This is a genomic window from Paracoccus sp. PAR01 (genome assembly GCF_014851995.1).
Lineage (GTDB): Bacteria > Pseudomonadota > Alphaproteobacteria > Rhodobacterales > Rhodobacteraceae > Paracoccus > Paracoccus litorisediminis.
The window spans coordinates 1-57671 of the sequence record NZ_JACVAW010000021.1 but is presented as its reverse complement, the minus strand read 5'-3'; the positions used below and the strand labels follow the sequence as shown (position 1 = coordinate 57671).

48 protein-coding genes and 1 pseudogene (1 of these 49 running past the window's edge) are annotated in these 57671 nt (G+C 64.7%); 28 read left to right on the top strand and 21 right to left on the bottom strand.

Going from position 1 to position 57671, the window contains the following annotated elements:
- The 11 genes from IB235_RS20990 to iolB form a co-directional block, all read left to right on the top strand.
- Positions 1-650 carry the 3' portion of a sugar ABC transporter substrate-binding protein gene (locus tag IB235_RS20990; protein WP_192338386.1) on the top strand. The gene continues 295 nt to the left of window position 1, outside the view, so the window shows 650 of its 945 coding nt (coding positions 296-945); its start codon lies off the left edge, out of view; the stop codon is at positions 648-650.
- 54 nt (positions 651-704) lie between these two features.
- Complete coding sequence (locus IB235_RS20985; RefSeq protein ID WP_192338385.1) at positions 705-2243, top strand: sugar ABC transporter ATP-binding protein; 1539 nt, start codon at positions 705-707, stop codon at positions 2241-2243.
- A gap of 15 nt (positions 2244-2258) precedes the next feature.
- A complete protein-coding gene (locus tag IB235_RS20980; RefSeq protein ID WP_192338384.1) occupies positions 2259-3278 on the top strand; it encodes an ABC transporter permease in 1020 nt (339 codons plus the stop codon).
- Between the two features lie 106 nt (positions 3279-3384).
- Positions 3385-4284 carry a sugar phosphate isomerase/epimerase family protein gene (locus IB235_RS20975; protein ID WP_192338383.1) on the top strand — a complete coding sequence of 300 codons (900 nt, stop codon included), beginning with the start codon at positions 3385-3387 and terminating at the stop codon, positions 4282-4284.
- Between the two features lie 10 nt (positions 4285-4294).
- The gene (locus IB235_RS20970) at positions 4295-5305 is read left to right on the top strand and encodes a Gfo/Idh/MocA family protein (RefSeq protein WP_192338382.1); all 1011 of its coding nucleotides are present in this window, start codon (positions 4295-4297) and stop codon (positions 5303-5305) included.
- A gap of 21 nt (positions 5306-5326) precedes the next feature.
- Positions 5327-6112, top strand: coding sequence for a TIM barrel protein (locus IB235_RS20965; protein WP_225612513.1), 786 nt, complete (start codon positions 5327-5329; stop codon positions 6110-6112).
- A gap of 8 nt (positions 6113-6120) precedes the next feature.
- On the top strand, positions 6121-7221 hold the full coding sequence (locus tag IB235_RS20960) for a Gfo/Idh/MocA family protein (protein WP_225612512.1): 1101 nt from the start codon (positions 6121-6123) through the stop codon (positions 7219-7221).
- 8 nt (positions 7222-7229) lie between these two features.
- A complete protein-coding gene (gene iolC / locus IB235_RS20955) occupies positions 7230-9152 on the top strand; it encodes a 5-dehydro-2-deoxygluconokinase (protein ID WP_192338379.1) in 1923 nt (640 codons plus the stop codon).
- A gap of 97 nt (positions 9153-9249) precedes the next feature.
- Positions 9250-11079: a 3D-(3,5/4)-trihydroxycyclohexane-1,2-dione acylhydrolase (decyclizing) gene (gene iolD, locus IB235_RS20950; RefSeq protein ID WP_192338378.1), complete on the top strand. Its 1830-nt coding sequence runs from the start codon at positions 9250-9252 to the stop codon at positions 11077-11079.
- A gap of 12 nt (positions 11080-11091) precedes the next feature.
- A complete protein-coding gene (gene iolE, locus IB235_RS20945) occupies positions 11092-12003 on the top strand; it encodes a myo-inosose-2 dehydratase (RefSeq protein ID WP_192338377.1) in 912 nt (303 codons plus the stop codon).
- Between the two features lie 77 nt (positions 12004-12080).
- Entirely contained in the window at positions 12081-12884 is an 804-nt protein-coding gene (gene iolB, locus IB235_RS20940) for a 5-deoxy-glucuronate isomerase (protein ID WP_192338376.1), read from the top strand.
- Here the strand turns inward: iolB and IB235_RS20935 are convergent.
- The 8 genes from IB235_RS20935 to IB235_RS20900 all read right to left on the bottom strand — a co-directional run bounded on the left by IB235_RS20935 (position 12881) and on the right by IB235_RS20900 (position 23470).
- The gene (locus tag IB235_RS20935) at positions 12881-13771 is read right to left on the bottom strand and encodes a DmsC/YnfH family molybdoenzyme membrane anchor subunit (protein WP_192338375.1); all 891 of its coding nucleotides are present in this window, start codon (positions 13769-13771) and stop codon (positions 12881-12883) included. The two genes, iolB and IB235_RS20935, sit on opposite strands and share 4 nt — an antisense overlap.
- A complete protein-coding gene (locus IB235_RS20930) occupies positions 13771-14508 on the bottom strand; it encodes a 4Fe-4S dicluster domain-containing protein (protein WP_192338395.1) in 738 nt (245 codons plus the stop codon). Before IB235_RS20930 ends, IB235_RS20935 begins: the two co-directional genes overlap by 1 nt.
- Positions 14505-17294, bottom strand: coding sequence for a molybdopterin oxidoreductase family protein (locus tag IB235_RS20925; protein ID WP_192338374.1), 2790 nt, complete (start codon positions 17292-17294; stop codon positions 14505-14507). The genes IB235_RS20930 and IB235_RS20925 overlap by 4 nt, the downstream gene beginning before the upstream one ends.
- An 87-nt stretch (positions 17295-17381) precedes the next feature.
- Entirely contained in the window at positions 17382-18902 is a 1521-nt protein-coding gene (locus tag IB235_RS20920; protein WP_192338373.1) for a tripartite tricarboxylate transporter permease, read from the bottom strand.
- Positions 18903-18916: 14 nt separating this feature from the next.
- Positions 18917-19498, bottom strand: coding sequence for a tripartite tricarboxylate transporter TctB family protein (locus tag IB235_RS20915; protein WP_192338372.1), 582 nt, complete (start codon positions 19496-19498; stop codon positions 18917-18919).
- Between the two features lie 10 nt (positions 19499-19508).
- Positions 19509-20465 (bottom strand): tripartite tricarboxylate transporter substrate binding protein, encoded by a 957-nt coding sequence (locus IB235_RS20910; RefSeq protein ID WP_192338371.1) that lies wholly within the window; start codon positions 20463-20465, stop codon positions 19509-19511.
- 72 nt (positions 20466-20537) lie between these two features.
- Positions 20538-22064, bottom strand: a complete 1527-nt coding sequence (locus IB235_RS20905; RefSeq protein ID WP_192338370.1) for an AMP-binding protein — start codon at positions 22062-22064, stop codon at positions 20538-20540.
- Entirely contained in the window at positions 22061-23470 is a 1410-nt protein-coding gene (locus IB235_RS20900; RefSeq protein WP_192338369.1) for an aldehyde dehydrogenase family protein, read from the bottom strand. The genes IB235_RS20905 and IB235_RS20900 overlap by 4 nt, the downstream gene beginning before the upstream one ends.
- A 153-nt stretch (positions 23471-23623) precedes the next feature.
- On the opposite strand from IB235_RS20900, the gene IB235_RS20895 reads away from it, so the two are divergent.
- The 8 genes from IB235_RS20895 to IB235_RS20860 all read left to right on the top strand — a co-directional run bounded on the left by IB235_RS20895 (position 23624) and on the right by IB235_RS20860 (position 32661).
- Positions 23624-24649 carry a LacI family DNA-binding transcriptional regulator gene (locus IB235_RS20895; RefSeq protein ID WP_192338368.1) on the top strand — a complete coding sequence of 342 codons (1026 nt, stop codon included), beginning with the start codon at positions 23624-23626 and terminating at the stop codon, positions 24647-24649.
- Between the two features lie 138 nt (positions 24650-24787).
- The gene (locus tag IB235_RS20890; RefSeq protein WP_192338367.1) at positions 24788-25927 is read left to right on the top strand and encodes a hypothetical protein; all 1140 of its coding nucleotides are present in this window, start codon (positions 24788-24790) and stop codon (positions 25925-25927) included.
- Positions 25924-27273: a sigma 54-interacting transcriptional regulator gene (locus IB235_RS20885; RefSeq protein ID WP_192338366.1), complete on the top strand. Its 1350-nt coding sequence runs from the start codon at positions 25924-25926 to the stop codon at positions 27271-27273. The genes IB235_RS20890 and IB235_RS20885 overlap by 4 nt, the downstream gene beginning before the upstream one ends.
- Positions 27274-27277: 4 nt before the next feature.
- On the top strand, positions 27278-28336 hold the full coding sequence (locus tag IB235_RS20880; RefSeq protein ID WP_225612511.1) for a PotD/PotF family extracellular solute-binding protein: 1059 nt from the start codon (positions 27278-27280) through the stop codon (positions 28334-28336).
- A 74-nt stretch (positions 28337-28410) separates the two neighbouring features.
- Positions 28411-29490, top strand: coding sequence for an ABC transporter ATP-binding protein (locus IB235_RS20875; protein ID WP_192338365.1), 1080 nt, complete (start codon positions 28411-28413; stop codon positions 29488-29490).
- Complete coding sequence (locus IB235_RS20870; protein ID WP_192338364.1) at positions 29487-30353, top strand: ABC transporter permease; 867 nt, start codon at positions 29487-29489, stop codon at positions 30351-30353. The genes IB235_RS20875 and IB235_RS20870 overlap by 4 nt, the downstream gene beginning before the upstream one ends.
- A gap of 10 nt (positions 30354-30363) precedes the next feature.
- Positions 30364-31149: an ABC transporter permease gene (locus IB235_RS20865; protein ID WP_192338363.1), complete on the top strand. Its 786-nt coding sequence runs from the start codon at positions 30364-30366 to the stop codon at positions 31147-31149.
- Positions 31150-31161: 12 nt separating this feature from the next.
- Complete coding sequence (locus IB235_RS20860; RefSeq protein WP_192338362.1) at positions 31162-32661, top strand: aldehyde dehydrogenase; 1500 nt, start codon at positions 31162-31164, stop codon at positions 32659-32661.
- Between the two features lie 40 nt (positions 32662-32701).
- On the opposite strand, the gene ahpF is transcribed toward IB235_RS20860, so the two are convergent.
- Together ahpF and ahpC are read right to left on the bottom strand one after the other, a co-directional pair.
- A complete protein-coding gene (ahpF, locus tag IB235_RS20855) occupies positions 32702-34264 on the bottom strand; it encodes an alkyl hydroperoxide reductase subunit F (protein ID WP_192338361.1) in 1563 nt (520 codons plus the stop codon).
- 54 nt (positions 34265-34318) lie between these two features.
- Positions 34319-34882 carry an alkyl hydroperoxide reductase subunit C gene (gene ahpC / locus IB235_RS20850; RefSeq protein ID WP_155041868.1) on the bottom strand — a complete coding sequence of 188 codons (564 nt, stop codon included), beginning with the start codon at positions 34880-34882 and terminating at the stop codon, positions 34319-34321.
- A 472-nt stretch (positions 34883-35354) separates the two neighbouring features.
- Here ahpC and IB235_RS20845 point away from each other — a divergent pair, with 472 nt between their 5' ends.
- Positions 35355-36983, top strand: a complete 1629-nt coding sequence (locus tag IB235_RS20845; RefSeq protein WP_225612510.1) for an AMP-binding protein — start codon at positions 35355-35357, stop codon at positions 36981-36983.
- Positions 36984-37074: 91 nt separating this feature from the next.
- Here IB235_RS20845 and IB235_RS20840 read toward each other — a convergent pair whose 3' ends face one another.
- Entirely contained in the window at positions 37075-38133 is a 1059-nt protein-coding gene (locus tag IB235_RS20840) for an AraC family transcriptional regulator (protein WP_192338359.1), read from the bottom strand.
- 485 nt (positions 38134-38618) lie between these two features.
- On the opposite strand from IB235_RS20840, the gene IB235_RS20835 reads away from it, so the two are divergent.
- The gene (locus IB235_RS20835; protein WP_192338358.1) at positions 38619-39713 is read left to right on the top strand and encodes an OmpP1/FadL family transporter; all 1095 of its coding nucleotides are present in this window, start codon (positions 38619-38621) and stop codon (positions 39711-39713) included.
- Positions 39714-39752: 39 nt separating this feature from the next.
- Here IB235_RS20835 and IB235_RS20830 read toward each other — a convergent pair whose 3' ends face one another.
- Positions 39753-40640 (bottom strand): LysR family transcriptional regulator, encoded by an 888-nt coding sequence (locus tag IB235_RS20830; RefSeq protein ID WP_192338357.1) that lies wholly within the window; start codon positions 40638-40640, stop codon positions 39753-39755.
- Positions 40641-40731: 91 nt separating this feature from the next.
- On the opposite strand from IB235_RS20830, the gene IB235_RS20825 reads away from it, so the two are divergent.
- The gene (locus tag IB235_RS20825; RefSeq protein ID WP_192338356.1) at positions 40732-41340 is read left to right on the top strand and encodes an NAD(P)H-dependent oxidoreductase; all 609 of its coding nucleotides are present in this window, start codon (positions 40732-40734) and stop codon (positions 41338-41340) included.
- Positions 41341-41404: 64 nt separating this feature from the next.
- Here the strand turns inward: IB235_RS20825 and IB235_RS20820 are convergent, their stop codons facing one another.
- Genes IB235_RS20820 through IB235_RS20795 form a run of 6 tightly spaced genes read right to left on the bottom strand, consistent with a single transcriptional unit; the run spans position 41405 to position 47943 of the window.
- Positions 41405-42427 (bottom strand): substrate-binding domain-containing protein, encoded by a 1023-nt coding sequence (locus IB235_RS20820; RefSeq protein WP_192338355.1) that lies wholly within the window; start codon positions 42425-42427, stop codon positions 41405-41407.
- Complete coding sequence (locus IB235_RS20815; RefSeq protein ID WP_192338354.1) at positions 42424-43059, bottom strand: dual specificity protein phosphatase; 636 nt, start codon at positions 43057-43059, stop codon at positions 42424-42426. Before IB235_RS20815 ends, IB235_RS20820 begins: the two co-directional genes overlap by 4 nt.
- A complete protein-coding gene (locus IB235_RS20810; protein ID WP_192338353.1) occupies positions 43049-43897 on the bottom strand; it encodes an inositol monophosphatase in 849 nt (282 codons plus the stop codon). Before IB235_RS20810 ends, IB235_RS20815 begins: the two co-directional genes overlap by 11 nt.
- Positions 43898-43912: 15 nt before the next feature.
- A complete protein-coding gene (locus tag IB235_RS20805) occupies positions 43913-45010 on the bottom strand; it encodes an ABC transporter substrate-binding protein (protein WP_192338352.1) in 1098 nt (365 codons plus the stop codon).
- Between the two features lie 12 nt (positions 45011-45022).
- The gene (locus IB235_RS20800; RefSeq protein WP_192338351.1) at positions 45023-46153 is read right to left on the bottom strand and encodes an ABC transporter ATP-binding protein; all 1131 of its coding nucleotides are present in this window, start codon (positions 46151-46153) and stop codon (positions 45023-45025) included.
- A 2-nt stretch (positions 46154-46155) separates the two neighbouring features.
- A complete protein-coding gene (locus tag IB235_RS20795) occupies positions 46156-47943 on the bottom strand; it encodes an iron ABC transporter permease (protein ID WP_225612509.1) in 1788 nt (595 codons plus the stop codon).
- Positions 47944-48139: 196 nt separating this feature from the next.
- Between IB235_RS20795 and IB235_RS25305 the strand changes: the two are divergent.
- Positions 48140-49075 (top strand): annotated as a pseudogene (locus IB235_RS25305) (IS110 family transposase); the annotation flags it as partial.
- 751 nt (positions 49076-49826) lie between these two features.
- Here the strand turns inward: IB235_RS25305 and IB235_RS20785 are convergent.
- Positions 49827-50936, bottom strand: a complete 1110-nt coding sequence (locus tag IB235_RS20785; RefSeq protein ID WP_192338348.1) for a ParB N-terminal domain-containing protein — start codon at positions 50934-50936, stop codon at positions 49827-49829.
- Positions 50929-52338, bottom strand: coding sequence for an AAA family ATPase (locus IB235_RS20780; RefSeq protein WP_155041882.1), 1410 nt, complete (start codon positions 52336-52338; stop codon positions 50929-50931). The genes IB235_RS20785 and IB235_RS20780 overlap by 8 nt, the downstream gene beginning before the upstream one ends.
- 520 nt (positions 52339-52858) lie before the next feature.
- Between IB235_RS20780 and IB235_RS20775 the strand changes: the two genes are divergently transcribed.
- The 5 genes from IB235_RS20775 (at position 52859) to queF (ending at position 56425) form a co-directional block, all read left to right on the top strand.
- Positions 52859-54049, top strand: coding sequence for a replication initiation protein (locus IB235_RS20775; protein WP_192338347.1), 1191 nt, complete (start codon positions 52859-52861; stop codon positions 54047-54049).
- Between the two features lie 144 nt (positions 54050-54193).
- The gene (gene queC / locus IB235_RS20770; RefSeq protein ID WP_192338346.1) at positions 54194-54895 is read left to right on the top strand and encodes a 7-cyano-7-deazaguanine synthase QueC; all 702 of its coding nucleotides are present in this window, start codon (positions 54194-54196) and stop codon (positions 54893-54895) included.
- Positions 54895-55248 (top strand): 6-carboxytetrahydropterin synthase QueD, encoded by a 354-nt coding sequence (gene queD, locus IB235_RS20765; protein ID WP_155041885.1) that lies wholly within the window; start codon positions 54895-54897, stop codon positions 55246-55248. Before queC ends, queD begins: the two co-directional genes overlap by 1 nt.
- Positions 55245-55949 (top strand): 7-carboxy-7-deazaguanine synthase QueE, encoded by a 705-nt coding sequence (queE, locus tag IB235_RS20760; RefSeq protein ID WP_192338345.1) that lies wholly within the window; start codon positions 55245-55247, stop codon positions 55947-55949. The genes queD and queE overlap by 4 nt, the downstream gene beginning before the upstream one ends.
- An 11-nt stretch (positions 55950-55960) precedes the next feature.
- Positions 55961-56425 carry a preQ(1) synthase gene (gene queF / locus IB235_RS20755; RefSeq protein ID WP_192338344.1) on the top strand — a complete coding sequence of 155 codons (465 nt, stop codon included), beginning with the start codon at positions 55961-55963 and terminating at the stop codon, positions 56423-56425.
- 1135 nt (positions 56426-57560) lie between these two features.
- On the opposite strand, the gene IB235_RS20750 is transcribed toward queF, so the two are convergent.
- The coding region (locus tag IB235_RS20750) for a transposase domain-containing protein (protein WP_192336841.1) at positions 57561-57671 on the bottom strand (111 nt) is incomplete at its 5' end.

Genomic DNA, 57671 nt, shown 5'->3' with positions numbered 1-57671 from the left:
CGGCGGCGGCGGGCATCCCGCTGGTCTATGTCAACCGTCAGCCGGTGAACCTGGACGCCCTGCCCGAGAAGCAGGCCTTCGTCGCCTCGGACGAACGCGAATCCGGTACGCTGGAAACGCAGGAAGTCTGCCGCCTGCTGAAGGAAGCCGGCAAGACCGAGGCCAAGATCGTCGTCCTGATGGGCGAATTGTCGAACCAGGCCGCCCGTCAGCGCACGCAGGACATCAAGGACGTCATCGCGACGCCCGATTGCAGCTTCATGACCATCGTCGAGGAGCAAACCGCGAACTGGTCGCGCACCCAAGGCGCCGACCTGATGACCAACTGGATTACCGCGGGCCTCGAATTCGACGCGGTGGTGTCCAACAACGACGAAATGGCGATCGGGGCGATTCAGGCGCTGAAAGGCTCGGGGCGCGACATGAAGGACGTGATCGTGGCCGGGGTCGATGCGACGCAGGACGCGCTGGCGGCCATGGCGGCGGGCGATCTGGACGTGACCGTGTTCCAGAACGCCGCCGGTCAGGGTCAGGGCGCGGTCGACGCGGCGCTGAAGCTCGCCAAGGGCGAGGCCATCGAGAAAAGCAACTTCGTGCCCTTCGAACTGGTCACGCCTGCGAACCTCGCCTCGTACCAGCAAAAGAACTGACATGCAGGGCGGCAGGGGGCACGCCCCCTGCCCCAGCGAACAGGAGAATGCAGGATGATCAGTGCGACAACCCGGCGCGCCATCGACCGCGTGAAGCAGAACATCGCCGAGGACGGCGTGCTGTCGATCCGCGGCATCCGCAAGGAATTTCCCGGCGTGGTGGCGCTGGATGATGTGCAGCTGAAGATCCGCCCCGGCAGCGTTCATGCCCTGATGGGCGAGAATGGCGCAGGCAAGTCCACGCTGATGAAGATCATCGCGGGCATCTACCAGCCCGATGCCGGAGAAATTCTTCTGCGCGGCCAGCCGGTGACGCTGAAATCGCCGCTGGATGCGCTGGAGCAGGGCATCTCGATGATCCATCAGGAACTGCTGCTGATGAATCCGATGACGGTCGCCGAAAACATCTGGATCCGGCGCGAGCCGAAGACCCGCTTTGGCCTGATCGACCATGCCCGGATGGCGGCGATGACGCAGGAGTTGTTCGACCGGCTGAACATCCGGCTGAACCCCTTGGCGCAGGTCGCCGACCTGACCGTCGCGCAAAAGCAGATGGTCGAGATCGCCAAGGCGGTCAGCCACAATTCCGACGTGCTGATCATGGATGAGCCAACCAGCGCCATCACCGAATCCGAAGTGGCGCATCTGTTCGCGATCATCCGCGACCTGCGCGAACAGGGCGTCGGCATCGTCTATATCACCCACAAGATGAGCGAGCTTTTCGAGATCGCGGATGAATTCACCGTTTTCCGCGATGGGAAATATGTCGGCACGCATAATGCCAGCGATGTGACCCGCGACGACATCATCCGCATGATGGTCGGACGCGAGATCACCGACATGTTCCCGAAAGTGGACTGCCCCATCGGTGATGTCGTGCTTGAGGTCAGGAACCTGACCCTGCCCGGCGTCTTCGACGATATCAGCTTTCAATTGCGCAAGGGCGAGATCCTTGGGCTGGCCGGGCTGGTCGGCTCGAAACGCTCAAACGTGGCCGAGGCGATCTTTGGCGTGCATCCCGCCGCCTCGGGCGAAATTCTGATCGACGGCAAGGCGGTCCAGATCAGCAGTCCCAAGGCCGCCATGGAACATGGCCTTGCCTTCCTGACCGAGGATCGCAAGGAAACCGGCTGCTTTCTGGTTCTCAACTGTCTGGAAAACATCCAGTCGGCCCTGATCACCCGCGACCATGTCAAGGCGGGCTTTATCGACCAGAAAACGGTGACGAAGCTGGCCGAGGACATGGCAGCCAAGCTGCGGGTCAAGACGCCGAACCTGAACGAGACGGTCGAGAACCTGTCCGGGGGCAACCAACAGAAACTGCTGATCGCGCGCTGGCTGCTGACCCGGCCGCGCATCCTGATCCTAGACGAGCCGACGCGCGGCATCGATGTCGGCGCGAAATCCGAAATCCACCGCCTGATCACGCAGCTTGCCGGACAGGGCGTCGCCGTCCTGATGATCTCGTCCGAACTGCCCGAGGTTCTGGGCATGTCCGACCGGATCATGGTCATGCACGAAGGCCATGTCTCGGGCTTCCTTGATCGCGCCGAGGCGGATCAGGTCCGGGTCATGGAACTGGCTGCCAGGTAAATAGGGGGGAACCCGATGAATACCCAAACCATCCCTGCCAATGCGAGCGCCGCGGGCCAAAGACGCCTGCCAGCCGAGGTCAACATCCTGATGGTCCTTGTGGGCATCGCGCTGGTCTTCGAAATCCTTGGCTGGATCTTTCAGGGGCAGAGTTTCCTGTTCTCATTGAACCGGCTCAAGATCATGATCCTGCAGGTCTCGGTCATCGGCATCATCGCCGTGGGGGTGACGCAGGTCATCATCTCGGGCGGGATCGACCTGTCATCGGGGTCCGTCGTGGGCGCGGTGGCGATGGTCGCGATGTCGGTGGCGCAGGTCTCCAGCTATGCCCGCGCCGTCTATCCGGCGCTGACCGACCTGCCGATGATCGTGCCGCTGCTGGTCGGGCTGTCCTTTGGCGCGCTGGTCGGCTTCATCAATGGCTGGCTGATCGCCTATACCAAGATCCCGCCCTTCATCGCCACATTGGGCACGATGGTCACCGTCCGCGGCTTTGCCAAGTGGTACACCAAGGGCCAGCCGGTCAGCTTCCCGACCGACGGTTTCGCGGCGCTTGGCAAGGGCATGATGCCGGTGGCGATCTTCATCCTGGTCGCCCTCGTGTTCCATATCGCGATGAAATACACCCGCTACGGCAAGTTCACCTATGCCATCGGCGCGAATGCTCAGGCAGCCCGCGTGTCCGGCATCAATGTCGAACAGCACCTGGTCAAGGTCTATGTCATCGCCGCGATGCTGGCGGCCTTGGCCGGGATGGTGGTGGCAGCGCGCGGTCAGACCGCGCAGGCCGGGATGGGCTTGGCCTATGAGCTTGACGCCATCGCCATGGCCGTGATCGGCGGCGTGTCGCTGAATGGCGGGCGCGGCTCGGTCCTTGGGACGGCGATCGGGATGATCATCTTTGGTGTCATCATCTCGGGTTTCACCTTCCTGCGGCTGGACGCCTATTACCAGGAAATGATCAAGGGCGTGATCATCGTCGCCGCCGTGGTCGCCGATGTCCACCGCCAGCGCAAGCGCCGCAAGACCAGCTGACCCAGACCTTCCCTAGCCTTCGTCGTTCCTCCCCCTGCGGGCGGGGTGCTCCTCCCTGCCGAAAGCTGACCCCGCCCGCTTTTTTCTTTCTCTGAAAGGCCCCCTCATGCGCATCGCGATTGACCCTTTCATGCATCGCCATCTGCCGCTGGAGCAGATCCCGGCCAAGGTCCGCGAGTTGGGCTATGACTGGATCGAGCTTTCCCCGCGCGGCGATTTCCTTGAATGGTTCAAGGCCCCCCGTGTCTTTCCCGACCGCATCAAGTCTTTGAAAAAGGCGCTGAAGGACGAGGGCGTCGGCATTGCCAGCCTGCTTCCGATGTATCGCTGGGCCAGCAACGATGAGGTCGAGCGTCAAGCGGCGGTGAAGCACTGGAAACGCGCCATCGAAATCGCCGTCGAACTGGGCGTCGACACCATGAACAGCGAATTTGGCCGCGGCCCGCATCCCGACAAGGGCAGCTGCTACTGCTGCCACACCGGCAGCATGATCGAGGCCTGCGAGGATGCCTGGTGGCGCAGCATGGAGGAGCTGGTCCCGATCCTTGAGCGCGAGGGGATCAACCTGCATGTCGAGCCGCACCCCGAGGATTGGTGCGAGACCCTGCAACCCGCCCTCGACATCATCCGCACCGTGAACAGCCCGCGGGTGAAGTTCCTCTATTGCGCGCCCCATACCTTCTATTTCGGCGACGACACACGCGCCATGCTGCGCGAGGCGGCCGATGTTCTGGCGCATGTCCATGTTGGAGACACCTTCAACCACAAGGCCAGTTCGGGCCTGCGCTACATCCTGAACCCGCCCGGCACGCAGGCCCGCGTTCACCAGCATCTGAATATCGGTCAGGGCGAAGTGCCTTGGGACGATTTCTTCGGGACGCTGGCCGAGATCGGCTTTGACGGGATCATGACCGCCTGCGTCTTCGCCTGGGAAGACAAGGCAGACCAGTCCGGCCGCTTCATGCGGGCCGAAATGCAAAAATACATCGATCAATATTGGAAATGAGGCCCAGAACATGACTGTCAGAATTGGTGTCATCGGCACCGGAGCCATCGGCCGCGATCACGCCCGCCGCATCCAGCATGTCCTGTCAGGCGGCACGATCGTCGCGCTCAGCGACGTGAACCGCGCCTCGGCCGAGGCGGTCCGCGCCGACATCGCCCCCGACGCCACCGTCTACGCCACCGGGCAAGAGTTGATCGCCGCCGCCGATGTCGATGCCGTTCTGGTGACAAGCTGGGGCGCCACGCATGAGGAATACGTGCTGGCCGCCATCGCCGCCGGCAAGCCATGCTTCTGCGAAAAGCCGCTCGCGACCACGGCAGATGGTGCGCGCCGCATCGTTGATGCCGAGGTGGCACATGGCAAACGTCTGGTGCAGGTCGGCTTCATGCGTCGCTATGACGAAGGCTATGTCGCGCTGAAAAAGGTCGTGGATACACGCATCGGCGCGCCGATCATGGTCCATGCCGCGCACAGGAACCCGACCGTGCCGGAAGCCTATGTCACCCCCATGGCCATCCATGACACCCTGATCCACGAAATCGACGTGTTCCGCTGGCTGCTGGATGACGACTATGTCTCGGCCCGCGTGACCTTCCCGCGTTCCTGCGCGCGGACCCATGCCAAACTGCGCGATCCGCAGATCGTGACCCTGACCACCGCCAAGGGCACGGTCATCAACACCGAGGTCTTCGTGAACTGCCATTACGGCTATGACATCCAATGCGAGGTCGTGGGCGAGGACGGGATCGCGAAACTGCCCGAGCCGGTCTCGATCCGCATGCGGTTGGATGCGAAACTGCAAAACGACATTCTGACCGACTGGAAGGATCGTTTTGTGGCCTCTTACGATGTCGAGCTGCAGGATTTCCTGAAGGCGGCAGCCCAAGGCACGGCCAGCGGTCCGACCTCATGGGATGGCTACATGGCCGCCGTCACCTCGGATGCCTGCGTCGCGGCGCAAGAGGTCGAGGGGCAATCCGTGCCGATCACCCTGCCCACCCGTCCCGCCCTTTACGCCTGAGGTCAGCTTATGCGTTTCGCCATGAACCATATCGCCGCGCCGAAACTTTCCCTTGAGGAATTCTTCGCCATGGCGCGCGCGCTCGGCGCGACCGAGGTCGAGATCCGCAACGACCTGCCCGATGTGGTCGGCACGCGAAGCCCTGCCGAGGTCAAGGCGGCGGCGGATGCGGTCGGGGTCACGATCATCTCGATCAACGCGCTTTATCCGTTCAACCTGTGGTCGGGCGACCTGCCCGACCGGGCCTTGGCCATGGCCGATTACGCCGCCGCCTGCGGGGCCAAGGCGCTGGTCATGTGCCCGCTGAATGACGGCCGCAAGGTTCCTCATTCGCAGGTGGTCGCGGCGCTGGATGCATTGAAACCCATCCTGAAATCGCGCGGGCTGACCGGGCTGGTCGAGCCGCTGGGCTTTCCGATCAGCTCGCTTCGGACCAAGGCCGAGGCCATCGCCGCGATCACGGAAACCGGCGATGACGGCACCTTCCGGCTGGTCCATGACACCTTCCACCACCACCTTGCCGGGGAAACCCAGTTCTATCCGCGCCGGACCGGCCTTGTGCATATCTCGGGCGTGACCGATCCGACGGTTTCGGTGGCCGAGATGCTGGACCCGCATCGCGTGCTGGTCGACGGCTCCGACCGACTGGAGAATATCGCACAGATCCGCGCGCTTCTGGCGGGCGGCTATGAAGGGCCGTTCAGCTTCGAGCCCTTCGCGCCAGCGGTGCATGACCTGCCCGACCCGCAGGCGGCCTTGGCCGAAAGCATGGCGGGCATCCGCGCCCATCTGGAGCAGCCCGCATGAGCCGCGTGATGCCACAGAAATCCCTTGGCGTCGCGCTGATCGGCACCGGCTTCATGGGCAAATGCCACGCCATGGCATGGCGCACGGTCGCCGCCACCTTCGGCGGCGCGCATCACCGGCTGGAGGTGCTGTGCGACATGCCCGAGGACCGCGCCCGCGCCTATGCCGCACAATTCGGCTTTGCCCGTGCGACAGCCGACTGGCAAGCGGCGGTCAGTGATCCGGCGGTGGATGTGGTCTCGATCACCACGCCGAACGGGATGCACCGACCCATGGCCGAGGCGGCCTTGCGGGCGGGTAAGCACGTCTGGCTGGAAAAACCGATGGCGCTGACGCTGGCGGATGCGCAATCCATGGCCGATCTGGCTGCAGAGCATCCGGGGCAGGTGACGATCCTTGGCTATAACTACCTGCGCTCGCCCGCGTTTCAGGCGGCGGTCGGGCTGATGCAATCCGGCGTAATCGGCCAGCCCCATGCCTTTCGCGGTGTCTATGACGAGGATTATTCCGCTGACCCCGACCTGCCTTGGTCGTGGCGGATGACCCATGCCGAGGGGGGATTGGGCGCGCTTGGCGATCTGGGCTGCCATCTGGTCAGCCAGATGGTCGCGCTGATGGGACCAGTGGCCGAGGTGACGGCACAGACCCAGATCTCGATCCCGACGCGCCCCTCGCCCGAGGGCGCAAAGCCGGTCGAGAATGAGGATTCTGCGCTGGCACTGCTGCGGTTTTCCAGCGGCGCGCAGGGCTCTTTTGCGACCTCGCGCGTCGCGCGCGGCCGAAAATGCCGGCTTCAATGGGAGGTTCATGGCGCGGATGGGACCATCGTCTTCGATCAGGAAAATATGAACCAGCTTTGGGTCCACCGGACCGGAGAGGCCGGGTTCACCCGCCACCTGACCGGTCCCGACCAGCCCGATTTCGCCGCCTTCTGCCCCGCGCCGGGCCATAATTTCGGCTTCAACGAACAGAAGGTGATCGAGGCGCGCGATCTGGTCTCGGCCATTGCCGGGGGGCCGCCCTGCGGTCCCGATTTCGCGGCCGGGCTGGAGATCGAGCGCGTCATCCATGCCATGGCGACCTCGAACGGGCGCCCGGTGCAATTGTGAGGAACAAGATGACCAAGACCCTTGATGTGATCACCATCGGGCGCGCGGGCGTCGATCTTTACGGCGCGCAGATCGGCGGGCGGCTGGAGGATATGGGCAGTTTCCGCAAGTATATCGGTGGCTCGCCCACCAATATCGCCTGCGGTACCGCGCGGTTGGGGCTGAAATCGGGCCTGATCACCCGCGTCGGTGACGAGCATATGGGCCGCTTCATCCGCGAGCAGCTGACCCGCGAGGGGGTGGATACGCGCGGCGTCACTACCGACCCCGAGCGCCTCACCGCGCTGGTCATCCTTGGCATCCGCGACGAGGACCAGTTTCCGCTGATCTTCTATCGCGAGAATTGCGCCGATATGGCGCTTTGCGAGGGTGACATTGACGAAGCCCTGATCGCCCAGACCCGCAGCGTGCTGGCGACCGGCACCCATCTGTCGAACCCGCGGACCGAGGCTGCGGTGCTGAAGGCCCTCACCCTTGCCCGCAAGCATGGCGCAAGGACGGCGCTGGACATCGATTATCGCCCGAACCTGTGGGGCGTGGCGGGGCATGGCGCGGGCGAAAGCCGCTTTGTAGAAAGCGCGCGGGTCACGCAAAAGCTGCAATCGACGCTGCATCTGTTCGATTTGATCGTCGGCACCGAGGAGGAATTCCATATCGCCGGCGGCAGCACCGACACGCTTGCGGCGCTACGCGCGGTGCGGGCGGTCACTGGGGCGGTGCTGGTCTGCAAGCGCGGGGCCAAGGGTGCGGTAGCCTTTGCCGGGGACATCCCCAGCAGTCTGGATGCGGGCGAAACCGGCCCCGGTTTCCCGATCGAGGTCTTCAACGTGTTGGGCGCGGGGGATGGCTTCTTTTCGGGGCTGATGAAGGGCTGGCTTGATGGCGAGAATTGGCCCAAGGCCTTGGAATATGCCAATGCCTGCGGGGCTTTTGCGGTCAGCCGCCATGGCTGCACCCCCGCCTATCCGTCGCTGGCGGAGCTGGAGTTCTTCCTGAAGCGCGGCGTGATCCGGCCTGACCTGAGAAATGACGAGGCTCTGGAGCAGATCCACTGGTCGACCAATCGCCATCGTCGCGTCGGCGGGGATTGGTCGCAGATGCGGGTCTTTGCCTTTGACCACCGGATGCAGCTTGAGCAAATGCCGGGCTATACACTGGAAAAGGGCGGTGCCTTCAAGGAGCTTTGCCTGCAAGCCGCGCTGGATGTCGCGGACGGGCAACCCGGCCATGGCATTCTGTGCGACAATCGGATCGGGCGGCGGGCACTGCACCGGGCCTCGGGCGCGGGGCTGTGGATCGGGCGGCCTTGCGAGGATCCCGGATCGCGTCCCTTGCGGCTTGAGCCGGAACTTGGCCCGGATTGCGGAGCCTTGGGCGAATGGGCGCGCGAGAACGTGGTCAAGGTGCTGTGCTTCTGCCACCCCGACGATGACGCGCCGACGCGCGCCGCGCAAGAGGCCGAGGTCAAGCGCCTGTTCGCAGCCGCGCGCCGCAACGATCTGGAATTCCTGCTGGAAATCATTCCGTCGAAGGTCGGGCCGGTCGATGACATGACCAGCGCCACCCTGATCCGGCAGTTCTATGCGGCGGGGATCTGGCCCGATTGGTGGAAGCTGGAGCCGATGCGAACGCGGGCCGGATGGGCCAATGCCATTGCCGCGATCGAGGAGAACGACCCCCATACCCGCGGGATCGTGGTGCTGGGGCTGGATGCACCCGAGGCCGAGCTGGCCGCCAGTTTCGAGGTCGCTGCGGGCTTCGATCTGGTCCGGGGCTTTGCCGTCGGGCGGACGATCTTTGGCGAGGTGGCGCGGCGCTGGTTCGCGGGCGAGATCGCAGATGAGGCCGCCGTGACCGAGATGGCCCAGCGGTTTGCCCGGCTTTGCGGCATCTGGGACCGGGCGCGCGCTGCGGCGCAGGTGGCGGCATGAGCGGGTCGGGTCGAGAGGAAGGGGCTCTGCCCCTCTTGGCCTGCGGCCAATTCACCCCGGGATATTTGGGCAAGAAAGAAGCAGGCGGAGGACAGGCATGAACGGGACGATCAGGCTGACGGCGGCACAGGCCATGGTGCGCTGGCTGTCGGTGCAGATGACCGAGGATGGCGAGCGTTTCATCGAGGGGGTCTGGGCGATCTTTGGTCATGGCAATGTCGCCGGTCTGGGCGAGGCCCTGCACGGGATCGGCGCGGCGCTGCCGACATGGCGCGGCCAGAACGAACAGACCATGGCCCATGCCGCCATCGCCTATGCCAAGGCGAGCGCGCGCAAACGGGCGCAAGCGGTGACCAGCTCGATCGGGCCGGGGGCGACGAATATGGTCACGGCGGCAGCTCTGGCGCATGTGAACCGCCTGCCGGTCCTGTTCATCGCGGGCGATGTCTTTGCCAACCGCCGCCCCGATCCGGTCTTGCAGCAGGTCGAGGATTTCGACGACGGCACGATTTCTGCCAATGACTGCTTCCGGCCGGTGGTCCGCTATTTCGACCGCATCCAGCGGGCCGAGCAGTTGCTGACCGCCCTGCCCCGCGCGCTGCGAGTGATGACCGATCCGGCCAATTGCGGGCCGGTCTGTCTGGCCTTTTGTCAGGATGTGCAGGCCGAGGCCCATGACTGGCCCGAGGCGTTCTTTGCGCCCAAGGTCTGGCGCATTCGCCGCCCTGCCCCGGATGCCGCGGAACTGGCCGAAGTGGCCGGGCTGATCCGGCAGGCCAAGCGCCCGGTGATCGTCTGTGGCGGGGGCGTCATCTATTCGGGTGCGGAAGCGGCACTGGCGCAGTTCGCCGAAGATCATGGCATTCCGGTGGCCGAGACGCAGGCCGGGAAATCAGCGCTGGCGCAGGCGCATCCGCTAAATCTGGGGGCCTCGGGCGTTGACGGCTCGGCTGCGGCCAATGCCGCGCTGACGCAGGCGGATCTGGTGATCGGGATCGGTACGCGCCTGCAGGATTTCACCACCGGTTCCCGGACGCTGTTTTCAGGGCAACTCGTGTCGATCAATGTGCAGCCTTATGACGCAAGCAAGCATGGGGCGCTGAGCCTGGTTGCCGATGCGCGCGTGGCGCTGGAAGGACTGACCGCACTGCTGGACGATCATCGCATCGAGCGTTTCGACACGCAGGCCCGCGCGGACTGGCTGGCCGCGGTCGATGCCCATTGCGCCGCACCCGCCGATGGCAATGCCCTGCCGACCGATGCGCAGGTGATCGGGGCGGTGCAGCGGGCCTCGACCCCTGAGAGCATCGCCATGTGCGCGGCAGGGACCATGCCCGGCGCGCTGAAGCTGCTGTGGCAGCCCGCGCAGGGCGGCTATCACATGGAATACGGCTATTCCTGCATGGGCTATGAGATCGCGGGTGCGATGGGGATTAAGCTGGCCTTGCCCCGGCGCGAGGTGCTGTGCTTCGTCGGCGACGGCAGCTACATGATGGCCAACTCCGAGCTGGCGACGGCGGTGATGCGGCGCGTGCCCTTTACCGTCATCCTGACCGACAACCGCGGCTATGGCTGCATCAATCGCCTTCAGCAGGGTTGCGGCGGCGAGGAGTTCAACAACCTCTACAAGGACTGCAATATCGAGGCGCAGCCGCAGATCGACTATGTCGCCCATGCCGCGTCGATGGGCGCGCATGCGGTCAAGGCGACCGACATCGCCGATCTTGAGGCGCAGATCCACGCTGCGCGCGGCCGCGATATTCCGACGGTGATCGTCATCGACACCGACCCGACCCATGGCCCCGGCGAGGCTGGCGGCGGCCATTGGTGGGACGTGGCCGTCCCCGAGATCGGCGGCAGCGCGAAGCTGCGTGAAGCCTACTCCAAGTATATCGACAACACCCGCCGTCAGGCGCTGGTCAATTGAAGGACACATGACATGATCCGCTATGGCACCAATCCCATTGCCTGGGCCAATGACGACGACCAGTCGATCGGCGCGCATATCCCGACCGAGCAGATCCTGCATGAGGCGGGCGAGGTCATCGGTTTTGACGGGATCGAGAACGGCCATCGCTGGCCCGATGACCCGCAGGCGCTGAAATCTCTTCTGGGTCGGTATGGGCTGAAGTTCATCTCGGGCTGGTATTCGACGGAACTTCTGACCCGCAGCGTCGAGGACGAGATCGCCGCAGTGCAATCCCATCTGGCCAAGCTGAAGGCCAATGATTGCAAGGTCTGCATTGTCTGCGAATGTTCGAACACGGTCCATGGGCGGGCAGATGTGCCGGTGAACGACCGGCCGCGGCTGAGCGCCGCCGAGATGGCCGAGTTCGGCCGCAAGATCGAGGAATTCGCGGCCTATCTGGCAGCGCAGGGCATTACGCTGGCCTATCACCACCATATGGGCACGGTGGTCGAAAGCCCTGAGGAAATCGACGCCTTCATGGCCGCGACCGGACCCGCGACGCATCTGCTGTTCGATGCGGGGCATTGCGCCTTTGGCGGCGGAAATCCCGAAGAAGTGCTGGCCCGGCATGTCGTCCGCGTCGCGCATTTCCATGCCAAGAACATCCGCCTGCCCGTAACCCGGCGCGTGCTGGCCGAAAACCTGTCCTTCATTCAGGGCGTGCTGGCCGGAGCATTCACCGTGCCGGGCGATCCCGAAGGCGCGATCGATTTCGTGCCTTTGCTGCGGATACTGGCCGGGGCCGGTTATGATGGCTGGCTGGTGATCGAGGCCGAGCAGGACCCGCTGATCCGCAACCCGCTGGAATACCAGTCGATGGGGCTGAAGGCGTTGAAGGCGGCGGCGCTGGAAGCCGGGCTGGACCAAAGCATTCCCGCCTGACCGCGAAAAGGGCGGGGGGCTGTCTGCCCCCCGCACCCCCCGAGGATATTTCTACAAGAAAGAACAAGGTCATCCAGATGGGCACACTTCTGCGCAAACCCTTTGGCACCCATGGCAAGGTGCATGAGATCACCCCGCAATCGGCGGGCTGGCGCTATGTCGGCTTTTCGCTGTACCGGCTGCGGGCAGGCGAGGAAGCTCAGGAGGCGACCGGCACGAGCGAGGTGATGCTGGTCATGGTCGAGGGCAAGGCCGAAATCCACGCCGCCGGGCAGGATTGGGGCGTATTGGGCGAGCGGATGAGCGTCTTTGAACGGACGCCGCCGCATTGCCTTTATGTCCCGAATGACCAGGGCTGGCGCGCACGGGCGGTCACCGACTGCATCATCGCTGTGTGCAGCGCCCCCGGTTCGGGTGGGCACAAGGTGCGGCGGATCGGGCCGGATGGCATCACCCTGTCCCAGCGCGGCGAGGGCAGCAACACCCGCTGGATCAACAATATCGCCATGGAGGCGGAGGATTACTGCGACAGCCTGTTGGTGACCGAGGTGTTCACCCCGGCCGGGAACTGGTCCTCATATCCCAGCCACCGCCATGATGAGGACGACTTTCCCCGCGTCACCTATCTGGAGGAGACCTACTATCACCGCCTTGATCCCGGCGATGGCTGGGGTGTCCAGCGCGTCTACACCGATGACGGCAGTCTGGACGAGGTGATGGCGGTCCGCGATGGCGACGTGGTGCTGGTGCCGCGCGGCCACCATCCCTGCGCCGCGCCGCATGGCTTTGGCATGTATTACCTGAACGTCATGGCCGGGCCGCTGCGCAAATGGCGCTTTGTCGTTGCCCCCGAGATGGAGCGGCTGGTCCCCAAGACCTAGCCCGTCGCCCCCTGCGGCTGGTACCCATAGTACAGCTGGACGACATGCTCGGCCTCGGCAAAGAACAGCCAGCGCGAGACGAAGGCGCCTGCCAGATGGATCACGAAGGCCAGCGCCACCGCCATCCCCCCCGTGGCGATGGACAGGATCAGCGCCGGCAGCACGCAAAGCAGCGCCATGCCGATCACCCGCAGTTTGGCGGCGTGGCGGCGGGCGACGTGAAAGCCGAATTCCTTCAGCAGGTAATTCGTGCCGGTATGCGGGGCCTCGAACAGGCGCGTGCGCCCCTTGCTGCCCAGCCCGGTGGCCGAGGCGATGCTGTGGCCGCGCTCTGTGAAGCGGCGGTCGCCGCGTTGCCAGCAGACCGTCTGGATCAAGGCCAAACCGATCAGGAAAACCACCGCCAGATGGTTCTGCGCCGACAGGATCGCGCCTGCGGTCAGCGCGCAGGCGATGAAATATCCGGGTGTCAGCGGGCTGTTCCAGCGCGGCACCGTCGCCATTTGCGCATAGATCATCGAGGTCGCAACGACGGTCGCCAAACACAGCGACGCCCCCAGCACGCCCACGACATTCAGGATGCGCCCGAAGAAGATCGCAGCCACAGCGAAGCCCGCCATGACCAGCAGCGCCGCGCAAGAGGCCCATGCCTCGCGGCTGAGCCAACTGGTCCGCCATTGGGTAAAGGCCAGCAGCGCCCGCTGGGGATTGCCCAGATGGAAGGTCGATGAGACCAGCCCCGCCACCGCCATCCCGAAGCCAAGCGCGAATTGCCAGAAGGCGACCGCGCCGGTGCCGGTGGACAGGCCCAGACCCAGAAACGCCAGATATCCGAACCCCGCGCCCGACAGGACGGTGAACACAATGACCGAAGGGGCGGGATGCATCAGATCTTCTCCAGAGCGCGGTCGAGCCATGCGAAAAAGCCGGTCGCAGAGGGGGCAGCGGCAGGTTCGCTGGCCACCCCTTGCAGCCGGTCCTTGGGCCGTGGCGGCAGGTATTTGTTGACGGGTTTGGTGCCGAGTTCCGGCATCAGGTCAAAGCCTCCGCGGCTTTCGACCAATTGGCTGACGGCGCTGGAGGGATCGCCCAGATCGCCGAAATGGCGGGCACCCGCCGGACAGGTGCGGACGCAGGCGGGGACGCGATCCTCCTCGGGCAGGTTCTCGTTATAGATGCGGTCGACGCAAAGGGTGCATTTCTTCATCACACCGGCCGCCGCGTCCAGTTCACGCGCACCGTAGGGGCAGGCCCAGGCGCAAAGGCCGCAGCCGATGCAGGCATCCTCATTGACCAGAACGATGCCATCCTCGGCCCGCTTGTAGCTGGCACCGGTCGGGCAAACGGTGACGCATGGCGCGTCTTCGCAATGCAGGCAGGATTTCGGGAAATGTACCGTCTGGGTCGCGCAGCCGTTGGCGGGTTCGACCTCATAGCTGTGGACACGGTTCAGGAATGTCCCGGCAGGTTGGGCACCGTAGGCGTCGATATCGGACAGGGCCGCGCCGTAATTCTCGGTGTTCCAGCCTTTGCAACTGATCACGCAGGCATGGCAGCCGACGCAGGTATCCAGATCGATGACCAGTCCCAGCTTGCGCGTCGTGGTTTGCGGCAGACAGGTCATTGCCCCACCTTCCATGTCAGGTCCTTGGGCCCCCGCCCGACGGGCGAGGCGATGGCGTCGAAATGCGGGTCGCATTCGGTCTGCGGTTCGACCCGCTCGATCTTGACCCGCAGGTCGAACCATGCCGCCTGACCGGTGATCGGGTCCGAGTTTGACCAGCGCAAACCATCGCCACGGCTGGGCTGCAACTCATGGATCAGGTGGTTGAGCAGGAAACCCTTGGTCGCTTCGGGCGCGTCCTCGGACAGGGCCCATGCCCCCTTGCGCTTGCCGATGGCGTTCCATGTCCAGACCGTGTCGGGGTTCAGCCCGCCATGCAGCGCCACGGGCACCGTAATCGCGCCATGGACCGAACTGAGCCGCGCCCAGTCCCCTTCGGCAAAGCCGTGCTGCTGCCAGACCTTATGCGAGACATAAAGCGGGTTTTGCCCGTGGATCTGGCGCAGCCACGCATTCTGCGTGCCCCAGCTGTGATACATCGCCATCGGGCGTTGGGTCAGAGCGTGCAGGGGATATTCCGTGGGATCGACATTGCCGTCCTCGAACGGCGGATACCAGATCGGCAAGGGGTCCATGACCCGGCGCAGCTGGTCGCGCAGATGGTCGGGGGGCTGGCGTTCGCCATGGCCTTCGGCGGCGCGCTGGAACTTGCGCATCGGCTCGACATAAAGCTGGAACAAATAGGGCATCGGCTTGTCGTAAAAGCCCATGCCGACGGCCCATTCCTGATAGGCGACGTTCCACGGCTTGTAGAACTCGGCATTGCCGGGGATGTGGGTGACGTGAAAGCCGCCATTGCGGATGTAGCGGTCAAGCTGGTCGGCATTGGGCGCACCGCGCCCGGTCTGGTCGCCATTGCCGCGATAGCCCGACAGCGGGCCGATACCGGGCTTGCGCTGGTGGTTGACGATGTAATCGGCATAGTCGCGATAGATCGCGCTGCCATCCTTGCGCACGAAGCCCGGCAGCTCCATCAGGTTCGCCAGTTCGATCAGCACGGTCTGAAAACCGCGCACGTCGCGATCTGGCTGGATCACCGGCCAGCGGATCGCATCGGCCGCCGCGCCCGCCTCGCAAATCGGGCGGTCCAGCAGGCTGATGCAATCGTGACGTTCCAGATAGGTGGTATCGGGCAGGATCAGGTCGGCATAGGCCACCATTTCCGAGCTATAGGCGTCGGAATAGATGATCCGGGGGATGACGTAATCGCCATTCTCGTCCTTGTCGGTCAGCATCTCGATGACGCCGCGCGTGTTCATGGACGAGTTCCACGACATGTTCGCCATATACAGGAACAACGTATCGATGCGGTAGGGATCGCCGGCATGCGCGTTCGAGATCACCATATGCATCAGCCCATGCGCCGACATCGGGTTTTCCCACGTAAACGCCTTGTCGATGCGGGCGGGGGTGCCATCCTCGCGCAGCGCCAGATGTTCGGGGCCGCGCACAAAGCCCAGATGCGGGCCGTCCAGCGGGTGATCGGGCTGCGATTTGCAATGGGGGACGGGATGGGCCTCGACCGGTTTGGGATAGGGCGGCTTGAAACGGAAGCCGCCCGGCACCTCGACCGAGCCGATCAGGATCTGCAGCACATGCAGGGCGCGGCAGGTCTGGAACCCGTTCGAATGGGCCGAGATGCCGCGCATCGCGTGGAACGCCACCGGGCGGCCCAGCATGCGGTCATGTTTCTCGCCCCGAAAGTCGGTCCATGGACGGTCCAGCGTGATCGCCTGATCAAAGGCGACGCGGGCGATTTCATCGGCCAGCGCCCGAATACGCGGCGCGGGGATGCCGCAACGCTCGGCCACGGCCTCGGGGGCGTATTCGGGTTGCAGATAGCGTTCCGCCATCAGTTGCAACACGGTGCGGTGGCCGGGATGGTGAGCGTTCAGGTCGGGGCGCACGCCCATCTGATCAAAGGGCACCAGCGCGCCGGACGCACGGTCGATGACCAAGGGGCGGTCGTCAGGACCCCTCAGGATCAGTCCGGTTGCATCGTCGATCAGTAGGGGCGCGTTGGTGTAGCGGGCCAGATAGTCCAGATCGATCCGCCCCGCCGCCATCAGGCAATGGACCAGCGACAGGATCAGCAACCCGTCCGTGCCCGGCGTGATCCCCAGCCAGTCATCGGCAACGGCATTGTAGCCCGAGCGGATCGGGTTCACGCCGACGATCCGCGCGCCGCGCGATTTCAGCTTGCCGATGCCGATCTTGATCGGGTTGCTGTCATGGTCCTCGGCCACGCCGAACAGGACGAACAGCTTGGTCCGCTCCCAATCGGGCTGGCCAAACTCCCAGAACGCCCCGCCCATGGTGTAGATGCCCGCGGTCGCCATGTTGACCGAACAAAAGCCGCCATGCGCCGCGTAATTTGGCGTGCCAAAGGCCTGCGCCCAGAAGCTGGTGAAAGACTGCGACTGGTCGCGCCCAGTGAAAAAGGCCAGCTTCGAGGGGTCGGTCTTGCGGATACGGGTCAGCCAGTCGCTGGCGGTGTCCAGCGCCTCGGCCCATGAGATTTCCTGAAACTGGCCCGAGCCGCGCGGCCCGACCCGGCGCAGCGGCGCGCGCAAGCGTGACGGCGCGTTGATCTGCATGATCCCCGCCGAGCCCTTGGCACATAGCACGCCCTTGTTCACCGGATGGTCGCGGTTGCCTTCGATATAGGCGACCTTGCCATCCTTCATGTGGACATTGATCCCGCAACGACAGGCGCACATGTAGCAGGTCGTCTTGCGCACCTCGTCCGAGACCTTGGGCGAGGTATCGATGATCGGCTGATTCATGGCAGGACGGCTCCTTCCGGGGCAGATGGCTGGTTCGCAAGGGGATGCGAGCGGGCTGGAAAGGTCGTCGTCACGGTCATTTCTGCCTTAGTTGGAATCAAGCCCGGCCTCCTGAACCGATCGCCGCCCGACAAGTGATTTGACGGACGGCCAAAGCGACCAGAGCACGAAGACAAGCGCCAGCAGCAGGATGGTCGCGCTGATCGGACGAGTAAAGAAGACAGTGAAATCCTGATGCGAATTGGCCACCGCGGTCAGGAAGTAGCGCTCGGCCAGCGGTCCAAGGATGACGCCCAGAACCAGCGGCGCGGACGGGAATCCCACCCGTTTCATCGCCCATCCGACCACGCCAAAGGCAAGGCAGACATAGACGTCGAAGATATTGTTCCTGACGCCAAAGGCCCCGATCAGGCTGAGCACCACGATGAAGCCCGCAAGGATTGCCGGTGGCGTTCGCATCAGCGTCGAGAACATCTGCGCGACGCCTACTCCCGCCCCGATCATCAGCACATTGGCGATGATCATCGCGGCAAAGATCGTATAGACCATCGACGGGTCCATGACGAACAGCAGCGGTCCGGGATTGACCCCTTGCAGCATCATCGCCGCCAGCATGATCGCGGTTGCGGCGCTGCCGGGGATGCCCAGCGTCAGCAGCGGCACCATGGCCGCGCCGGTGGTGGCATTCTTGGCGGCCTCGGGGGCGGCAAGACCCGCCTCGACCCCGGTTCCGAACTCGGACCCGCGCGGATTTACCTGCTTTTCGATGCCATAGGCGATGACCGCGCCCGGCGTCGCGCCTGCACCGGGGATGACGCCGATCATGCACCCGATCCCGGTGCCGCGCAGGATCGGACCTTTCAGGTTCAGAATGTCGCGGAAACTGGCCCCGCTGGCCTTTCCCTGCGGCTTTTTCGGCCGCAGGTCACGGTCGGTCGAGACCAGATCGACCACCTCGCCGATGGCGAACAGCCCGATCATCACCACGACAAAGCGGATTCCGCTTTCGACCTCGGGGACGCCAAAGCTGAAGCGCGCCTGACCGTAAAGCGGATCGACCCCGACCGTGCCGATGGCCACGCCGATCAGCAATGAGATCATGGTGATGATCGGCCGGTCCTTGGCAATCGCAATGACGCTGACCAGACCCAGCACGGTGGCCGCAAAGAACTCGGGCTGCGAGAATTTCATCGCAAAACTGGCGAAGGGCGCGGACAGAAAGGTCAGCATCAAGGCACTGACCAGCCCGCCCGTGGCCGAGGCGGTGACCGCGATGGTCAGGGCGCGCTTGACCTGCCCCCTTTTCGTCATCGCATAGCCGTCCCATGTCGAGGGCAGCGAGGCGGGCGTGCCCGGCACATTGATCATGATCGCCGAGATCGAGCCGCCAAACACCCCGCCGACATAGATGCCCCCCAGAAACAGCATCGCATGGGTCACATCCATCGCATAGGTAAAGGGCAAGGCCATCGCCATGGCATTCACAAAGGAAATGCCGGGCAAGGCCCCCGCGATCACCCCGATCAGCAGCCCGACCACGATGGTCAGAAACGCACCGATCTGGAAGGCCGCCTGAAAACCGGCCAGCAGGAAATCAAGAGTTTGCATGTTGGTCGGTTCCCCTAGTAGATGCCGATCAGCTTCAGCAGCCAGACGCTGAACTGATCGAACGGTCCGATCCCGCGGCTAAGCGGCATCAGCGCCAGCCCCATGAACATCCACAGCAGGCCCACCGTCCCCAGCACGGGCACAAGGATCACCACCCACGGGTTGCGCAGCCCGCCATACAGGCACCAGACCAGCAGGAAGGACGCCGTCGCCAGGGCAAAGCCGATGATCGGCAACAGCCAGCCAAAAAAGATCACCAGCACGATGCCGGTGATCGCCTTGCCGTAATGATAGACATCCTCGTCCCGCGGCGCGCTTAGTCCGACCGGCGGCTTGCCCCGGACCAGCGCCCGGATCTCAAGCACCAGCCAGGCCGCCGAGAACGCAGCCAGCGCCATCAGGATCGCACCCGGCCATGCCCCCGGACCCAGCCCGTTCACCTGCGGCCTGCGGTCGCCATGAAACATGAATGTCGGCAGGATCAGTGCCGCGAAAGTCAGGACGCAGGCCAGAGCCGGCGCCAGCAGCGGCGGCAACCCCCCGGATGTCAGCGTGACCGGAGAGGGGTCTGTCTGTGCCTTTTCAACCATGGCCATGATGTCCCCCTCAGCTTGCCAGCTGCTTGCTGACCAGTTGCAGGAAATCCGTGACCATCTTCTGCGCCGCATCGCCGGTGACCGGCTGGATGCAGCTATAGGTGTCCGTGCAGAATTTCTGCCAATCCGCGCTGGCGGTGGCCTCAAGGATCGCGGCCTCAAGTCGGGTCAGGATCTCGGGCGGGGTATCCGCGCGCACGGCGATAGAGCGGAAGTTGTCCAGCCCCGAGATTTCGTGCCCCAGCTCGGCCGAGGTCGGAACATCGGGGAATGCCGGATGGCGTTCCATCGAAAAGACCACCAGCGGCTTCAACTGCCCTGCCTTCAGGAATTGCGCCACATCGCCCGGTTCTTCGTAAAGCACTGACGTATGGCCACCGATGGGCGAGGCATAGCGTTCGCCGGGCGATTGAAAGGGCACGTTCTCCATCTTGACGCCGCCGCCCGCCAACAGCTTCAGCGTCACGTCATCCTGCGTGCCGTAACCCGAGGTGGCGACGGTCAGTTGCCCCGGATTGGCCTTGGCGAAATCGAACAGATCCTGCGCGGTCTGATAAGGACTGCCAGCCGAGACGAACAGGAACGAGGGCGAATTCTGCACCACCGAGATCACCCGGAAATCCTCGGGCTTGCTGTCGCCCAGGCCCGACGCCCAGGATGCCACCGTCAGGGAAATCAGCGTGCCCAGCGTATAGCCATCGGCAGGGTTGGTGCGCAGATGGGTCAGCCCGGCATTGCCCGACGCCCCGGCGACATTCGATACCGGGATCGCCACGCCCAGCGGCTTTTCCATCAGCCGCCCCATCTGGCGGCCCATCACATCGGCCCCGCCACCGGGGCCAAAGGTCACCACCATTTCCACGTGTCGTTCGGGATAGGCATCGGCCAGCGCCATTCCCGTTGACAGGACCAGACCTGCGGCAACCAGCCCTGCCGCGCCGAGTTTCAGTGAAGCATCACGGGTCATTGATTCTCCTCCCATCACGACCGTTGCTTTCTGGTGCCGCCGCCCGCTCCTCTCGGGTGACGACTTGCGGCTTCATTGGGTCATCTCGGCCAGCCGCAGGCGTTGAATCTTGCCGGACGGGCCCTTGGGCAACTCGTCCATCAGGTGAATGACATCGGGCGACTTGAACCGGCCCAGCCGCGCCTCGCATAGCTGGGCAAGGGTCTGGACGGTCAGGTCCGATCCGTCGCGCAGGACCACTGCCGCCTCGACCCGTTCGCCATAGCGGGGGCATTTGCGGCCGAATGCGGCGGCCTCGATCACGTCGGGATGGGCGTAAAGCGCCTCGTCGATCTCGCGCGGGGCGATGTTCTCGCCGCCCTTGATGATCAATTCCTTCAGGCGACCGGTGACAAAGACATAGCCGTCCTCATCGATACGTCCCAGATCGCCGCTGCGCAGCCAGCCATCCGGGGTCAGCGCCGCTGCCGTCGCCTCGGGATTGTCCAGATAGAGCCGCATGACATTCGGCCCCCGGACACAGATTTCCCCGACAAGACCGGGCGGCTGGGGTCGCAAGTCCACCGACATGATCGCCACCTCATTGCCGATGGCGACCCCCGGAGAGCCGATCTTGCGCAGCCCCGGCGGCAGCGGGTTCGACAGGATCTGCGCTGCGGTTTCGGTCAGGCCCATGGTCTCGACGATGGGGATGCCAAAGCGCCACTCGAAGGCGGTCTGCACCTCGGGTGCCAGCGCCGCCGAGGCCGAACGCCCGAACCTGATCCGCGCCCGCACGCTTTCATCGGGCGTCCCCTCGCCATGCAGCAGATGCGAGATGATCGTGGGCACGACCGAAAACCACGTCGCCTGCTGATCCGCACAGATCGGCCAGAACCGACCGGCCGAGAATTTCTCGCACAGGATGACCGATCCGCCCGAAACCAGCGGCCCCATGATCGTCACGCAAAGCCCGTTGATGTGATAGATCGGCAGCACGCACATGGCGCGGTCGCGGTCGGTCAGGCCATGCGCCATCATGGTCGTCCAGCCACCGGCCAGCAGACTGGCATGGCTGTGAATGACCCCCTTGGGCCGCCCGGTCGTCCCCGAGGTATACATCAGCAGCGCATCATCGCTGGCCCCATGCGGATGCGGCGGGATCGGCACCAGACCGACGGGCCAGTCAAAGCCATCCTCGGCCGTGATGATGACCGGGCGCGCCGTGCCCCCTTGCAGCGCCCGCGTCAGCAGATCGTGCTGGGATGCCGCGACCAGAACCACCCGCGCGCCGGAATGCGTCAGCGCATGGCCGATGGCATCCACCCCGGCGACAAGGTTGATCATCGTCGCCCGGAACCCACCGTAAAGCGTGCCGAACAGGCCCAGCAGCGCCTCGCGGCCATTGGGCATCATCAGGGCGACGCTTTCCCCGCGCCGGATGCCAAGGCTGGCCAGACGGCCCGCGATGTCGGCGGCGTGCTGGCGCAGCTCGGCCCAGTTCAGCGTGCTGCCGTCGCTTGCAAAGACATGGCTGATCCGCGTGCCGCAACTGACGGCGCGGTAGTCCAGCCAGTCGCGGACAGTGCCTTCAGGTGGGGCCAGCGGGTTCGGCATCATGCTCCGGCCTCGGCCCAGTAATCGGCAAAGATCTCCTCAAGCCCCGGCTCGCGCGCGGGGATCGGACGGACGATGCGGCAACGCTGCATGAAGTGCTGCCAGTTCAGGTTGGCGTCGATGGAATTGCCGCCCCAGCTGCCGCAGCCCATCGACAGGCTGAAGGGCAGCCCATTGTCGAAGGCCCCTCCGGTCGCAAAGCAATGCGCCTGATTGACGATCACGCGGCAGACCGGCAGATGCGTGCCCAGCCGCAGCGGCCGCTCGGCATCGGTCGAGTGCAGGCCCAGCGAATGCCCCGCCCCCTGATGGCGCAGCAGGCGGACGGCCAGCTCGGCGGCATGGCCGAAATCGCGCGCCCGGTAAAGCGCCACGACCCGGCTGAGCTTTTCGCCCGACAGCGGATGCCGCGGCCCGATGCCGTCCGTCTCGACCGCGATGAAGCGGGTGTCGGCGGGCACGCGCCCCGTCAGCCCCAGCCTGTCGATCAGGATATCGGCGTCCTTGGCGATGATCTCTCGGTTCAGATGGCCATCGGGCCATAGCCGGGCCACGATCCCCGCCGCCTCGTCCGACGGGATCACCGCCCCGCCCTCGACCGCCAGCGCGGCAAGAAAGGCGTCATAGACCCGATCGACGACGATCAGGGCATTTTCCGACGAACACGAGGTCGCATTGTCGAAGGTCTTGGACATGGCGATCTTTTCCGCCGCATCGGCCAGATCGGCGGTTTCATCCACGATCACCGCGACATTGCCTGCCCCGACGCCAATGGCGGGGGTTCCGCTTTCATAGGCGCGGCGGACATTGTCCTGACTGCCAGTGACCACGGCCAGATCGGCGGTCTCCAGCAAACGCTGGGTCTTGGCCTTGCCGCCCGGAGGCGGCAGCATCTGGACCAGACGCCGGTCCTCGCCGATCTTGTCGAACTCGGCATGGATGAATTGCAGCAGCAATTCGCAACAGGGCACCCCCTTGGGCGATGGCGACAGGATGATGGCATTGCCGCATTTCAACGCGTTGATGATGTTGTTGGCAGGAGTCGCCGCCGGGTTGGTCGAGGGCACGACCGCGCCGATCACCCCAAGCGGGCGAGCAATCTCGGTGATCCCGGTCGCGGGATCGTCCAACAGCACGCCATGGGTCCGCGCGCCCCGAATGTCGCGCATCAGTCCCAGCGTCTTGCGGTGGTTCTTGGTGATCTTGTCGGCGACGTTGCCCAGCCCGGTGCTGCGCACCGCCAGTTCGGCCAGCCTGCGGTTGCGGCCCGGCTCCATGATCGCCCAGGCGACGGCCAGCGCCGCGCGGTCATAGCGTTGCTGGCTGCCATTCGCCTCGTAATCGGCCTGGGCATTGCGCGCGCGGGCCATGGCGGCATCGACTGACAGAATGTCTTCCGAAATGTTCATGCCCATCCCTGGCGGTTCGGGACCTTCGGTCCAAAGGGCAGCCCCTGGCCTTCGGTCGGACGAGTCTCTTGTCGGCGTGGAATTCTGACGATAAGTCATGAAAATAGCCTTGCAAATATTTTCATAAATCTGTCGCACGGATGACGCTTAGCAATGAAAAAACAAAGCTATAGGCCTGATATTGTTTCCGTAGCCACGCTTGCGGGGGTATCCGCGGCCACTGTGTCGCGCGCTCTGAACCATCCCGAACTGGTCCAGCCCACGACCCGGAAGAAGGTCGACCAGGCCATCCGCAAGCTGGGCTATATCCGCAATCGTGCGGCCCAGACCATCCACGGACGCCGCAGCGCGACCATCGGTCTGGTCGTGCCCTCGGTCTCGGACGCGATCTTTGCCGAGCTGGTGCAGGCCTTCAACGACACGGTCAGCGAAAGCGGCTTTACGCTGCTGCTGGCCTCGCATCGCTACGATCTGGACATGGAATACGCGCTGGTGCGCAAGCTTCTGGAACACCGGGTCGATGCGCTGGCGATGATCGGGCTGGATCACCGCCCCGACACTTACCGTGTGCTGCGCGAGCAAGAGGTGCCCGTCGCCGCGATCTGGAACTACCAGCCCGACTCGCAGATTTCCTGCATCGGCATCGACAATGCCGAGGCCGGACGGCGTGCAGCCGAACATCTGCTGATGCTGGGCCATCGCCGCATCGCCACCATCTTTCCCGAGACGCGCGACAATGACCGCGCCCGCGCCCGTCGCCTTGCGGCGATAGACAGCATTGCGGCGACAGGCGTGGCGCTGCGCGAGGAATGGCAGCTGCAAACCCCCTACAACATCGCCCAGTCCAAGCGCAGTTGCATCGAACTGCTGACACGGGCCGAGCGTCCCACCGCCCTGCTTTGCGGCAACGATGTCATCGCGCAGGGGGCAATCTATGCCGCGCTGCATCTGGGTCTGTCGGTGCCGCGCGACATCTCGATCATCGGCATCGGCGATTTCGATGGCTCGGCCGAGCTTGAGCCGCCCCTGACCACCGTCCGCATCCCGGCCAGCCGCATTGGCGCGGCCGCCGCCCGCCACCTGATCACGGTGATCGACAGCGATGGGCAGGACCAGTTGGTTCGGACCCGTTTCGATTGCGAACTGATCATGCGCTCAACCACAACCGCGCGGACCTGACACGTTTTGCTGCAAATTTGCAGCACTTGATGCGAAATTGCGGCGATTCTGACGTGGCGCGTCATTTCTGGCCCAAATCTCTTTGCGCAAATCCGGGAAGTCCCTTGGAGTGACAGCCATCACAACGGGATTCACCACATGCCGGGCGGCCCCCCAATCCTACCCTCGGAACTGCCGGTCCTGATCGACCGCTACCATTCCGACGGCGCGCTGCTGGAAATCAACCCGGCGCAGCAAGAGTTTCTAGGTCTGGACGCGGGCGATAAACCCACGCTGAAGACCATGTATTCCAGCGACTCGGCCGAATTCCTGCGCGACGTGCTGGAGGGGCGGGTGCAGCCTCAGGCCTCGGTACCGCTGTGGATGCTGGGCCGTGACGATGTCGAACATCCCGTCGTCGCCACGCTGTGCCGGACGGATGCCGGCCTGCTGGTCTGCAAGCTGCCCTTGGGCGCGCAAGCCCTGTCGCTGCAGGATGAGATGATCGAGCGGGTCGAGATCCTTTCGGGCATGATCGGCGAGGCGCGCGAGGCCTATTGGTGCATCGAATTCCTCGAACCCATCGACGTGACCCAACCCGAGGACGCGATCATCGCGCAGGTCTTCGGCAATGCCTCGTGCTGGCGGGCCTGCAACCGCGCCATGGCCGAACTGTACGCCGTTCCCGAGGGACTGGATTTCAACGATCAACCTGTCTCGCGCTATTTCCCCGACACCCCCGTCAACCGCGAGATGCTGCGCGACCTGATCCGGGCCGGCTATCGGCTGGACGGCGCCGTCGCCATCGACCAACGCCATGGCGGCGAAGCCATTCTGGTCGAGAACGACTTTCGTGCCCGCATTGCCGAGGGGCGGCTGGTCCGGCTGTGGGGCACGGTGCGCGACATCAGCGCCAACCGCGCCCGCGAGCAGGACCTGAATGACCGTGCCGACCGCATGCGCGACATCCTTGGCGCACTGCCCGATCCGGTGCTGCTGCTCTCGGCCGAGGGCTTCGTGCTGGCCGCCAATCCCGCCGCCGATGCGGCCTTCGAGGGCAGGAACCTGCTGGGCCGCGCCTTTGACCAGATCGCCGCGCATAAGGCTGCCTTCCAGACCCTGCGCACCGCCGCCGTCCTGCGCGACACCGGCGAAATCGCGATGAACCTGCCCGCCGCCAAGGGCAGCCGCCGGGGCTGGCTGCTGCGCGTGGCCTTCAGCGACGGGATCCGCGGGCAGATGGTGGTGACCGCGCGCCCGCAGCGGACCCGTCCCCGCAAGGAGCGCGAAGAGGCATGAAATTCTATGCGCCCCATCCCGCGACCAAGGGCGGCACCCGCGCCCGCCCCGCCTTTATCGACGGTCCCGAATTCGCGCTGTTTCTGAACGGGCTGCCGGATGCCACCGCCTTTCTGGAGCTGGACGGGCGGATCAGACTGGTCAACGTCGCGTTCGAACGCTTGCTGGCCACCGGGCGCGCGGGCCTTCTGGGCACCGACCTGACGCGGCATGGCCGCAATGGTGAGGATCTGCTTCTGGGCGCGGCGACGGCACTGGCGCGGCTGCAGCGCTTCGAAGGCCGCGGGGCGATTGCGGGCCAGCCCAATACTCGTGCGATGCTGCAGGTCCTGCGCTCGGGCGAGGGCACGCCCTATGGCGCGCTTCTGGTCCTGACCCCGCCCGAGCGTGGGACTGCGCCCTTGGGCGGGACATTCCGCTTTCTGACCGAGCAGAACCCACCCGATGCCGGACCGGTCCTGTCCCCGGCCCATGCCAGCGCCGAGGCCCGCGCCCTCCGCGCCCTGACGCAAGCCTCTGCGCTGCTGGTGACGGGCGAGACCGGGACCGGCAAGACCGCCTTCATCCGCCGCATCGCTGGCGCGGACCCGGACCGCCCGCTGGTCCATGTCGCCTGCACCAGCCTGACCGAGGCCAATTTCACCGCCGAAATGCAGGGACAGGACCACGCTCCCGGCGGCCGACGCGCCGGGCTGATCGAGACCGCGTCCGGCGGCACGCTCTGTCTCGACCATGTCGAGGACCTGACCCTGCCCCTTCAGGCCCGCCTGCTGGCGCTGCTTGATGCTGACAGCTTCCGCCCCTTTGCCGATGGCGGCACGGTGCGGCTGGTGACGGCGACCGGCGTCGATCTGGCGGCACTGGTGGCCAAGGGCGCGTTCCGCGCCGACCTGTTCCACCGCATCGCCGCGGTCCGGGTCACGCTGCCCGCCCTGCGCGATGAGCCCGACATGATCCCGGCACTGACCCAGCGGATCATGGCCCGTATCAACCTGCACCGCCATCCGCCGTTGTCCCTTTCCCCGGCCTTCACCCAGCTTCTGCTGGGCCATGACTATCCCGGCAATATCCGCGAGCTGGAAAACATCCTTGCCCATGCTGCGACCGCTTCAGGGGCGCAGGCGACAGCCGAGGATTTCACGACCCCGCCGCGCCCGGCAACCATGACGCGCCCGACCGGGACCGACCTGCGCAGTCAGGTCCAAGCCTTTGAGGAAGGGCTGATCGCCGACGCCCTTGCCTCGCACCGAAGCAAAAGAAGCGCCGCCAAGGCGCTCGGCATCGATGTCGCGACCTTGATCCGGAAAACCGGACGGGCGCGGCACTCAACCCCCAACAAGGAGTGAACCCATGATGAAATCCAAGGCGCTGCGACAACTCGCGCTTGGCGGCACCGCGCTGGCCTGCATGGCCGGTGCCCTTCAGGCGCAGGAACTGAACCTGCTGACCTGGGAAGGCTATGCCACGCCCGAAATCACCGCCCCGTTCGAGGCCGCGACCAGTTGCAAGGTCACCGCGACCTATGTCGGTTCGAATGACGATTTCGCCCCGAAACTGGCGGCGGGCGGCGGGGTCTATGACATTGTCGTCCCCTCGCTGGACGCGGTGCCGGTGCTGCAACAGGCCGGTTTCGTCGAGGCCCTCGATACCGCCAAGGTCGCGGGCTATGACGCGATCTATCCCGAATTCTCCAAGGCCGCCTCGCTGAATGCCGAGGGCTCGGTCTGGGCTGTGCCACTGATCTGGGGCTCGGTTTCACTGATCTATCGCCCCGACAAGATCAGCGGCACGCCGGATTCGATCGGGCTGCTGTTCGATCCCGCCAATGCCGGCAAGATCTCGATGTGGGACGACAAATCGGCGATCTACTGGGCCGCGCGCTATCTGGGTTACGACAATATCTACGACCTGAATGACGAACAGCTTGCCGCCGTACAGGCCAAATTGATCGAACAGAAACCGCTGGTCCGCAAATACTGGACCTCGGCCGGGGAACTGACCGAACTCATGGCCAATGATGAGGTCTATGCCTCGAACACCTGGACCGGGCTGACCAGCAAGGACGTGAACGCGCTGAAGAAGGGCTTCGAGGTCGTCGAATTCTCGCCCAAGGAGAAATCCGAGGGCTGGATGGATTCGATGATGCTGGTCAAGGACAGCCCGAACCAAGACTGCGCCTACAAGTTCATGGCCTATATGCAATCGCCCGAGGGGCAATGCGCCATCGCCGCCTCAACCGGCTATTTCCCGGTCAACCCGACGGCTGTCGGCGGCTGCATGGACGACGCCATGAAAAAGGAACGTCAGGTCGGCAATATCGACTTCGTCAAAAGCCTGATCATGTGGGAACAGCCCGCCCGCCTCGACAAGTATATCGAGGTCTGGAACGCGGTGAAGGCCGCGCCATAAGCGCCTTTGCCCGCGTCCCCGGCCGGGCCGCGCCTTGCCGGGGATACCACCCGCTTTGACCCGAAGGACGACCCATGTCTGCCCGCCCCATCGTGACGCTGGACGGTGTCACCAAATCCTATGGCACCTTCCGCGCGCTTGAGCGCACCGACCTGACCCTTGCCGAAGGCGAGTTCGTGACCCTGCTTGGCCCCTCTGGCTGCGGCAAGACCACGACCCTGCGCCTGATCGGAGGCTTTGAACATGCCTCCGAAGGCCGGATCGGCATCGATGGCCACGACATGACCAATGCCCCGGCCTATCTGCGCCCGGTCAACACGGTCTTTCAGGACTATGCCCTGTTCCCGCATATGACCGTCGCCCAGAATATCGGCTATGGCCTGAAGGGCGCTGATGTCGCGCGGCAGGTCGGCGATGCGTTGGAGCTGGTCGGCCTTGGCACGCTGCGCGACCGCAGCCCGCATCAGCTTTCCGGCGGTCAGAAGCAGCGCGTCGCCATGGCCCGCGCCATCGTGCGCCGCCCGCGCGTGCTGCTGCTGGACGAGCCCCTGTCCGCGCTGGACGTGAAGCTGCGCGAGGGAATGCAGATCGAACTTAAGCGCATCCATCGCGAGCTGGGCATCACCTTTCTGATGGTCACCCATGACCAGAACGAAGCGATGAGCATGTCCGACCGCATCGTCGTCATGCAATCGGGCCGCATCCGCCAGATCGGCGCGCCGCAAGACCTGTATGATGCCCCCGCCAGCCCCTATGTCGCGGATTTCATTGGTGGCAGCAATCTGGTCCCGGCCCGTCATGTCGGGCGCGAGGGCGATGCGCAACTGGTCGAATGCGCGGGCGGGCTGCGTCTGCGCGGCGTGGCGCGGGACGGGCGTGGTTTCCTGCCCGACGCCCCGTTGATCGCTGCACTGCGTCCCGAAACCCTGCGTCTTGGCGGCACTGAAAACCCCATCCCTGCCCGCATCCTTGAGGTGAACTTCCAAGGCGACCGTATCCGGCTGGAGGTCATGCCCGACGGATGCGCCACGCCCTTGGTCGTGCAGGTCCAGCGCGCCGGGCTGACCGGAGCCGAAATCCTGACCCATGGCGCGGCCATCACCCTGTCCATCGCCGCCAAGGACGTGATGCTGTTCCCCGCGGAGGCATCATGAAGCTGGACCGCCGCAATGCCGCGGGTTTTCTGGGCCTGTTCTCGCTGCCCTTGGCATGGAGCCTGATCCTGCTGATCCTGCCTTATCTGATCATGATCTCGGTCGGGTTCTGGCTGCGGAAATACCCGACCTTCGTGCCCGATTTCCAATTCGCGAATTACGTCCAGATCTTCAGCGATCCGCAATATTTCAGCGTCATCCTGCGCACCGCCAAGATCGCAGCGCTGGTCACCATCACGGCGACCCTGCTGGGCTATCCGCTGGCCTATCTGCTGGCCTTCACCATCCGCTCGCCGGGGTTGCGCAACCTGCTATATCTGCTGGTGATCGTGCCGCTTTGGGTGTCCTACCTGCTGCGCGCCTATACGTGGAAGACGATCCTTGGCACCAATGGCGCGCTGAATTCGCTGCTGCAATCGCTGGGGATCATCGACGCGCCGTTGGACATATTCCTGTATAATCAGGGATCTATGGTCATTACTCTGACCTATATCTTCATCCCGTTCATGGTCATGCCGATCTTTTCGGCGCTGGAGAATATTCCGAAAAACCTGATCGAAGCCTCCGAGGATCTGGGCATCGGCCCCTTCGGCACCTTCCTGAAAGTCGTGCTGCCCTTGTCGCTGGGCGGCGTGCTGGCAGGCGCGACGGTGACCTTCTGCCTGACCTTCGGCGATTTCGTCGCGCCGGTTCTGGTCGGAGGCCCGGACGGCACGATGATCGCCAATGTGCTGCAAAACCAGTTCGGCGCGGCGCTGAACTGGCCGCTGGGTTCTGCCTTGGCGACGCTGGTCCTGCTTATGGTGATGGCGGTGCTGTGGCTGTCCTCGAAACTCGACCGCAACGCGCGGGTGGCATTGTGAGGGCGCACGCATGAACAGGCTGCTTTGGTGGCAAAAAGGGCTGGTCGGTTTCGCAATCGCGGTGCTTGCGTTCCTGTACCTGCCGATCGTGGTGCTGGTGATCTTTTCCTTCAACGACAGCAAGGTTACGTCATTTCCGCTGTCGGGATTTACCCTGCATTGGTACATTCAGGTGCTGGCCAATTCGCAGATGCTGACGGCGCTGGGAAACAGCCTTTACGTCGCGGTCTTCGCCACGCTCATCTCGGTCGTGGTGGGGGTGCTGGCCGCCTTGGCGCTGCATCGCTATGACTTTCCCGGCAAGCGGCTGTTTCAGAACGTGCTGATCCTGCCGCTTAGCCTGCCCGGCATCGTCACCGGTATCGCCATGCTGAATTTCTACAAGCAGATCGGCATTCCCCAAAGCCTTGGCGCGGTCATCATCGGCCACGCCACGGCGCTGATGGGCATCGTCGTCAGCCAAGTGCTGGCGCGGCTGTCGCGACTGAACCCGCGGCTGCTGGAAGCCTCGGCAGATTTGGGCGTCCGGCCCTTCGCCACGTTCTGGCACGTGACGCTGCCTTCCATCCGCAGCGCGGTGATCGGATCGGCGCTGCTGTGCTTCACGCTGTCCTTCGATGAGATCCCGGTCACCTATTTCCTGACCGGGCGCGACGTGACCCTGCCCATCTATATCTACTCGACGCTGCGCCGGGGCATCACCCCCGAGATCAACGCCATCGGCACCATGATCGTCGCTGCATCGATCCTGATCATCATTCTCTCGGTTCGACTGCTGCGCGACCGGGGACAATAGGGAGAAGAGACCATGACCGAATATAGCCGCGATTTCTGGCACGACCGCGCCAGCCGCCTGCAACTGCGCACCCGCCATTTCATCGACGGGGCCTATGTGGCCTCGGCCGATGGCCGCACGTTCCAGACCATCAACCCGGCCAATGGCCAGCCCTTGGCCGATGTCGCCCGCGGCGGTCAGGCCGAGATCGACCGCGCCGTCGCCGTTGCCCGCAAGACCTTCCGTTCCGGGGTCTGGTCGCGCATGGCCCCGCGCGACCGGCTGGCAGTGCTGGAACAATTCTCGGCCCTGATCGCCGCGAATGCCGAGGAGTTTGCCCTGCTCGACAGTCTCGACATGGGCAAGCCCGTGTCGGATATGCTGAATATCGACGTGCCCGGCTCCGTCATGTCGCTGAAATATTTTGCCGAAACCGCCGACAAGATCGAAGGCACGGTGACCGCCACCGACCCGAGCGCCCTGCATTACATCCTGCGCCAGCCCTTGGGCGTCGTCGGCATCATCACGCCTTGGAACTATCCGCTGATGATGGCGGCATGGAAGCTGGGTCCGGCATTGGTGACGGGGAACTCGGTCGTGCTGAAACCGGCGGAACAATCGCCGCTCTCCGCCGGGCTGCTGGCCGAGTTGTTCATCGAGGCCGGCGGCCCCTCGGGCGTGCTGAACGTCGTCCACGGACTGGGCGAGGAGGCGGGCAAAGCGCTGGCCTTGCACATGGATGTCGACAAGATCGCCTTCACCGGATCGACCGAGGTTGGCAAGCTGCTGATGATCTATGCCGGCCAGTCGAACATGAAGCGCGTCACCACCGAATGCGGCGGCAAGACCCCGCAGATCGTGCTGGGCGATTGGGACGATCTGGACACCGTCGCCACCTATGCGGTGAACGGCATCTATGGCAACCAAGGCGAGGTCTGCAACGCCGGTTCCCGCATTCTGGTCCAGCGCAACCTGCATGACGCCTTCGTCGAGAAATTCACCGAGATCACCCGCAAGAACTTCGTGCTGGGCGACCCCTTGGACCCGGCCACGACCATGGGTCCGCTGGTCACTGCCGAGCATCGCGACCGCGTCATGTCCTATATCACCAAGGGCCGGAGCGAGGGCGCGCAACTGGCCTTTGGCGGCGGTCGCCCGGATCATCTGTCCTCCGGGGCCTTTGTCGAACCGACGCTGTTCACCGGGGTCAATGGCGGCATGACCATCGCGCGCGAGGAAATCTTTGGCCCGGTCGCGACCATCCTGCCGGTGGACGGGCTGGATGATGCCTTGGCACTGGCGAATGACTCGATCTATGGGCTGGCGGCCTCGGTCTGGACCCGCGACCTGAACAAGGCCCATCGTTTCGCGCAGGAGATGGAGGCCGGGGTCTGCTGGGTCAATTGCTTCGACCATGGCGACATGACCTCGATCTGGGGCGGCTATAAACAGACCGGCAATGGCCGCGACAAATGTCTTGAGGCGCTGACCCAATATACCCAGACCAAATCCGTCTGGATCAATCTGGGCTAAGGGCTGCGGGCCGCCGCTATCCGGCGACGGCCCGTCCCGTTCAGGCCGCCTTTTCGACCGGCAGCCGGATCAGGTGATCAAAGGCCGCAAGCGAGGCCTTGGCCCCCTCGCCCATGGCAATGACGATCTGCTTGTAGGGCACGGTGGTGCAATCGCCCGCCGCGAACACGCCCGGCAAGGATGTCGCGCCATGCGCATCGGTGACGATCTCGCCGCGCGGCGACAGGGTCAGCGTGCCTTTCAACCATTCGGTATTCGGAACCAGCCCGATCTGGACAAAGATCCCCTCCAGCGGCAGCTCGACCAGCTCTCCGTTGGCGCGGTTTTCATAGACCAGGCCGGTGACGCGGCTGCCGTCGCCCTTGACCTCGGTGGTGCGGGCCTGGGTCAGGATGCTGACATTGGGCAGGCTGCGCAGCTTGCGTTGCAGCACCTCATCGGCGCGCAGATGCTTGTCGAATTCGATCAGCGTGACATGGGCGACCAGCCCGGCCAGATCGATCGCCGCCTCGACGCCGGAATTGCCGCCGCCGATCACCGCGATGCGCTTGCCCTTGAACAGCGGCCCGTCGCAATGCGGGCAGAAGGCCACGCCCTTGTTCAGATATTGCTCCTCGCCCGGCACGCCCATCCGCCGCCAGCGCGCGCCCGTCGACAGGATCACCGAGGCCGCCGTCAGCGCCGCCCCCGAGGCCAGCGTCACCCGGAACCCGCCCGCGACCTCTTCCAGCTTGGTCGCGGTCTGGGCGTTCATGATCTCGACCGCATATTCGCGGACATGGGTTTCCAACGCGGTCGCCAGCTTCGGACCTTCGGTATGGGGAACCGAGATCAGGTTCTCGATGGTCATGGTGTCCAGCACCTGCCCGCCAAAGCGTTCCGCGACAACCCCGGTGCGGATGCCCTTGCGCGCCGAATAGACCGCCGCCGCCGCACCGGCCGGGCCGCCGCCGACCACCAGCACGTCAAAGGGCGCCTGCGCGCTGATCGCTTCGGCGGCGCGGGTGGCGGCACCGGTGTCGATCTTGGCAAGGATTTCCTCGGGCCCCATGCGGCCCGCGCCAAAGGGCTGGCCGTTCAGGAAAATCGTCGGAACCGACATGATCTGCCGCGCCTCGACCTCGGACTGGAACAGCGCGCCGTCGATGGCGACATGCTCGATGCCGGGATTCAGCACCGCCATCAGGTTCAGCGCCTGCACCACGTCGGGGCAGTTCTGGCAGGACAGCGAATAATAGGTCTCGAACCGGAAGCTGCCCGGCAGCGCCTTGATCTGGTCCAGCAGCGCCTGCTCGGCCTTGGGGGGATGGCCCCCCACCTGCAGCAGCGCCAGCACCAGCGAGGTGAACTCATGCCCCATCGGCAACCCGGCAAAGCCCAGCCGGATGTCGTGACCGGGCGAGGTCAGCATGAAGGACGGCTTGCGCGCGTCGCCCTCGGCCCGGGTCATGCTGATCTTGTCGGAAAGGCTGCGGATGTCGTCCAGCAACGCCAGCATCTCGCGCGATTTCGCGCTGTCATCGGCAAAGGCCGTGATCTGGACCGGGCGAACCAGCCGCTCCAGATAGGCCTTGAGCTGGGTTTTCATATTGGCGTCAAGCATGGGACATCCTTTCCGATAGAGGTGTCGGGCCGGGTTTCCCCAGCCCGAGGGGCATCAGATCTTGCCGACCAGATCCAGCGACGGGGCCAGCGTTTCTTCGCCCTCTTGCCATTTGGCGGGGCAGACCTCGCCCGGATGGCTGCGGACATATTGCGCGGCCTTGATCTTGCGCAGCAGGTCGGTGGCGTCACGGCCGATGCCCTCGGCGGTGATTTCCATGGCCTGAATGATGCCATCGGGGTCGACGATGAAGGTGGCGCGGTCAGCCAGACCCTCTTCTTCGCGCATCACGTCGAAATTGCGGGTGACGAAGCCGACCGGGTCGCCGATCATGGTGTATTCGATCTTGCCGATCGTGTCCGAGCTGTCATGCCACGCCTTGTGGGTGAAATGCGTGTCGGTCGAGACCGAATAGACCTCGACGCCAAGGCGCTGCAGCTCGGCGTAATTGTCGGCCACGTCGCCCAGTTCGGTCGGGCAGACGAAGGTGAAATCGGCGGGGTAGAAGAAGAACACCGCCCATTTGCCCAGCACGTCGGCTTCGGTGACTTCGATGAACTTGCCCTGCTTGAAGGCCTGCGCCTTGAAGGGACGGATCTTGGTGTTGATAAGCGCCATCTGCTTTGCCTCTTTTGGTGATGGCGGCAGGGTTAGTGGCGCGGGCGGGGGATGTAAAACAGTTAGGAACCGGCGATTTCCGCCCCCAAAAGCGCGCGTTTCAGGCCCCCGGCGCGAGAGGATTGATTTTTCGGGGAAAGCACGTAATTTTCTGCAAAGGCAAGGCGTTGCGCCCTTACAGCTGCACGGTTTCGGCATGGCGGCCTTGCGCATAGGTCATGGCAGGACGCGCCTTCGCGCTGTCCCGGCCCCCGCACCACAACTGTCGCGAAAAGTCAAAAATTCATCGCAATATGTCATTTGTGCTTCGGGATTTGTGCCATGCATATGTGTTCAGGGCGCCAAACGGGCAGCGGGCCAGGCCCGGCAAGCAGGAGGCAAGCCGCACGGGACATCCGCGCGACAACGGACAGGCCGCCCGATGGCATCCGCCCTGATCAGGAATGTCCCGTACAGGGAAGGGGAGGATATATTGAGCAAACCTTGGATCCGGGCCTATGGCGACGCCATCCCGCATGAGATCGTGACCGACAGCCAGGCTTCGGTCGTGGCGCTGCTTGATCAGGCCGCACAGACCTATGGCGACCTGCCCGCGCTGGAATGTTTCGGCCAAACCATGAGCTATGCGGAAGTCGACGGTCAGGGCCGCGCCTTTGCCGCATGGCTGCAGCACAAGCTGGGCGTCCATCCGGGCGAGCGTATCGCGCTGATGTGCCCCAATATCTTTGCCTTCCCGATCGCCATGCACGGGATCATCCGCTCCGGTGCGGTGCAGGTGAACGTCAACCCGCTATATACCCCGCGCGAATTGCTGCATCAGCTGAACGATGCCGGGGTCCAGACCATCGTCATCTATGGCGGCGCGACCCCGACTTTGGCCGAGATCCTCGACCAGACCCAGATCCGCAACATCGTCACCGTCGATCCGGGCGACGGGGCCGGGCTGGACCTGCCCTCGCCGCCCGTCGATCCGCGCATCACCGCCATCCGCTTTGCCGATGCGCTGGCCCAAGGCGCAGCGCTGCGCCTTGATCCGGTGGCGCTCGCCTCGGGCGACAACCTGTTCCTGCAATATACCGGCGGCACGACCGGCCTCTCCAAGGGCGCGGTCCTGACCCATGGCAATCTTGTCGCCAATACCCGGCAGTTCCGCGCGATCCTGCCCGAAGCCTGCGATCCGGGCCGCGAGGTGCTGGTGCTGGCGCTGCCGCTTTACCACATCTTCGGGCTGATGCAGCTTTTGACCTTTACGGCCATCGGGGCCAAGGCGGTGCTGATCCCCAATCCCCGCGACGGCGACCGCTTCATCGACGCGATCCGGCATGCGAAATTCTCGGTCATTCCGGGGGTCAACACGCTGTTTCAGGCGCTGATGGCCCATCCCCGCTTCAATGAGATCGACCTGTCGGGCTACAAGGTGGCGATCGGCGGCGGCGCGGCGGTGATCCCGGCCACCTCCGAGCAATGGAAGGCGCTGACCGGCCATCACATCAAAGAGGCCTATGGTCTGTCGGAAACCTCGCCGCTGCTCTGCATCAACCCGATGAGCGTCACCGATTTCACCGGCAGCTGCGGCCTGCCCGTGCCCTCAAGCGAGGTGATGCTGCTGGACGATGCCGGTCAACCCGCCGCCCCCGGTTCGGCCGGAGAGATCTGCTGTCGCGGCCCGCAAGTGACCAAGGGCTACTGGAACCGCGATGCCGACAGCGCCGCCTCGTTCACGCCCGACGGCTTCTTCCGCACCGGCGATATCGGCTATTTCACCGAGGCCGGGTTCCTCAAGATCATCGACCGCAAGAAGGACATGGTGCTGGTCTCGGGCTTCAACGTCTACCCGAATGAAATCGAGGCCGTGGTGACCGCCTGTCCGGGCATCGCCGAATGCGCCTGCATCGGCGTCCCCGACCCGAAAACCGGCGAGGCCCTGCGCATCTACGCGGTGAAGCTGGCTGGCGCGGAACTGACCGAGGAACAGGTGATCGCGCATTGCCGCAAGGAGATGACCAGCTACAAGGTCCCGCGCCAGATCGTCTTCCTCGACGCGCTGCCCAAATCGAACGTCGGCAAGATCCTGCGCCGCGAATTGCGCGACCGCGCCTAAGCTGCCCCGACGCGGGGGCACCCGCGTCTGCCGGGCGGCGCCTCGATGGCGCCGGCCCGGCACGCCTTTCCCAGCGAAACCGCCGCCTGCCTCAGCGCAGACCGTGCGCCATTTCCGGTCGCGCCCGGCCATGACGCAGCGCCGCCACCATCGCCGCGTCCTTCAGCCGATAGGCCAAGGGCGATTGGCCATACCAACGCTGAAAGGCCCGGCTGAAGATGCTCTGGTCCGAATAACCCAGCGCAAGCGTCACCTCCATCAATGGCAGCCGCGTCCGGGTGACCAGCGACAGCGCGCGTTCGCGCCGCCAGTCGTCCATCAGGTCGCGAAACCCGCTGCCGTCCTGCTTCAACTGCCGCTGCAGGCTGCGCGGCTCGATCCGCAGCCGCTGCGCCACGCTCTCCAATGTGCATCTGCCGAACTCCATCTGCCGGGCGATTTCCTTTCGCACGGTCTCGGCAATCCTGCCGCCCAACTCGTGATGGGCGGTGGTCAGGTAGCGCTCGATAATGGCGTGATAGGCGATATCGCCGCGCGGAATTGGCCGGTCCAGAACCGCCGCATCGAAATACAACGCGTTGCGTTCGGCATTGAAGCGTACCGGACAGCCGAAAAACGCCTCGGCCGCCGATCTGACGCCATCCCCCTCGTGGCGAAAGCTGACCTCGATCAGCTTCAGCCCGATATTTCCGGCCTGTTCGATCACACTGCGCGCCGTGCCCAGCGACACCAGCAGATATTGCCGGGTCGGCACCGAGGTCGGATGCGTATCCAGCCAGACGGTGGCCACACCGTCCTTTTCGTCCAGCGCCGCAACCAACGCATCGCTGTGGATCACCATATTGTCGCTAAGCGCATGGATCGCCCCGCGCAGCGTGCGCGCCATCTTGGTGGCCAATCCGACGACCCCCAGAATGTTCAGCTGATGATAGCTGGCCAGCCGCAGGCCGTAATCGGGCAGGTTCCAGGTCTGGGCGCAATGCTCGTGAAGGGCGCAGAGCATTTCAAAGGGGATGCGTTCCTCGGGCTTGCGCAGCAGGTCCATCCGCAGCCCCACCGCCTGCATTGCCGCGGCCAGATCCGCGCCCTGCCGCTCGGCCAGCTCACGCAGCCCGATCAGACTGCTTGCCTGAATGAAATAGCGGCCCATCTCTCCTCCCAAAGAACTTACGCCCGGAATCAGATATTTGGGTTTGGGGTTCAGAAACAGCCTTTAGACCGCAAAGTAACTTGACGTCACAAGCGCGACGCCACCGGGCCCATCCGCATATCGCTGTCGTCCCAAGTCAAATTCCAGTCGGTCAAAGCAAAACGCGCAGGCTTCATCCCCCGGATGATGAACTGTCCGCGGGGAGGCGGGCATCAAGGAAAAACAAGGGAGGATACCATGCCGTTCAAGGCCGCCATCAATGGGCAGGACCACCTGTCCGCACTGAACCATCCACGGCCCGGCAAGACGCGGAACGCCCCGCCCTTCCCTGCCTAAGCCCAGTGCGCCTGCGCCGCCCCGCTAACACCGGGTCCCCAGCGCAAGACCCCCTGAACCATCGGCACGGAACCGCCCTGCATCCGCCCCGGCACAGCCCTGCCGGGCCCTGATGCCTGCCCGCCTGCCCTCATTGCGTGAAAGACCACATGAAGCATTTCCTTATTGGCGCCGCCTGCCTGATCGGGGCCGGCCCTGCCTTGGCCGATGGCATCGACCTGGCCGGCCAGCCTGTCACCCTGCTGTTTCGCGACGGCAACTACGTTGAGCTGGGCTATACCAACTGGGGTCCGTCAATCGCAGGCAAGGACCAGTTCGGCAACCGCACCGGCAAGGCGCTGAACAACCTCGGCTTTGCCAATGCCGGCTTCAAGATCGACCTCGACGATCAGTGGTCGGCGGCGGTGATCTTTGACCAGCCCTGGGGCGCCGATACCTTCTATCCCGACGGTGCCTTTGCCTTTGCCGGAACCAGAGCAAATGTCGACACTTCCGAGGTGACCGGCCTGCTGCGCTACAAGATCGACAAGAACTGGAGCGTGCATGGCGGCATCCGGCTCAGCCGTTTCGACGTGGATATCACGCTGGACGGTCGGGCCTTCGGCAATATGGGCTATCATTGGACGGCCGAGGACGACTGGGGCATCGGCTATGTTCTGGGGGGCGCCTATGAGATCCCCGAAAAGGCGATCCGCGTCGCGCTGACCTACAGTTCCAAACTGGATTACAGTCTTGAGGGCCGCGAATCCGCGCCGGGCATGGGCTCACGCGCCACCACGACCGACATCACCATGCCGCGGACGGTCAATCTGGACATGCAGATGGGTCTCAGCCCGACGACGCTGCTGTTTGGCGGCATTCGCTGGGGCGACTGGAAAGGCTGGCGGGTCGCACCTCCGATGCTGGAGGAGATCACCGGCGGCGGGGCGCTGGTCAACGACGATTCCGACACCTGGCGCTTCAAGGTCGGGCTTGGCCACAAGCTGAGCAAGCAGCTGGCCGTCGCCGCCGAACTTAGCCACGTCCCCGCCGAACATACGCCCAAAGGCTCACTGACACCCTTCGACGGCTCGACCTCGCTGGCGCTGGGGGCGACCTATACCTTCGAAAACGGCGTTTCCGTGACCGGTGCTGCCGCGCAGTTCTGGCTGCATGATGCCGATGCCCGCGAGGGCGGCGTCTACGCCAATTTCGACGGCAACACGGCGCTGGGGCTGAACGTGAACATCGGCTACAAATTCTGATTGCCGCCGCCCGGCCCCCTCACCGGGGCCGGGCCTGCCTTAACGCAGCAACCCGGCCAGCAGCCGGGCCACATGCTGCAAGCCGGCATCCTTCTCGCGCCGCCGATGCCATGCCAGATGCAATGGGAAACCGGCGACCGGGATCGGTGGCGGCAGGTCGACCAGATCGCCGACGGCCCGTATGACCCGCGACGGCAGCATCGCGATCATGTCGGACCCCCGCAGCACATCGGCCACCATCCCGAAGCTGGGCAGCACCAGTCCGACGCGGCGGCTGCGACCCAACCGCGCCAGTTCACCGTCCAGCGGGCTGCGCGTCTCGCCCCGGCCCGAGACAAGGACATGCGGATAGGCCAACCAGCGGTCCAGATCGAAGCCCACGGTCGCCGGATGATCGGGGCGCAGCGCGATGCGGTACTCCTCGACCAGCAGTTCCTCGCGCCGGATGTCATCGCCCTCTCCCGGAAAGACCGAGATGGCGAGATCGCTGCCGCCGTCGATCAGCGCGGCCCGTGCTGCCTCGGCCCCGTGCCAGGGTTGGACCACCAGATCGATGCCCGGCGCGCTGTCGCGCAAACCCGCCACCAGCGGCGCGGTCACGAACAGCGCCGGATAATCGGCCATGGCGATGCGCAGGGTCTGGCGGATCTGGGCCAGCGGCAGATCGGGCGGATCGACCAGATCGGTGACCCCTGCCAGCAGCGATTTCAGCGGCGCACGCAGCGTCTCGGCCTTGGCCGTCAGCCGCATCGTGCCGCGCCCGCGCTCCAGCAGAGGATCGCGGAACAGCTGGCGGCAGCGCTGCAGGGCCGCCGACGCCGCAGGCTGCGACAGGCCCAGCCGGTCGGCGGCACGGCTGACATGGGCCTCGTCCAGCAGCGCGTCGAGGATCACCAGCAGGTTCAGGTCAAGGCCACGCAAATTCATATGATGAATAATAGATCAGATTGTTAATCGATTGGAATAATTTTCAGTCCCCTCGCATCCTTCCCGCCATCCCAAGCTGATGGAGAAGATGATGCCCCGAACCCTTGTCCTGCTGTTCCACCCCGACCTGCGCCGGTCCAAGGCCAATGCCGCCATGGCCGCAGCCGCCGCATCCCTGCCCGACACCACGGTGGTCGATATGGCCGCCGCCTGCCCGGACGGGCTCGACCTTGCCCGAGATGGCGGACCAGAGACGGCGCGGCTGCTTGGCGCCGACCGGCTGGTGCTGCAATTCCCGGTGCAATGGTATTCCACCCCGCCTTTGCTGAAGGCGTGGCAGGATGCCGTGCTGACCCGGATGTTTTACCTGAACTACGAAACCGAGGGTCGGCGGCTTGAGGGCACGCCGCTGATGATCGCCGCCACCGCCGGAAACACGCCCGAGGCCTATCGCCCCGGCGGACGCAACCTGTTTGCCATGACCGATCTGCTGGCCCCGCTGCGCGCTACAGCGAATCGCTGCGCCCTGCCCTGGGCCGAGCCCTTCGTCCTTTATCGCGCCGACAAGCTGACACCCGATGAGATAAATGCCGCCGCCGCCGCATATGCGGACAGGCTGAGCCGCTGGGACACGCCATGCAAATCGCATGGCGATAGCCATCATCCTGATCAGCACGTCACTTTTTGCAAAGCAGGATGACGATCCTGCTTTGCAATTCTTGCGGACCGCAACGAACCCGACCTGATCCACGGCGGTCCGGGGATCACCCTTCGGGGCGCACCGTCCCACGCCAGCACAGGGTCGGCGGCAGCAGGATCGGGGCCTCGGGCAATTCCGTAGAGCCTATACGCAGAAGGATTTCCTCGGCGATGGCGTCGAAGGGATGGGCAAAGGTGGTCAGGTCATAGGCCCCCCATGACGCCTGCGCCACATCGTCAAAGCCGATCACGCTCAGATCGCGCGGGATCTCCATGCGGAACTCGTGCCGGGCGGCGTCGATGACGCCAAAGGCCAGCAGGTCGGTCACGCAGAAGATGCCCTCGGGCCGATCCGCCCCGGCCAGCAATTCGCGTGCCGCCCGCTGCCCGGTCGCGTAAGCGGTCGGCCCGCCCTGCCAGACCCGCAACGACAGGCCCGCCGCCTCGGCCTCGCGCCGGAAATGCGCCGCGCGCTGCGCCAAGGCCGGCGTGCCGCTGGCCGAGGTCACCAGCGCGCAGCGCCGCACCCCCGCCCGCAGCAGCATCGAGACCGCATCGCGCATGGCCGGGGCATCGTCGACCCGGATATGGCAGATCCCCGGCAGCGGATCGGCGCGGTTCAGCAGGATCATCCTTTGCCCCGCCGCGACGCAGGCCGCGACCAGATCGGCGGGGGGCGTGCCCGACAGCACCACCGTCGCCACTGCCCGGTAGCTCAGCGCATGTTCCAGCGCCTGATGCACGCCCGCCCCCGGCCCGTCCGCGCCGCCGGTATTGATCACCATCACCATCCGCCTGGCGCGCTGCAGCGCCTGGGTCAGCCGGTCCAGCATCCGGGCATGAAACGGCGCATCCAGCGTCGCCCCGATCAGGCAGACCGGGCGGCTGTCCTGCTTGGAAATCCCCCGCGCCAGATGGTTGACGTGGTAGTTCAGCGCCTCGGCCGCGGCCAGCACCCGCGCCCGCGTCTCGGCCGAGACGCTGGCCCCTTCGGTAAAGGTCCGCGACACGGCCGAGCGTGACACCCCGGCCAGACGCGCCACCTCGGCGGCCGAGGCCGGGTGGCTTTGCAGGCGGGTGCCGCTCATGCGGCGGGGGCCTCGGGCAGATGCGGCTGGATCATCCGCGCCATGCTTGCCGCCCATTCCGCCGCCTCGATCAGCACCGGTTTCGGCGTCTTGAAACGCAGCGCATCGGGAATGCCGCGCAAGCGGCAGATATGGCCGATCGCATCCTCCAGCGCCGGAAAGCGCTGCGGCATCTGCAGATGCAGGAACAGCGCCGCCAAGGTGACCGAGCGTGACCGCCCCGCCCGGCAATTCACCAGCAGATTGCCATGCGCCCGCCGGGGATAAGAGGGCTTGTCGGGCATCTTCTGCTCCAGCAGCCCGCACATCTGGTAATAGCCCGCCAGCATCATCGGCACCGGATTGCCCGGCCCGTCGACAATGCCCAGCTTGTAATAGCGCACGAAACCCGTGCCCCAGCCAAGCGCGGCGCTGTCCGGGTTCACCTCGGTCACGCAGTTGATGTCCAGATTGACCGCGCAATTCAGCACCATCTGGATATTGTGCCGGGCCAGCATCGCGGGATCGGATGCCGCGCGCTTGTCGCCGATATACAGATCGACCCCGGTGCCGATCAGGTTGCGCTCGATCAGGGTGATCGGCTCGCGCAGGGATTTGTCCTCGATCCCGGCAAGGGCAATGTCACCGCTCATGGCTTGCATCCTGTCCGGCGGCACGGGCCGCGCTCAGCATCTGGAAAATGTCGGGATTGGCGGCGGCCAGAACCGGGCCGGGCGCGGCCAGATCGGCCAGATGTCCCGGCCAGTCCCCGACCAGACCGCCCGCTTCCTCGACCAGCAGCAGCCCGGCCAGACAGTCCCAGCAATGCATCAACGGCTCAAGATAGCCGTCCGAGCGGCCATCGGCGACATGGGCCAGCGACAACGCGCCCGAGCCCACCCGGCGCACGCTGGCCCCCTGCCCCAGCGCATGGTTCAGGGCCGCCAGATAGCCGGGGATCGGCAACCGCCGCGACCAGCCCATTTCAATGATGGCCTGATCGGGACGGGCCTCGACGCGGACGGCCAAGGGCGCGCCGTTCAGCGTCGCGCCATGCCCGCGCCGGGCCAGCCAGACCTCGCCGGTCAAGGGCTGCACGATCGCGCCCAGTTCGGCCCGCCCGTCGATGGCAAAGGCGATCGAGACGCAGAAATGCCCCACCCCACGTGCGAAATTCGCGGTGCCGTCGATCGGATCGATGACCCATGTCAGCGGGCCGGGCGTGCCGCCGCCTTCCTCGCCAAGGATCGCATCCTCGGGCCAATGCGCTGCGATCTCGACGCGGATCAACGCCTCGACGGCGGCATCGGACTCGGTCAGGTAATCCTGCGGCCCCTTCAGGGTGAACTGCCCCTTGGGGCGGCTTTCGAATGCCGCGCGGGCCGCGTCGCCCGCGCGCCGCGCGATCAGGGCCAGCCCGTCGAAGCGCTGCGCGATCTCCTGCCCCGTCGGCATCCGGGGCAGGCTTCCATCCGTCAAATTCATGTCCATCATCTGTCCTGTGGCTTAGCTGGCGCGGTTGATCGCCCAGACATCCTGCCAATCCTGCCGCCGGTTCCAATCGCTTTCCGCCGCGCCCGCGTCATAGGGGGTCATCTGGTCGAAATGGGCGGCGACGCCCGAGGGCTCATCGGCGGGCATCGGGATCGACATATTGCCCGATTGCTTGCCGTCGATGGTCTGAGGGGCGGCGCCTTCCTCGGTCATCACGTAATGGATGAACAGCTTGGCCGTGTTCGGGCTGGGCGCATTGCGGGTGATGAACACGGTCTTTGCCCCCATGAAGCCGGAAAACGGCTGCACGTCCGCGCAAAGGCCCAGCTTCATGCCGTTGTGATTGTCGCGGTATTTCCCGGTGGAAACCAACCCGACGAAATTGTCCTGCATGTCCGGCGCGCCCACCGCCTGCGCGGCATCGCTGTCGCTGTCGGTCAGCAGCGGCTGGTTCAGCGCCAGCGCCGCCACCCATTGCGCCGTCGCCGTGCCGCGCACGGGGTCCAACGGCTTGCCGAACTGCGCCTGATAGGCGGCGGCCATCGCCGCGTCGTGATGTTCCTCAAGCTGGTTGAACCAGTCGGTGTAGCTGGGCTTGCCCATCGGATCCTGCATGGCGACGCGGCCCTTCCATTCCGGCAGGGTCAGTTGCCAGACATTGCCGATCGGGCAGCGGTCGTTCAGCGCGGTGTTGTAGGTCCACACATCGGCCGAGACATTCATCACCAGCGGCTCCTGCATCGCGGCGGGCACTTTGCCTGCCAGATCCGAGGGCAGGTAGTTTTCGACAAATCCCGGCGCGATCAGCTGCGCCTGCGCCGCCGGCGCGTCCGAGACCGCGATCACGCTGGCCTGCACATTCCCGGCCTGCTGCTCGGCGGTGACGATCTTGATGGTCTGGGTGACCTTGGATTTCGTACCCGTGGCCTTCAGCCCGTATTTCGCGGCAAAGGCATCGGCCTGTTCGGTGATCTTGCCGGTGGAATCATAGATCACCAGCGGCGGTTCGGATTTCGCGGCGGCCAGCAGCGCGGCCTCGTTGAAGTCCTCGGCGGCAAGGGGCAGCGCGGTGCCGAAAAGCAGCGCGGCCATGACGGAAACAGTTTTCATCGCGTGATCCTGTCAGTTGCGAAAGAGTGAGGTGAAGGCCAGCGGCCTGTCGGCGCGCGGGGCTTGCCCATCGGCCGGGATGCGCTGGCCGGTGGCGTCGAACAGATGCAGCGCCTCGGGGCGCAGCTCGGCATGCAGGCGCTGCCCGGCCCGCCAGGGCGGCGGCTGATGCGTCATCGCATGCAGCAGCGTCGGGCCTTCGACCGAGGCATGCAGCAGCTCCATGATCCAGCCGCCACCCGTCGGCAGCACCGCGCGCAGATCCAGCGCGATGCGACCCGGTCCCGGCTCGGCCATGGGCATGATCCCTTCGGGACGCAGGCCGATCGCTGCGGCACGCGGCAGCGCCGTCCCCAGCAAGCCCGCCAGCGCATCGGCCAGAGCCGTGCCGGTCGCGATCATGTTGATCGGCGGGCTGCCGATGAAGCCCGCGACAAAGCGGTTGGCGGGCTGGCCATAGATCTGATCGGGGCTGCCCACCTGCTGGACCTCGCCGCCATTCATCACCGCGATGCGGGTGGCCAAGGTCATCGCCTCCCACTGGTCATGGGTGACAAAGACGATGGTGGTGCCGAATTCGCGATGCAGGCGGCTCAGTTCCTCGCGCATCTGCAGTCGCAGGGTGGCGTCCAGATTGGACAGCGGCTCATCCAGCAGCAGCACGCCCGGATTGACCGCCAGCGCCCGCGCCAAGGCCACGCGCTGCTGCTGCCCGCCCGAAAGCTGGCCGGGATAGCGCTCGGCCAGTCCGGCAATGCGCAGCCGCTCCATGACGCGGACCAGCCGCGCCTCGCGTTCGGCCGTGGGCAGCTTGGCCAGCCGCAGCCCGAAGTCGATGTTGCGCGCCACCGTCATATGCGGCCACAGCGCGTAGGACTGGAACACCAGCCCCAGCCCGCGCTTCTCGGCCGGGACGAACAGGCCCCGCGCGGCGCTGTCGACAAAGCGCCCGCCAATCGCGATCTCGCCGCCCGAGACCTGCTCCAGCCCGGCGATCATCCGCAGGATGGTGGTCTTGCCGCAGCCCGAGGGGCCCAGCAGGCACATGAAATCGCTATCCTCGACGGTCAGGCTGACGCCGCGCACGACGGCCTCGCCCCCGGCATAGCGCTTGGTCAATTGGCTCAGGTGAATCCCCGGCATGGTCAGCTCTCCAGCCCCTGGGCAATGCCCGTCTTGGTGATGCGGTTGATCAGCGAGGTGCCCGCCCATGACAGCAGCGCGATCATCAGGACGACGGCATTGGCAGCCTGCTGGTAATTGTAATCGACCAGCCGCAGCGCCCATGTCGTCAGCACGTCGGTCGCGGGCACCGCGAGGATCACGAACAGCGACACGTTCTTGATCCCGGATATGAAGGGCATCAGCACCGCCGCGATCATCGGCCCGCGTTGGATCGGCAGCACGATATGGCGCATGCGCTGGAACCACCCTGCCCCGGACATGCGCCCGGCCTCCTCGGCCTCGCGGCCCAGCTGGGTCATCGCCGCAATCCCCGTGCGCGAGGCGAAGGGCATCTGATCCGCGATCAGCGCCAGAAACAGGATCATCGGCGTGCCGTATAGCGCAGGCAGCGGTCCGCGCGGCACCGCGAACAGCGCCATGAAGGCGGCGGCAAAGGCGATGCCGGGCACAAGGTAGGGCAGAAAGGTGATCTGGCGCAAAGCCGCACCCAGCAGCGGCAGCGGGCTGCGCACCACCGCGTAGCCGACCAGCATCCCAAGCAGACCGGCCACCAACGAGGCCGCCCCCACGATCCGCACCGAATTGCCAAGCGCGTTCCAGAATTCCGGCGACAGCAGGATGCCCGACCGCAGCGCCACCGTATGCAGCCCGGTCCCGATCCAGTAGTCGAAGGTGAAATTCTCGGGCGTGAACCGCCCCGGCAGCTTCATCACCGTCGACAGCGCCAGCGCGCCCAAAGGCAGCACCACGCCCAGCAGGAATGTCAGCCCCGCCAGCGCGAAGGCCGGCCACTTCCAGCGTCCCAGCGGATGGCTGCGCTCGGTCATGCCCTTGCCGCCGATGGTGGCAAAGCGCCGCGTCTCGCGCATCATCCAGGCATCAAGGCCCAGCGTCACCACCCCGATCAGCATGATCACGCCCGCGACCACCGCCGCCACCCCGTCCTGCTGCGTCCCGATCGCCCGGTAAAGCGAGGTGGACAGCGTCTCGAACTGCACCGGCAGGCCAAGGATATAGGGAACCGAGAACTCCCCCACCCCATCGGCAAAGATCAGCAGACAGGCCGAGAACAGCGCCGGTCGCGACAGGGGCAGCACGATCTGACGCATGATCCGCATGCGCGAGGCACCCAGCATCCGCGCCGCCTCCTCCATCTGCGCGTCGATCCGGCGCAGGGCATTGCCGACCAGCAGGATGGCAAAGGGGGTGTAATGCAGCGACAGGATCACCAGCGTCGGCAGCGCGCCGTAAGCCAGCCAGTCGGGCGGCGTCAGGCCCATCGCCTCGAACCAACCGGGCTGGCCGCCGACGGTCCGGTTCTTGAACAGCGTCATCCATGCCAGCGCATAGGTCGAGGCCGGCAGCATATAGGGCACGATCAGCGCCGTGGCGAACCAGCGCCGCCCCGGCAGATCGCTGCGCGCCACCAGCCAGCCCAGGGCCGTGCCCAGCGTGATCGCAATCACCGTCGCCGCGACCGAGATCAGCAGCGTATTGCCCAGCGGCCGCCAGAACAGGATATGCGACACGCGCGAGGCAAAGACCCGCTCCAGATAATGCCCGGTCAGCGCATCGGCCTGCAACTGGGTGCGGGCCTCATCCCCGATCTGGACCGTGATCATATCGCCCAAAATCGAGGCCAGAGGCACCACGATCAGCCCCAGAAACAGCGCCAGAAGCAGCAGCGACAGGACGGTGCTTGCATCGTGAAAATAAACGATAAATCTGTATCTTGCCCGATAAGGCAAAGCAAATGCCCGGCCCGGCCTGCGCGGCGATGTCATAACCCACCCCAGTTTTCATTGCCGCTTGGCTAACCGGGTGCTGTGACAGTCGAATGAATGTTTGCACCTATGTGCATGACATTCTCATGGCCGGGAGATAGGGGCCGTCCTCCCGTATAGCTGCCGCCCCCTGCCCGCGCAGAATGCTATAACCGCCCCTATGGCATTGGTGTGCGGGGTAGGATCGCAACAATCGCACTTTGCGAGGTGGTCATGTCAGAGATTCACGGTCGGGCTCGATCTGGCGAAGAGTGCGTACCAGGCGCAAGAAACTGAGGCCCGGCTAGATTCTGCCCTTCTTCTGCCAACCGCGGCCTTGTGTTGTGGCGATGGAGGCCTGCGGCGGCGCGCACTTCTGGGGCCGCGAGATCGGCAATTTGGCACACGAACTGCGGCTCATCCCACCCGCCTCTGTAAAGCCCTTTGTCATTCCTCAGAAAGCTGATGCTGCCAACGCAGCGGCGATCTGCGACGCAGCGCCCAACGATGCGTTTCGTTCCCGTGAGTATCGAGATGACACAGGGCGCAGCGACGGTTTTCCGCATCCGTGAAGGTCTCGTCCGGCAGAGGACGCCAGTGATGAACGCCCTGCACGGCCAGCTGATCGCGTTTGGGCAGATCGTTCCCCAAGGTGCAGCCGACACCCCACGGCTGGTTGCGATCGCCACAGCAGCCCGCCCCCCCATGTGACCGGAACTATCAAGGATCTGGTCGCGACACTTACCCATATCAATGCGGGGAACGCCCGCCGGGTTAAAGAAAGCGATGTCGCCCGGCACCTGATGACCGTGCTGGCGATCGACCCACTGATCGCCACCGCATTGCCCCCCGCTCCACTGCCCGAGACGCTGCGAAAGGCTCGGGACTTGTTCGCCGGGAAAACAGCCCCCCCGGATAGTTTTCCGATCCGGCTTGCTGCTCATCTGGGCCAACAGCGTCATCATCACACGGCACGTCCATGCCAGCGCCCGACCGGGCATCGTTGGGCGCCATGCTGACGCGCAGCGCCACGGGTCCGAGTCCACCGCCAATGGCGTGGATCGTCTGGGCTCTGGTGGCGCGCGGCGGCGATTTAAAAGCTCCGGTCGTAGCGGCTCAAATCACCGGCGATCGCGAGCACGCCAGTGCGAATGTGGGCAAAGAGACGTTTGGCGCAACGGTCGCAAGACGGGATCGGGAAATCAGTGTGCAACAGAGTGCCTTCGAGCGCGTGGCTTTGATTTGAACCGGACCTGCGAACACCACCCGGGCCCGCAGCATGACAATGACCGCAACAGAGGCCGGATACATGTCAGCACCCGACAGCACGCCAAAGAATATCCGCCCCCCTCGCGCAAGGGGCGCATCTATATGTTGCACAGGCCCACCCTCCCATTCCGGTGCCCGTCAAACCCGTTTCGGGCAGCCGTAGCGCGCTACCCTGTTCACCCGTGGCCGCCCTACCTGTCCAATCCCGCACCCACGCCAGACCCAACCTCAGCCCGACACCGAACCAAGGCACACAAACCCCGCTACTCAGGATCAGCCGGCAGCTCGTGTTCTTCGGGGCGGCACTCCCCCTACTAACATGGCTCAAGTTAAATTTATATCCGCATAAATATGCCAATTTGCGGATAACTAAAATCACCCTTTCAGCAGGGTGGTTCTTTTTCCCGCCCCTTACCAGCGGACGTCGAAAAGCGAAAGACCCGCTCGGCCCGCCAAACGTCACATCTTGCCAAGCAATCAACGCATCGCCCGCTGCGTGGCCGGTTCACGCAACAGCGCCCAGCCACACAACCAGCGTGCTCAATATCAGCGAGGCCGTCCGCCCCGACCCTTTGGCCGGGACGGTTTCGCGGCGAAACCTAGCGCTCCAGCAGAGAGCGGATTTCGGCCATCAGGCTGTCCATCAGGTCGTCATCCAGCGCCCTGCCCTCAAGGCGCAGCGTGTGGCCCTTTTCGTCCCGGCCCCGCCGAATGGTGATTCCGCTTGAGGTGCGGATGGTCAGGTCGTCGATCCAGCCCTGCCGCACCGGAGCCGTCCGAGGCCGCCCCCCGCGCGGCGACGGCCGAGGCGTCAGCTCGCTGGCTTCCAGCACCGGTTCGACCAGCGCCCATTCGGCTTCGGCATCCGCCGGATGATGGCTGGACAGCGCCTGCCGCAGCCGCGATTCCGCTCCTCCTCGCAGCGCCGCCGACAGCCGCAAGCCGCGCCGCTCGGTCAGCGCTTCGGGGAAATGCAGCATGTCCCCCAGTTCTTCAAAGATCAGCGCAAAGGACCGCACCTTGGACCGCTTCGCCTTGGACCCGGTGGCGAACAGCTTGTTCACCGCATCCTCGGTATTGGCGAAGGCGCCCTGATTGGCGGCGATCACTGCGATACGGCCGCGCTCGAAATGGCTCAGCTCCTCGCGGACCTCATTCTCCTCGACCATGGCGACAAAGGCCTCGTCGGCCTCGGTCCGGGGACGGACCAGGGCGCGGATGCGGCCGTGTTTCTCGGACTGGGTCAGCTCATGCAGCGCCCGAACCGCATGCAGGCGACGATAGCCCGACAGCAGGCCGTAGCGCGGCCCCTGCCCGTCGGCCTGCTCCATCTCGAAGACTTCGATCGGCAGCCGCTGGCCGTTGGCGGCGATGGACAGCCGCAGCTCCATCAACTCGTCCTCGTTCATGACCATGCGGTCACGGATCATCGCGGTCTCGTCGACCTGCTCCAGCGGCAGCTCGACGATCAGCAGGCCGCGCGCCTCGGCATCGGCCAGCCGCGAGGCGTCGGCCTCGGACCGGGCACGGGCGGCGCGGACCTCGGTGCTTTCGACCGGGACCATGGCGGCACTTTCCGCCGCCACCTGCGAGATCGGGGCGATGCCGCGTCCGATCACCGGGCGGTCACCGGTTTCGCTGCGAAACTGCTGCTCGATCCGGTCCAGATCGGCGGTACTTGGGGTCTCTAGTCTTCTGCGCTTAGCCATTGGACTTCACCCCTTTCGCGACGTTGTTTTCGGCTTCCTCGACCTGCAGATCGCGCCACCAGCTGCCCAGAACCAGTTCCTTCACCTCGGCCCAGGTACGGTCAAAGGTCTCGCGGCCCCGGACATAGGTCTCTCGGTTGAACTCGCGGTAATCGGCCTCATAGATGCCGTTCACCTGTTCGCCAGCCTGACCGACCATGGCGGTCAGCTCCTGCCGATAGGTGGTCATGAAGTCGCCGAAATAGGCCTGGATGACATTGGCCAGATCGGTCTGCTGGGCGGCGTCAAAGCGGGTGACGATGGCGCGGACCGCGTCCCATTCGAAGCGCATCTCGGGCAGGCCGTCGCGGCGGCGGGCGGTGTTCTCACCTTCCTCGATGCTGGCGAAGGTCGAGTAGAGCATGTCGAAAAAGCGCCCGGTCGAGTCGAATTCCAGGAACGAAGCCCCCAGCGGCACCAGCAGGATGTCGGCCGCGGCCAGCGCGTTGATCGTCAGGTACCCAAGTGCAGGAGGCGTATCGAGGATGATCAGATCGTATTTGTCGACCAGCCCGTCATTGTTCAGCGCATTGCTGAGCGCGTCCCAAAGCGGCCAGCCACGCAGGCCCATCCGCCAGACCGGGACCTGGAACTCGGCCCAGTAAAGGTTCAGCTGCGCGCCCAGCAGGTCGATATTCGGCCAATGGGTGGCCTGAATCAGATCCTGCGCCGTCAGCTTCAGCGCCTCGGTCAGGGTCTCGTCGAAGGGCAGGGGGGCGTGACCGGCGGCCTCGCGGACGCGGTTCTCCTCTTGCAAGGCGAGGGCGTAATCCTTGGCGAGCAGGGGGAAGGCGGTCGACCATTCATCGGCGACGATGCCGCCCATGATCGAGGTCATGCTGCCCTGACTGTCGAGATCGATGACCAGCACCTTATAGCCGTCCAGCGCTGCCGACATGGCCAGATGCGCGGCGGTCGAGGTCTTGCCGACGCCGCCCTTGAAATTCGCTACGGCGATGGTCTTGGCGGGCAGACCCTCGGGACGCCAGGGGCGGTATTCGCGGCCCGCCGCACCCTCGGTCGCGAAGTGGTCGCGCAGACGCAGGACTTCGTCGAGGGTAAACCACTTGGAATTGCCCTCGCCAGTGCCCTGCGGCAGATCGGGATTGCGCAGCAGCACCCGGCGGAAATGGGCGGGGGCGACCGGGATCAGGTAGCGGCAGACCTCCCATGTCGAGAAGCGCCGCAGTCGCTTGCGCCCGTCCGGGGCATAGCCGCGTTCGGCCAGATCCTGACGCCCGCGTGCGGCGAAGGCGGCGGCCTTGGCGAATCGGGAGGTGTCGATCGGTTCGGCCAGACGTTGGGCGGATTTGGCCGGATCGATGTTGAAATAGGGGGGTATGGGGTCCTTGCCTGCGGACATGTCACTGCCTTTGCGATGTGCTGCTTCGTTGATTGTTTTGCAGAAACTATTGCACATCATCCGCCCGTGGCGAAAGCGTCTTGGAGGTTTCGCAGCGAAAACCCCTGAATTTCAGGAAAAAACAGCGACGGATAGTTTGTAGTTCTTTAGAACTGTTTAGAATCTTTAGGGGTGCGAATATTCTGCATCGTCATGGGCTTAGAAGGTCTTGGGGACCCGAATACGGGACGGGGGGGACCCGGACACGGGATGACAGGGGCCCGGATACGGGAGACAGGGTGCCGATTCTCGGGAAGAGGGGTTCCCATGGCCGGGATAGGCCCCGGAAGTGCCGGATTTGTCCAATATCGGCACCAAAACCGAATCTGCGATCCCGGAAATGGATACCTTCGCTGCACCGGAAAAGCCAAAGGAACCCGTTTACGGGAGGCGGAAAACTTGCGCTCGGGAACCCGGAGAGCGGTTGCCGGAAGGTACCCATTCCGTCATAATCAGAAAAAAAAAAAGGTGGGGCAGGGCGATGGACGAGATTCCGCGAGACCAGCTTTCTGGCGCGCTGCGTCGGGGCGAGGTCAAGAAACATGTGGCGGCAATCCATGTCTCGGGCAAGCTGACGCTGTTGCAGCGCAAGCTGTCGAACGTGTTGCTGCTGAATGCCTATGACACGCTGATCAGCCGGTCGCGCCACCAGATCGACGCGCGCACCTTGTGCCTGATGATCGGCTATAACAGCAATGACATGGACACGCTGAAGCAATCCCTGCGCGGGCTGGCCGAGACGGTCGCGGAATGGGACATGCTGGATGAAAAGGGCCAGCAGGAATGGGGCGTGTCGAGCCTGCTCAGCTATGCCAAGCTGAAGGGCGGGATCTGCGAATATGCCTATTCCCCGGCCTTGGCGGAAAAGCTGCATGACCCCAAGGTCTTTGCGCTGATCAACCTCAACATCCAGCGGCGCTTCACCTCGGGTCACGCGCTTGCGCTGTATGAGAATTGCTACCGCTTCGTCAGGACGGGGTCGACCGGCTGGTGGCCGCTGGACCTGTTCCGGCGGCTGATGGGGGTCGAGGGCTCGACCTATTACGAGACCTTCAAGCATCTGAACGCCAAGATCATCAAGCCCGCCGTGGCCGAGGTGAACAAGACCAGCAATATTCTGGTCACGCCCGAGACCCGCAAGCAGGGCAGGGTGGTCACCGAGATCCGCTTCCGCATCAAGGAAAACCCGCAGCTGGCGATCCTCGACATGGATGATGGCGAGGGCGTGCGCCATGGCGCGGTCTATGCCCGCCTGCGCGAGATGGGGGTCAGCGACCGGCTGGCGCGGCAATGGCTGGCCAGTCACGGCGAAGAGCAGGTGCAGGAAAAGCTGGATTACGTCGAGAGCCGCAAGAACGTCAAAAGCATGGTCGGCTATCTGACCGCGGCGCTGGAAGGGAACTTTACCGTCATGCCCGAACCCGAGGCCCCGGCCCCATCCGGGCGGGCCGAGCGGCTGCGGCGGATTCTGGATGCGGTCAAGGCGCGCACGCCGACCCAGCGCGACGCCGACAAGCGGCTGTTCGCCGGGCAGCTGTTCGACAGCCGGCTGCGCGAGGATTTCGAGAAGCATGGCTGGATGTCGCCCTTGAACAGCACCCGCATCGCGCTGTTCTGGGAGGAAATGTCCCCCGGCCTGCTGGCCGGGCTGGAGGATGCCACCGTCGAGTGATCCGCGAATGGCCCCGCTGATGCGGGGCAGATTTCCGATCGCCACCCCCCTTCATTGCAAGAACAGTTGCGCCCGCCGCCAACGCGGCATATGAGGCGCGCTACCGGTCGCAGCCTACCCGGTCATCAAAACAAGGGTCTCATTATGAATACTGCTGTTGTCTGCTCTGGCGGACTCGATTCCGTTTCGCTTGCCCATGTCCTTGGCCATGAGGGAAAGCTGAGCCGGATCATCTCATTCGACTATGGCCAGCGGCACCGCAAAGAGCTGGATTTCGCCCGCGCCGCCGCCGACAGGCTGGGCGTGCCGTTTCACCTGATCGACCTGAGCGCGGTAGGGGCGGCGCTGAGCGGCTCGGCCCTGACCGATGATATCGACGTGCCCGACGGCCATTATGCCGAAGAGACGATGCGGATCACCGTGGTGCCGAACCGCAATGCGATCATGCTGACCGTGGCCTTTGGGCTGGCTGCGGCGCAGGGCGATGCGGCGGTGGCGACCGCGGTGCATGGCGGCGATCACTTCATCTATCCCGATTGCCGCCCGGCCTTTACCGAGGCTTTTGCCGCGATGCAGCGGACGGCGCTGGACGGCTATGCCGATGTGGCGCTGCTGGTGCCATTCGTCCATCGCAGCAAGGCCGATATCGTGGCCGAGGGCGCGCGGGTCGGCACGCCATTCGCGCAGACATGGTCCTGCTACAAGGGTGGCGAGATCCATTGCGGGCGCTGCGGCACCTGCGTCGAGCGCCGCGAGGCATTCGATCTGGCCGGGGTGGACGACCCCACGGTCTATGAGGATGCGGATTTCTGGCGCGCGGCGGTGGCCGGGCGGGGGGCGGCGTGATGTATCGCATCAGCAAAGAGTTCCATTTCTCGGCCTCGCATCAACTGGCGCATCTGCCGCAGGGGCATCAATGCGCGCGGCTGCATGGGCATAATTATGTGGTGGTGGTCGAACTGGCCTCGGCCCGCCTGAACGAGGACGGGTTCGTGCGCGACTATCACGAGCTGGCCGAGCTGAAGGCCTATATCGACGAGGAATTCGACCACCGCCATCTGAACGATGTGCTGGAGGGGCCGTCCACCGCCGAAAACATGGCGCGGCATTTCCATGACTGGGCGCAGGCGCGCTGGCCGGAAGTGGCGGCGGTCAGGGTGTCCGAGACCCCGAAGACCTGGGCCGAGTACCGGCCATGAGCCTGCGCATCGCGGAAATCTTTGGCCCGACGATCCAGGGCGAGGGCGCGCTGATCGGGCAGCCGACGGTGTTTGTCCGCGCGGGCGGCTGCGATTATCGCTGCAGCTGGTGCGACAGCATGCATGCGGTCGACAGCCGCTATCGGCAGGATTGGGCGGTGATGGATGCCGCAGGGATCATGGCCGAGGTCGCGCGTCTGTCGGGCGGGCAGCCGCTGGTGGTGTCGATCTCGGGCGGGAATCCGGCGATTCAGGATTTCGGGCCGGTGATCGCGCTGGGGCGGGGGCAGGGCTATCGCTTTGCCTGCGAGACGCAGGGCTCGGTCGCGCGCGACTGGTTCGCGGATCTGGCGCTGCTGGTGCTGTCGCCAAAGCCCCCGTCCAGCGGACAGGAAACCGACTGGGTGGCCTTCGACGCCTGCCTTGCCGCGGCGGGCAAGGCCGAACGCCTCATGAAGATCGTGGTGTTCGACCAGAACGATCTGGACTGGGCGCGGGCGGCCTCGGCGCGCTATCCCGATCTGCCGCTGTATCTGCAGCCTGGAAATCCCGAAACCGATCCCGAAAAACCGGTCGATCCGCAGGCGCTGGCCGACCGCATGTTGTGGCTGGTCGAGGCCACCGTGGGCCGGGGCTGGCTGGTGCCGCGCATCCTGCCGCAGCTGCATGTGCTGATCTGGGGCAACCGCCGCGGCGTATGAAAGGAACTGACATGACCGAGACGATCTACAGCAATCTCAAGCAACTGGGCGGCGCGACCGTGCTGCCGCAAAACCCCGATGAGGCCGTGCTGGAGTGGGTGCGCAATCCGCAGGCCGATGTCGTTTACAATGTGCGCTTCACCGCGCCCGAGTTCACCTCGCTTTGCCCGATGACCGGCCAGCCGGATTTCGCGCATCTGGTCATCGACTATGTGCCGGGCGAGTGGCTGGTGGAATCGAAGTCGCTGAAGCTGTTCCTTGGCGCGTTCCGCAATCACGGGGCCTTCCACGAGGATTGCACGATTTCCATCGCCCGGCGGCTGGCCGGGTTTCTGGCTCCGCGCTGGCTGCGCATCGGCGGCTACTGGTATCCGCGCGGCGGCATTCCGATCGACGTGTTCTGGCAGACCGGCCCGCTGCCCGAAGGGGTGTGGATCCCCGATCAGGGCGTGCCGCCCTATCGCGGGCGTGGCTGAGGCGGGTATGAAAAGGATGCCACCTATCTTGGAGGCTTGCCATCGACATGCGCGTGGTCTTGACGTGTCGGTTGGTATGGCCAGCGTCTGCGCGCTGGACGCTGGCGGATAGGTTCTGAAGGAGGGAAAGGTCGAGAGCATCCCTGGGTGATCGCGCAGATCCTCGGAAATCTGACCGGACATTATCTGCGCGTTGGGTTGGGCGTCGGGCCGATAGCGATGGCGAGCGCTCGTGCGGGCATCGATGAACCGGCGAGGTCTCAGCAATCGCTTACAGTCCCGGCGCATTTTGTCATGACACCCGCGCGCCACTAACTCGGACAACTCGACCGGGCGCGCGGCATTTCCAAATGTAGTGATGCTGGCGCTCGATGAACCCTCATCGAGGCGGGTGCGCGACATGCAAAAGCCGAGGTGGCTGTCGCTTGACGGGCGGCGATCAGCTTGCACCGCATCTGAGTGACCGGAACGGAACATCGCTGGGAAGATCAGGTAACCGCCAGACGACCGCATCAGAGGTCAGCGCCGCAGGGCGAGGATAGCGGTCCGTGCAGGGACGGTGGGCGGGTAATCTCGTGGGGCTTTGGAAGCCGCGGGGCGATGTTCCGACCGGTTGCTCGCAAAGAAGATTGAGATGCTCCACCATCCGACCCGATAATGAAGCGGCGTGATGCCGATTTCGGAGAGAAGCATTTGCGCAATGGGTCGTTACCAAGCGTTCGCAAAGAGTTAACCGACACCGAAGCAGACTGACTGCAACGCAGCATCGCAATCGCGGCAAATCACACTTGTGGACGTTGAAATCCGATGCCGAGAGCCAGACAGCCCATGGAGAGGTGAGGCGGACGGTTGCGGTGCGGCATGGCAGCCGCAAACACTTTGGGTTAGCGGCCTTTCATCCACGGTATCGTGCCCAGCGGGGACCCGTGACCTGCAACGGGTGGGACGCGGGCTGTAACGAACCCTGATGCGCCGGAGAGATCGGAGGACGTGAGCCTTTCCTGTCGGCCATCCGGAGTGCGGCAATCCTTCTCAACGGCAACGGAGAAACTCAACTTATAGGTGAACGTCACTTGAGGCTTGTCAGATGATCATGAAGCCATGGCGTAACGGATCGTCGTAAGCGGTGTCCCGATCACACGGTGACTGCGTAATTCCACGGGAGCAGGTCTTGGATCTTGCTCTGTCTGTGGCCTTTGACGATGGCGGTGAGCGTGGCTGTCAGCCATGCGTGGGGATTGACGCC

Excerpts from the sequence above, each read along its gene's own strand:
- IB235_RS20900 (WP_192338369.1), bottom strand. The coding sequence starts at position 23,470 with ATGAACATTTCGGAAGACATTCTGTCAGTCGATGCCGCCATGGCCCGC.
- IB235_RS20975 (WP_192338383.1), top strand. The coding sequence starts at position 3,385 with ATGCGCATCGCGATTGACCCTTTCATGCATCGCCATCTGCCGCTGGAG.
- IB235_RS20785 (WP_192338348.1), bottom strand. The coding sequence starts at position 50,936 with ATGGCTAAGCGCAGAAGACTAGAGACCCCAAGTACCGCCGATCTGGAC.
- IB235_RS20970 (WP_192338382.1), top strand. The coding sequence starts at position 4,295 with ATGACTGTCAGAATTGGTGTCATCGGCACCGGAGCCATCGGCCGCGAT.
- iolB (WP_192338376.1), top strand. The coding sequence starts at position 12,081 with ATGGGCACACTTCTGCGCAAACCCTTTGGCACCCATGGCAAGGTGCAT.
- IB235_RS20880 (WP_225612511.1), top strand. The coding sequence starts at position 27,278 with ATGATGAAATCCAAGGCGCTGCGACAACTCGCGCTTGGCGGCACCGCG.
- IB235_RS20780 (WP_155041882.1), bottom strand. The coding sequence starts at position 52,338 with ATGTCCGCAGGCAAGGACCCCATACCCCCCTATTTCAACATCGATCCG.
- IB235_RS20890 (WP_192338367.1), top strand. The coding sequence starts at position 24,788 with ATGCCGGGCGGCCCCCCAATCCTACCCTCGGAACTGCCGGTCCTGATC.
- IB235_RS20885 (WP_192338366.1), top strand. The coding sequence starts at position 25,924 with ATGAAATTCTATGCGCCCCATCCCGCGACCAAGGGCGGCACCCGCGCC.
- IB235_RS20965 (WP_225612513.1), top strand. The coding sequence starts at position 5,327 with ATGAACCATATCGCCGCGCCGAAACTTTCCCTTGAGGAATTCTTCGCC.
- IB235_RS20810 (WP_192338353.1), bottom strand. The coding sequence starts at position 43,897 with ATGGACATGAATTTGACGGATGGAAGCCTGCCCCGGATGCCGACGGGG.
- IB235_RS20930 (WP_192338395.1), bottom strand. The coding sequence starts at position 14,508 with ATGACCTGTCTGCCGCAAACCACGACGCGCAAGCTGGGACTGGTCATC.
- IB235_RS20905 (WP_192338370.1), bottom strand. The coding sequence starts at position 22,064 with ATGATGCCGAACCCGCTGGCCCCACCTGAAGGCACTGTCCGCGACTGG.
- ahpC (WP_155041868.1), bottom strand. The coding sequence starts at position 34,882 with ATGGCGCTTATCAACACCAAGATCCGTCCCTTCAAGGCGCAGGCCTTC.
- IB235_RS20820 (WP_192338355.1), bottom strand. The coding sequence starts at position 42,427 with ATGAGCGGCACCCGCCTGCAAAGCCACCCGGCCTCGGCCGCCGAGGTG.
- IB235_RS20875 (WP_192338365.1), top strand. The coding sequence starts at position 28,411 with ATGTCTGCCCGCCCCATCGTGACGCTGGACGGTGTCACCAAATCCTAT.
- ahpF (WP_192338361.1), bottom strand. The coding sequence starts at position 34,264 with ATGCTTGACGCCAATATGAAAACCCAGCTCAAGGCCTATCTGGAGCGG.
- IB235_RS20775 (WP_192338347.1), top strand. The coding sequence starts at position 52,859 with ATGGACGAGATTCCGCGAGACCAGCTTTCTGGCGCGCTGCGTCGGGGC.
- IB235_RS20870 (WP_192338364.1), top strand. The coding sequence starts at position 29,487 with ATGAAGCTGGACCGCCGCAATGCCGCGGGTTTTCTGGGCCTGTTCTCG.
- iolD (WP_192338378.1), top strand. The coding sequence starts at position 9,250 with ATGAACGGGACGATCAGGCTGACGGCGGCACAGGCCATGGTGCGCTGG.
- iolE (WP_192338377.1), top strand. The coding sequence starts at position 11,092 with ATGATCCGCTATGGCACCAATCCCATTGCCTGGGCCAATGACGACGAC.
- IB235_RS20830 (WP_192338357.1), bottom strand. The coding sequence starts at position 40,640 with ATGAATTTGCGTGGCCTTGACCTGAACCTGCTGGTGATCCTCGACGCG.
- IB235_RS20825 (WP_192338356.1), top strand. The coding sequence starts at position 40,732 with ATGCCCCGAACCCTTGTCCTGCTGTTCCACCCCGACCTGCGCCGGTCC.
- queE (WP_192338345.1), top strand. The coding sequence starts at position 55,245 with ATGAGCCTGCGCATCGCGGAAATCTTTGGCCCGACGATCCAGGGCGAG.
- IB235_RS20910 (WP_192338371.1), bottom strand. The coding sequence starts at position 20,465 with ATGACCCGTGATGCTTCACTGAAACTCGGCGCGGCAGGGCTGGTTGCC.
- IB235_RS20935 (WP_192338375.1), bottom strand. The coding sequence starts at position 13,771 with ATGCATCCCGCCCCTTCGGTCATTGTGTTCACCGTCCTGTCGGGCGCG.
- IB235_RS20815 (WP_192338354.1), bottom strand. The coding sequence starts at position 43,059 with ATGAGCGGTGACATTGCCCTTGCCGGGATCGAGGACAAATCCCTGCGC.
- IB235_RS20915 (WP_192338372.1), bottom strand. The coding sequence starts at position 19,498 with ATGGCCATGGTTGAAAAGGCACAGACAGACCCCTCTCCGGTCACGCTG.
- IB235_RS20985 (WP_192338385.1), top strand. The coding sequence starts at position 705 with ATGATCAGTGCGACAACCCGGCGCGCCATCGACCGCGTGAAGCAGAAC.
- IB235_RS20800 (WP_192338351.1), bottom strand. The coding sequence starts at position 46,153 with ATGCCGGGGATTCACCTGAGCCAATTGACCAAGCGCTATGCCGGGGGC.
- IB235_RS20860 (WP_192338362.1), top strand. The coding sequence starts at position 31,162 with ATGACCGAATATAGCCGCGATTTCTGGCACGACCGCGCCAGCCGCCTG.
- IB235_RS20980 (WP_192338384.1), top strand. The coding sequence starts at position 2,259 with ATGAATACCCAAACCATCCCTGCCAATGCGAGCGCCGCGGGCCAAAGA.
- queF (WP_192338344.1), top strand. The coding sequence starts at position 55,961 with ATGACCGAGACGATCTACAGCAATCTCAAGCAACTGGGCGGCGCGACC.
- queC (WP_192338346.1), top strand. The coding sequence starts at position 54,194 with ATGAATACTGCTGTTGTCTGCTCTGGCGGACTCGATTCCGTTTCGCTT.
- IB235_RS20960 (WP_225612512.1), top strand. The coding sequence starts at position 6,121 with ATGCCACAGAAATCCCTTGGCGTCGCGCTGATCGGCACCGGCTTCATG.
- IB235_RS20835 (WP_192338358.1), top strand. The coding sequence starts at position 38,619 with ATGAAGCATTTCCTTATTGGCGCCGCCTGCCTGATCGGGGCCGGCCCT.
- IB235_RS20920 (WP_192338373.1), bottom strand. The coding sequence starts at position 18,902 with ATGCAAACTCTTGATTTCCTGCTGGCCGGTTTTCAGGCGGCCTTCCAG.
- IB235_RS20925 (WP_192338374.1), bottom strand. The coding sequence starts at position 17,294 with ATGAATCAGCCGATCATCGATACCTCGCCCAAGGTCTCGGACGAGGTG.
- IB235_RS20895 (WP_192338368.1), top strand. The coding sequence starts at position 23,624 with ATGAAAAAACAAAGCTATAGGCCTGATATTGTTTCCGTAGCCACGCTT.
- IB235_RS20805 (WP_192338352.1), bottom strand. The coding sequence starts at position 45,010 with ATGAAAACTGTTTCCGTCATGGCCGCGCTGCTTTTCGGCACCGCGCTG.
- IB235_RS20840 (WP_192338359.1), bottom strand. The coding sequence starts at position 38,133 with ATGGGCCGCTATTTCATTCAGGCAAGCAGTCTGATCGGGCTGCGTGAG.
- queD (WP_155041885.1), top strand. The coding sequence starts at position 54,895 with ATGTATCGCATCAGCAAAGAGTTCCATTTCTCGGCCTCGCATCAACTG.
- IB235_RS20865 (WP_192338363.1), top strand. The coding sequence starts at position 30,364 with ATGAACAGGCTGCTTTGGTGGCAAAAAGGGCTGGTCGGTTTCGCAATC.
- iolC (WP_192338379.1), top strand. The coding sequence starts at position 7,230 with ATGACCAAGACCCTTGATGTGATCACCATCGGGCGCGCGGGCGTCGAT.